The sequence below is a fragment of the Flagellimonas algicola genome (assembly GCF_005937185.1).
Lineage (GTDB): Bacteria > Bacteroidota > Bacteroidia > Flavobacteriales > Flavobacteriaceae > Flagellimonas > Flagellimonas algicola.
In genome coordinates, this window is the sequence record NZ_VCNI01000005.1 from 57,672 (window position 1) to 109,463 (window position 51,792).

A 51,792-nucleotide genomic window follows, 5' to 3' on the forward strand; every position below is an offset into this window, starting at 1 on the left:
CATGGATTGCTCCAGAACAAAAAAGTGTTTTTGATCACTTCCAAAGGAGGAGTCTATAAAAACACTCCGATGGAAAAATTGGATTTCCAAGAACCCTACCTCAAGGCCATCTTCGGGCATATGGGGATAACAGATGTTGAAACCTTCTCCCTAGAAGGAACTGCCCACCAAAATTTGGCGGATAAGAACAAGAAGACTCTTCAACTCGCAATTGATTCAACCCTTAAAATGACAACAAATGAATAACATAGTTGACACTAAAACCGATTATTTTAATGACGTTCTCGAAAACAGAGCCACTGTGATAGTACCCGACGAGGGGGAACAACTATTGCTCAAGGATATTGAGTTTACCTTAAAGGTAACCAGTGAAATGTCCAATGATCAATTGGGAGTTTACAAGATCACGCTGAACCCCATGGCAATCGGCGCCAAATTGCACTACCATAGATTCATGGATGAGACCTTTATTGTGGATAAAGGTGAATTGACCATTCAGGTAGGGGAACAGGTCTTTAAAGCAGGAAAAGGGGCCATCGTCTATGTCCCTAGGTTTACGCCCCATGGATTTCAAAATGATACTGAAGAAAAAGTGGAACTTACCTTACTCTTTAATCCATCGCAAAAACGGGAGGGATTTTTCCGGGGACTTCAGGAAACCTTATCAGAAGAACCCATAGACCCAAAAAAGTATCTGAAGCTTTATAATAAATATGATAGCTTTCCTGTGGACACTTCCAATATGATTCCTAAAAGAGATTGATTTGGTATTCGTACTTTTGCTCCCCATTTTAAGGCAATTATGCGAACAAAATCACTCAAACAGAACAAAATCAATGTAGTAACCCTTGGATGTAGCAAAAATGTCTACGATTCGGAGGTGCTCATGGGACAGTTGAGGGCCAACAACAAGGAAGTGGTCCATGAGGAAGAAGGAAATGTAGTGGTGATCAATACTTGCGGATTTATTGCCAATGCCAAGGAGGAGAGTGTCAATACAATTTTGGAGTACGTCCAGAAAAAAGAAGCTGGTGATGTGGATAAGGTTTTTGTGACCGGCTGCTTAAGTGAGCGGTACAAACCTGATTTGGAACAGGAGATTCCCAATGTGGATGAATATTTTGGAACCAGTGACCTTCCCAATCTGCTGAAAGCGCTCGGAGCGGACTATAAACATGAACTTATTGGGGAGCGATTGACCACTACGCCCAAGAACTATGCATATTTAAAAATAGCTGAGGGCTGTGATAGACCCTGTTCCTTTTGTGCCATTCCCTTGATGCGTGGAAAACACCGGAGCAAACCCATAGAAGAGCTGGTGAACGAGTCTGAAAAATTGGCTGCTAAAGGAGTAAAAGAGCTGATTCTGATTGCCCAGGACCTTACCTATTACGGCTTGGATTTGTATAAAAAGCGGAATCTTGCAGAATTGCTTGAAGCTCTTGTACAAGTGGAAGGAATAGAGTGGATTCGTCTCCACTATGCCTTTCCCACAGGCTTTCCAATGGATGTGCTGGAAGTAATGAAGCGAGAACCAAAGGTTTGCAATTATATTGATATTCCCCTTCAACATATCTCAGATGCCATTCTAAAGAGCATGCGAAGGGGAACCACCAAGGCAAAAACAACCAAATTACTGGAGGATTTTAGAGCTGCGGTGCCCGGAATGGCCATTCGGACTACCTTGATTGTTGGATATCCGGGCGAAACAGAAGAAGATTTCAACACGCTGAAAGAATGGGTCCGGGAAATGCGATTTGAACGATTGGGTTGCTTCACCTATAGCCACGAAGAAAATACCCATGCCTATACGTTAACCGATGACGTTCCAGAGGAAATAAAGCAGGAACGGGCTAATGAGATCATGGAGCTCCAATCCCAAATATCTTGGGAATTGAACCAGGAAAAAGTAGGTAAAACTTTTCGATGTATCATTGATCGTAAAGAAGGGAACCATTTTGTAGGCCGAACGGAGTTTGATTCCCCAGATGTGGACAATGAGGTCTTAATTGATGCAACCAAGCATTACGTCAAAATAGGGGAGTTTGTGAATATAGAGATCATGGAAGCTTCGGACTTTGATTTATATGGGATTCCAGTGAAACCTTGATTCGCTACAGCAATCTCGTGATAATTATCATTTTGTCATTTAATTTTTCCTTGTAGCTTTGATTTGTTTGTACTAAATCAAAATCAAGGACTATGGTCAATACTACTGCAGACCGAAAGGTCACGATGAGTATTACCCTGCTCAGAATTCTAATAGGATGGCATTTTCTGTATGAAGGGGTAACGAAACTTTACAACCCCGAATGGACTTCGTTTGGGTATTTGGCATCGGCCCAAGGGCCACTAAAGCCTGTTTTTACCATGCTTGCCCAAGAACCCATGCTTCAGTGGGTAGATGTGCTGAACATGGTTGCACTACTTACTGTTGGGATTACGCTATTACTAGGTATTTTTGAAAGAAAAGGAGCCTTGGTAGGTATAGGGCTGCTCAGCTTGTACTACCTGGCTCATCCATCCTTACCAGGGGTTCACCAGATCAATGTGGAAGGAAATTATTGGATTGTAAACAAAAACCTTATTGAATTGGTAGCTTGTATACTACTCTTCAATTTCCCAACAGGCCAATTTTTTGGTCTTGCATACTTTAGAAAAGGAAGATTAACCAAAACGCAACAATAATGGACTGGACAAGAAGAGATTTATTAAAGGGATTAGGGGGATTACCCATTTTAGGAGCTGTTTGGTGGGCTGGTGCTGCCGGTGTGGGCAGAAAAATGAGGGAACGGACCCAAATTTTGGAACAGTTGAATATTATGCCATCATTGCCTGCAACGGTACCAGGTATAGAGGGAGAACCCATTAGAGTTGGGATTATTGGTTTTGGAATCCGAGGGGAGCAACTTTGCCGATCACTGGGTTTTGCAACGCAAGAATGGAAAGAGGAGATGAGATTGGCAGCAGAGGAAGATCCAAACCATTCGGCTTTGGAGGATTTTGAAAAGCAGGATAAACTCAATATAAAATTGGTTGGGGTTTGCGATGTTTTTGACGTACGTGCGGAAAAGGCATTGAGATCATTCAACACAGACGACAACAAAATCAAAAGGTTTGATACCTATACGTCAATGATTCGAAGTGGAGAAGTGGATGCGGTAGTTATCGCTACGCCCGATCATTGGCACGCTCCAATGTCCATTGAAGCCCTCAACAATAACGTTAGTGTGTATGTGGAAAAACCCATGACACATACGGTTGAAGAGACCTATAGGCTTCGAGAGGCGGCAAGGGCATCCAAAGCAACTTTTGCAGTGGGACACCAGCATAGACAGACCTTGAGCTTTATAACGGCAAGGGACATTGTGGAAAAGGGAACCTTAGGCCATGTTTCCTTAATTCAGACCAACACCAATCGTAATGATGACAATGGTGCTTGGAACTATGATATTCATGAAAAGGCCAATCCACAGACAATAGACTGGGAACAATTCTTGGGATCTGCGCCCAAAGTCCCTTTTAATAAGAACCACTTTTTTAGATGGCGAAAATGGTGGGCCTATGGATCAGGACTTTCTGGGGATTTGCTTACACATGACTATGATCGATTGAATTGCGTATTGAATATGGGTATTCCTGAATCCGTAAGCGCATCTGGCGGGATTTATACCCACAACGATGGTCGTGATGTACCCGACGTTTTGCAAGTAAATATGGAATTCCCAAATTATTCCACAGGAAGTAGTCAAAATAAGGGCAAGGAAAATGGCATGACGTTTTGTTACAGCGCTTCTTTGGGAAATTCATTTGGCAGACCTACGGTTTTGATGGGGCATGATGCCACCATGGAATTGGGGAATAGACTTACGGTTTGGCCAGATGGAGCCTCCACTAGATATGGGGATATGTTAGAATTGGGAAAAATGCAGCCCAATGTACCCATTTATCAATATAATCCAGCAGCCAATGTTCCGGACGCAATCTCATCGGCCACTTCCCAATACTTTGCGGATAAAGGATTAATGTGGACCTATATCGATGGGGTTCGGGTGGATTCCACCTTCCTGCACATGCGCGAATGGTTGAGTGTGATCAGGAACGGAGGTAAGGTCAGTTGCGGAATTAAGGAAGGTTTTGAGGAAGCTATAGCCGCGCACATGGCGGGCTTGTCTTGGAAATTGGGTCGAAAAATTGAATGGGATGTGGATCAGGAAGAATTAAAACCAATTCCGGGAATCAATTTTGATGAAGTATTATTGGCCAATGGGCGGTGGGAAGCTCCAATTATGGAAACCCTAGAAGGCTAAACCTTTGTTGTTTACTACAAATTAGATAAAACCTTAGCTTAGGTATTTTGATGCCGAAAATTATGTATTCCTAAAAAAGAAATTGAATTTCAGGATTTTAGGTAAATCGGTAAGCATTTGAGGCACCGGTTTCCTAATAATTGATTTCATTGTGTATTGAACTCGCTATACACTGGCTTGGTATCATTATTTTTATAAATTTGTATGATGTATGACAAATTTAGAATGAATGTTTGAACCCATTGAAAAACGTGAATCGCTTAGCGGGCGTGTAGAGGCTGAATTGACCAAGGCCATTAGAGTAGGTCAATATCAGCCATTACAAAAAATACCCACTGAGCATGAGCTATGCTCCATATTTAACGTTAGCAGAACAGTGGTAAGGGAAGCCATAAAAGGACTTAATGCCAAGGGAATTGTTGATGTGAGAAAAGGAAGTGGGGTTTATGTTTCAGAAATGAGTATCCAGAATGCCTCTGAGACCTTGAACTTATTCTTTGGCCTTTCCTCCAATGAGGATGTACTGTTGCATACCATAGATTCGCGGGCCATGATAGAGCCTATGATTGCTTCCAAATCGGCAGTAATCCGAAAGAAAAAACATATTGATCAGCTAGAAGAAAACATGGAAAAAATGCGCCAATGTCCGTTGGAGAGCAAAAATGAAGAAGCTGAACTGGACAATCAATTTCATAGAATCATCCTGGATTGCATTGACAATCCGGTACTTCATCTGTTGGTAGATCCTATTTTCAACTTGATGCCAAAATTTAAGTTTGGCGTTTTTGGTAAGACGATTACGGGAAATTTACAGGAGGAAAAGAATACATTACTCCATTACCATCAACAGATCACCGATGCCATTAGTGGGAAACATCCGCTAAGAGCAGAAAGTTATATGAAGGAACACCTGAAGGTCACTCGTGAAAACTATATAAAAGCACTGAAACCATGAAGGGAGTCGTCATTTTTGACAAGATTATGTTACGACTTACGCCTTTAGCAAAGGGTGGTAAACTACCCATGGCTCCTGAATTTTCTGTGGGTTATGCTGGGGGCAGAATCCAATGTTGCAGTGTCCCTCGCTTTTTTGGGAAATCAGGTTGATTTTGTGAGCAAGACCCAGTAATCCTTTAGATTAGGAAGAGTGACCAAGGCACAACAATTGGAGGAAGATATAAAAGAAATATGGACGCAGTACAGATTGAGAAAGTAGAGCTCTTTAAGGTGCCACCGCGTTGGTTGTTTTTGAAAATAACAACAAAAGAGGGCATCTTCGGCTGGGGAGAACCTGTTGTGGAAGGCAGGGCGGATACCGTAGCGGCCTGTGTAAATGAGCTTTCACAATACCTAATAGGCCGTTCCGCCCACGCAATTGAGGATATTTGGCAGAGCTTGTATCGAGGCGGATTTTACAGGGGCGGGCCCATTCTGATGAGTGCCTTGGCTGGAATTGATCAGGCGTTATGGGATATCAAGGGAAAATCGTTGGGTGTTCCGGTTCACGAATTGTTGGGTGGTGCTGTCCGGCAAAAAATGAAAATGTATTGTTGGATTGGTGGCGACAGCCCTGAAGTGGTCATTGAGCAGGCTCAATCCAAATTGAAAGAAGGATATAAGGCGGTAAAATTGAATGCCACGGGCGCTTTCGAGTGGATCGATTCCAACAAAAAGATAAAAGATGTGGCCAAAAACATCCAATTGTTACGGGAGGAGTTTGGTGATGAGCTCGATATTGGCCTTGATTTTCATGGAAGGGTACACAAAGGCATGGTAAAGCCACTGATAGATGAGTTGGCGCCCTTTAGGCCCATGTTTATAGAAGAACCGGTGTTGACCGAAAACAACGATGCGCTAGACCACATATACGCTTATAGCCCTATTCCTATTGCTACTGGGGAACGGATGTATTCCAGATGGGATTTTAAAGAAGTACTTCATCGTGGAGTGGTTGATATTATCCAACCCGACCTCAGTCACGCAGGAGGGATTTCGGAGGTTAGGAGGATTGCCGCCATGGCGGAAGCCTATGATGTGGCACTGGCGCCCCATTGCCCCCTGGGCCCTATCTCTTTGGCTTCGGCATTGCAGATAGATTTTGCATGCATAAACGCTGTTATTCAAGAGAGCAGCTTGGGTATTCACTATAATCAAGGATACGATCTTTTGGACTATATGGAAAACCCAGAAGTTTTCGCCCTGGAAGATGGGTATATCCCATTGCTCAAAGAACCTGGCTTGGGAGTGTGTATTGATGAGGAAAAATTAAAGGAGGCTCAGAAAGTTGGTCATCAATGGAGCAACCCCATTTGGAGAAACCAGGATGGAAGTTTTACCGAATGGTAAAGTCTCCTAAAGGTACCGGAATATGGAAAATTTAAAATTAATTACCTCTAAAACCTAGACTATGCTGTATATCGTTGCATTGTTGCTTGCTTTGGCCTTTATCATATTAGGCATTGTAAGGTTTGGTATCCATCCTTTTTTTGTGCTTTTACTGGCGGCCATTGGATATGGTTTTTTGACCGGAATGGACGTTTCCATGATCATCGCTTCCATTAACGATGGATTTGGCGGTATCATGGGCAAAATTGGATTAATCATATTTTTTGGGGTGGTTATTGGAACCGTTTTGGAAAAATCGGGTGGAGCGCTTGTCATTGCCAATTCCATTTTAAAATGGATCGGGGAAAGATCTATTCATCTGGCCATGATGCTAACGGGCTACGTGTTGTCGATTCCTGTTTTTGCCGATAGTGCTTTTCTGATGATGAACTCCTTGAACAAGGCGTTATCCCATAAAGCAAAAGTCTCCTATGCAGGTACTACAGCGGCTTTGGCTTTGGGTTTAACAGCAACCCATGTAATGGTTCCCCCAACTCCGGGCCCCATTGCGGCAGCCGGCATTTTGGATGCCCCATTGGGCAGTGTGGTGTCCTGGGGAATTTTGGTTAGTTTGTTGTCATTGAGTACGTGTTATCTTTTTGCAAAAAAGGTGGCATCAAAAATTTCCATCCCATATCGTTTGGAAAGTATTGAAAACCCATCACATCTGCCTAAACTGTGGAAATCGATGCTCTCGATTGTAGTGCCGATTTTGCTTATTGTTTTAAAATCAATTTTTGATTATCCCGAATGGGGATTAAATGAAAGCGCTTTCTATCCCATTGTTTCTTTTTTGGGTACTCCCATGATTGCGCTGCTAATAGGTATTATCCTCACGCTGCTGTTACCTGAAAAACTGGATAAAAAAATCTATGCTGCTTCTGGTTGGTTAGGGGATTCGGTTAAAATTGCCGCCCCTATTCTACTGATTACCGGTGCAGGGGGAATATTTGGAAAAATGCTTCAGAATTCGGGGATGGCTGAGGTGATAACAGAGAGCCTGTCCGATGTTCAGATTGGGCTGTTTTTCCCATTTCTTTTAGCCGCTTGTTTAAAGACCACCCAAGGTTCATCAACGGTAGCCCTTATAACCACAGCATCAATTGTAGCACCTATTTTACCTGCTCTGGGACTGGATGCGCCCTTTATGAAAACCATGACCGTTCTGGCCATAGGGGCTGGATCTGCCGTGGTTTCCCATGCCAATGACAGTTTCTTTTGGGTATTTACGGAACTTACCGGGATGAACGTCCGACAAGGTAACCAGATTCAAACGGCAGGGACTTTGGTTTTGGGCGTTACCGCGATGATGATTATTTTTCTGATTTCCCAGATAATGTACTAGTACCAAGAGGCCTAAACGGGTCACAAATTCCCTTTCACATGATTGTAATAAGGTTCGGGATTAAGGTGTATTAAGAAGGTGATACCTCGATTTACAAGCTACATATTTACAAACTCGTAGCCAGATAGGGGGATGTTCCGCAAATCAAATTCTGTTTCATTCAAAAGAATTCCGTGTTCTAAATAAGCTTTTAGATTGGCCAGCCAAAAAGTCCAGCCATTGCTGCACCCATGATGTATGTTGAGCTTGCTGGTCTCATCAGTTGGGATTTGGTGTTGTTTCAGACTGACCAGTACAGCGGTTTCATGTTGCTCCAATGTGACAGAAACTTTACTGTCTGCAAAGGAGATTTCCATGGAATCACTCCCGTTCGCCTTCAGTACTGTTCCTTTTTCCTCTCCGTCCCAGTTATGCCACATCCAAGTGTAGCTGTCCCCAGCCTGAATATGTTCTTCTGGGTTGCGTTGTTCTCCGTTGGCGGATGTGTAAACGGCAGAACGCAAAAACCAAGAGCAGATTCCCGCTTCAGTGCCCCAGCACCAATACAGTTTTTCAATTGTGGACTTTATATAAATCTTTTTGGTGAAGCTGTCAAACGTAAGTTGGCTCATCGTTTCCGTGTTAATTCTTGTTGATATAGTTCCCTTCCCAATTGAGCTAAAAATGGGATTCCAATCTCGTCATATTCGTAGGCATTATCATTAAAGATACCATCTTTATTAACCAAAATGGTTGCAGTTACCAGAAAATCAATGTCGTTCTGCGCATCTTGAATGTAGGCGCAGTCAGTCAAGGTGCCATAAGCATAACCCACTTTGTTGTAGATTTTAATGTGGTCTGGAATAGGGTCTGTGGAATCTCCAAACATGAAGAACTTTACGTAACTATCATAGAATTTCTCCGAATCGTAGCCCACCACTCCAGGAAGCATATACATGGCATTAAGTAGAAGTTGCCGTTGATCGGGATTTAAGTTGAATTGCTCTTCTGGAACAAAACTTTCAGGAAATAGGATTCGTTTTAATAAAGCGTGTTGCGCTTTTATTGGATAATAGTTTTTCAAAGAAAAATCAAAGGCACCATTTTGGAGTCCTTCGTCATCGTAGTACCCGCTTCCTTTATGCACGCGATTGATGTTAAGCTCCTCGGGATACTTATTTATGATGGGTGGACTAAGCGACGTAGTAGAATCGTTGAGGTATATGACCAAAGGTTTTGTGGTAACCTCATCGGCATTTGAGGTGGAAAGACGATGTGCGATCCGGATGGGTTCCACCCCTCTTTTCTGCATTCGTTGATTGAGATGGTCCTGTCCCAAAAACTCAATCAACCGGTTGTTGGCCGCATTGTCCGAAACCGCAAAAATCTCAGAAACTGCCTTGGCAAAAGTGGTCTCCACGGAATCTCCTTCCACATAAAAACGGGTGTTTACAGAAAGGGAATCAATTTCGTTGATTTTTTCCAGAGCGGCCACCGCAGCTGGAAACTTGACCGTACTGGCAGGATAAAAATAATTGTCCACATCCACTTGAAAGTCGTAATCGGTAAAAATGATGCTGTCCTGCTCGCGGTCTATTTGGGTATATCTTATTTGCACTTCAAACTGCTCCAAACTGTCCATCACCCTGCTAATTTTGAGGTTGTCCGAAGCAAGAGCAGCATCTAGTGGATTGACCTTGGAACTACTCTCACAGGATACGAAAACCATGGTCAGCAATAGAACTGAGGCTGTTACTCTATTGAAGAATGAAATTCTAAAATCCATCCAAATACACTTCTCCCCTGTGGGGTTTGAGAATATCCTTTACTTCCGGCAGCTCGAATTCGGCCACCACCATAAAGGTTATGCTATGGGTGGGACTAATGTGTTTATGTCCGGTAATGTCAAACTTAAGCTCTTCGATTACAATAAATTCTTCCAAATGTTTGCGGTAGTGTTCTGCTGTTCGGGCTGCACCTGGTCCCCGAAAGTCCCAAATGAGCTTAATCTTTCTGTCCAATACTTTATCCATTGTCGAGAACTGATTTTCCTGTTTCTGCGAACGCTTTAAAGTCTTCTAGATACTTTAAAGACTGTTTTTTGAATACGCCTGGCATTAGGAATGCCATCAATTTCATGCCAAAACCCGAAAACTGAAACTCGCTTTCCGAAACCCAAAGGGTTTTTCCGTCAACATCCTTAAAATAGTTCCTTTGGGTGTTGTGCACCCCTTTGGTATCATAAGTCATGTGGAATTCATCCGGAAGTTTGCGCTTCAAAATAGTTTCAACCATTTCAAACTCCCGTTTTCCCATTTTGTATCGCAAGGACATCTGGGAACCCTCTGTGCCAGGTTTATCAGATAAATGTTCATAGCCCAAAAGCCCCTGTTGCCAATGTCTCATATTTTCGGGATTGTCCAATTTTTCAATAAACGCATCCCGGGGAAGATCAATCGTAATTTCACAAGTGTATTTCATCGGTATAGGTTCTGCTACTAATGTAATAAATTAAATAGTGGGGATAGGCTAATAAAAATCTGTTAACAGGGATGTAACGCACTTGTAAGGGTTTAAGTAATTGTTATTTTTGCGCAATGCAAGGTATTCAAAAGCATACTTTATTTTCAATTGTATTATCCAGCCTATTGGTTCTCACTTCCTGCGATTCCCTGTTCAGGAAAAAAGTGGAAAAGGAACCATTGGCCAGAGTAGGGGAGGAATTTTTGTACAGGGAAGATGTGGCTCCCTTGATTCGGGAAGACATGTCTCCCCAAGATAGCGCTCTGTTCGTGACCAACTATATTAATACTTGGGCTTCCAAACAGTTGTTGCTCTCCAAATCCAAGATTAACCTGCCTGAGGAAAAATTGGCAGAGTTTGATCGCCTGGTTTACGATTATAGATCCGATTTATATACTAGGGCGTATGTTGAGGCTTTGGTGTTCAAGGAGCAAGATACAGCTGTTTCCACTTCCCAGCTTAGACAATACTACGAAAGGGAAAAAGAGAATTTTAAACTCGGTGAAAAGCTGGTTCAACTCCGATTTGTTGGGCTACCAGCCCAATTTTTGGATAAGGACGATGTGGTTTCGAGAATGAAATCATGGAGTGAAGAGGACCGCATTTATCTGGATTCCATTGCGGTGCAGTTCAAGAAAATCCATTTTAATGATTCAATCTGGGTGCGTACCTCAAGGGTAATGGAAGAAATCCCGCCCCTGACTCCTTTGAACGAAGAAGACTACTTAAAAAAATCACAATTTTTTGAATTACAGGATTCCTTGGAGGTATATTTGGGACAGGTTACTGATGTCCTGGAAATTAACGATATAGCTCCATTTGAGTATATTTTACCCGATATTAGACAGCTAATTTTGAATCGTAGGAGAATGCAATACGTTAGAAAGCTGGAAACTGAGATAATTGACGAAGCTATTAAGAAGAACGAATTTGAGGTATATGAAAAAGATGAATAAAAAAGTATTTGGCCTAATGTTTTTTGCAATTGCCGGATTCCTTAACGCACAAGATACGGATGAGGCCTTGCAGGCTGCAACGGATTCAACGGAATCCGTTAACCGAGTAAAGTTGGATGGAATTGCTGCAGTAATCGGGGATTATGTGATTTTGGATTCTGATGTGGATAAAACTTTGATCGATTTAAAAAGTCAGGGAGCATCCACGGAAGATATTACCAAATGTAGCCTTTTGGGCAAGTTGATGGAAGATCGTTTGTACGCCCACCAAGCGGTTCAGGATAGTTTACTGGTTTCTGATGATCAGGTAAATGCGCAGAGCGATAGACAGATTCAGCAATTGGTAGCTCAAGTTGGGTCTATGGATAAAGTCCTCAAGTTCTACAAGAAACCAGATATTGAAAGTTTTAGGGAAGAACTCTTCGAAATCAATAAGCTACGTATGCTTTCCGAAAAAATGCAAAGTAGTATTGTGGAAGAGCTGGAGGTGACCCCTGAGGAAGTACGTCAGTTCTTTAGCAAGATTCCTGAAGATGAATTGCCTGTTTTTGGTGCTGAACTTGAAATTGCCCAGATTGTAAAGCAGCCCGTGGCACCGGAAGAAGAAAAGCAAAAGGTTATAGACCGTTTGAAACAGATCAAGCAGGATGTAGAGGATAACGATGCCAGTTTCAATGTAAAAGCCATTCTTTATTCGCAAGATCCAGGTTCCAAATCCAAGGGAGGTTTTTATAGTATGACCCGGGAAACTCCGTTCGTAAAGGAATTCAAGGATGTGGCCTTTAGTCTTCAGGAAGGAGAGATATCAGAACCTTTTGAATCGCCATTTGGATACCATATCATCTTTATTGAAAAAATTAGGGGACAAGAATTGGATCTTAGGCATATATTGATGATTCCGGAAATCCCGCAAAGCGCCATTGATAATGCGGTAAAGGAACTGGATAGTATTCGGCAGCACATCATGGATGGGAAATACACCTTTGCAGAGGCTGCTCTGAACTTTTCCGATGAAAAAGAGACCAAAAATGATGGCGGAGTGCTTCGAAACCCCATCAACTATGGTTCGCGTTTTGAATTGACCAACATGGATCCAGCGTTGTACAACCAAGTACGAAATCTAAAGGACGAGGAAATTTCCAGACCGCTAAAGGAAGATGATCCCAGGGGAGGCCCTCCCAAGTTCAAGATCATGAAGATTTCCAATCGCTATGACGAGCATAAAGCCGATTTCGCAAAGGATTATCTAAAAATTCAGGAGCTGGCCCTGCGTGAAAAGCAATTCAAAGCCATAAAAGAATGGATGGATGAGCACATTGAAGATACCTACATCCATGTTAACAATGAAAACAGGGAGTGCGATTTTGCAAACAACTGGGTAAAGGAATAAGTGCATGTCAGACGTTGCAGCGGTTGAAAGTCTTGTAAAAAAACATCAGGAATTAAAAGATGAGATTGCCAAGGTCATTGTGGGCCAGGAAAAGGTGATCGAGCAAATTCTACTTTCTATATATACCGGGGGACATTCGCTGTTGATCGGGGTTCCTGGTTTGGCCAAAACCTTGATGGTAAATACCATTGCGCAAACCTTGGGACTGGATTTTAAGCGAATCCAATTTACCCCGGATTTAATGCCCAGCGATATTTTGGGGAGTGAGGTATTGGACCAAAACAGAAATTTTAAGTTCATTAAAGGACCTGTATTTGCCAATATCATATTAGCGGATGAAATCAACCGTACCCCCCCAAAAACCCAAGCAGCGTTATTGGAGGCCATGCAAGAAAAGGCTGTGACCATTGCTGGGGAGCAACATAAACTTGCGATGCCCTATTTTGTATTGGCAACCCAAAACCCAATAGAACAGGAGGGAACCTATCCGTTGCCGGAAGCGCAGTTGGATAGATTCATGTTTGCCATTGAGCTCAAATATCCATCTATTGAAGAAGAAATCCAGGTAGTGAAAACCACAACCACGGATGAGCATCCAGAGCTAAATTCTCTCTTCAACGCTGAAGAAATAGTGGCAGTGCAACATTTGGTACGAAGAATTCCTGTGCCGGATAACGTCATTGACTACACAGTAAACTTGGTAAACAAGACCCGTCCTGGAATGCCAAACACCTCAGATTTTATCAATACTTATGTGGACTGGGGGGCAGGACCAAGGGCATCCCAAAATTTGGTTTTAGGGGCCAAGGCACATGCTGCGATTCATGGGAAATTCTCACCAGACATAGAAGATGTCCAAGCAGTGGCCATGGGAATCCTACGCCATAGAATCCTCAAAAACTACAAAGCGGAGGCCGAAGGCATTTCTGAGGAGAAAATCATCTTGGAATTGTTATAAATACAATATTCCCTCGACTTATTTGCTAAATTCTAATTCCTAAATCGTAGGTATTTTAGTAAATTAGCCGAATTACAAAAATCTTAAATCCAATTGCAGAATGGCGTTTGACATTGACATGATCAAGGGGGTGTATGCCTCCATGGGGGAGCGTATCGAAAAGGCCCGCGAATTAGTGGGAAAACCGTTGACCCTAGCTGAAAAAATATTGTATTCCCATTTGTGGGATGGAACACCCACAAAACAGTTTACAAGGGGCAAGGACTATGTGGATTTTGCTCCTGACCGAGTAGCTTGTCAGGATGCAACCGCCCAAATGGCTTTGTTGCAGTTCATGCATGCAGGTAAACCGAAGGTTGCGGTTCCAACAACCGTGCATTGTGATCACCTGATTCAAGCCAAAGTCGATGCCAAAACGGATTTGAAACGTGCCAACGAAACCAGTAACGAGGTTTTTAACTTTTTGGAGTCCGTATCCAACAAATATGGAATCGGATTCTGGAAACCGGGTGCAGGAATTATACACCAAGTGGTTTTGGAAAACTACGCATTTCCGGGAGGAATGATGATTGGTACCGATTCCCACACCGTTAATGCAGGTGGTTTGGGAATGGTGGCCATTGGAGTTGGTGGAGCTGATGCTGTGGATGTCATGGCAGGAATGGCTTGGGAATTGAAATTTCCAAAATTGATAGGGGTCAAATTGACTGGAAAACTATCCGGTTGGACAGCTCCCAAAGACGTAATTCTAAAAGTCGCAGGTATTCTTACTGCAAAAGGAGGAACAGGAGCCATCGTTGAATATTTTGGTGAAGGAGCCACCGCCATGTCCTGCACTGGAAAGGGAACCATCTGTAATATGGGAGCCGAAATTGGGGCTACCACTTCTACTTTTGGATATGATGAATCCATGGACCGCTATTTGCGTGCAACCGATAGGTCGGATGTAGCGGATGCAGCATTGGAAGTGAAAGAACATCTTACAGCGGACCCAGAAGTATATGCTAACCCAGAACAATATTTTGATCAGCTGATAGAAATTGATCTAAGTACATTGGAGCCTCATTTGAACGGTCCGTTTACTCCGGATTTGGCTACGCCAATTTCGCAAATGAGTGAGGCTGCCAAGGCCAATGACTGGCCTTTGAATGTGGAAGTAGGTCTTATTGGATCCTGTACCAACTCTTCCTATGAAGATATTTCAAGAGCGGCTTCACTGGCCAAGCAGGTGGCAGATAAAAACTTAAAGACCAAATCCAAGTTCACCATTACTCCGGGATCGGAACAAGTGCGCTACACTATTGACCGTGATGGATTTATTGATACCTTCAACAGTATTGGAGCAACCGTATTTGCCAATGCCTGTGGCCCATGTATTGGAATGTGGGACAGGTATGGGGACAAAGCGGCAGAGGGACCTAGAAACACCATTGTGCACTCCTTCAACAGAAATTTTGCCAAACGTGCCGATGGAAACCCAAATACCCTTGCATTTGTAGGGTCGCCAGAATTGGTTACTGCAATTGCCATTTCTGGTCGACTGGATTTTAATCCGGTAACAGATAAATTGATCAATGAGGATGGGGAAGAAGTGATGTTGGATGAGCCAAGAGGATACGAATTGCCACCTGAAGGCTTTGCCGTGGAAGATGCCGGATTCATTGCTCCCATGGAAGACGGAAGTGGAGTTCAGGTAGTGGTGTCGCCAACTTCTGAAAGATTACAGTTATTGGAGCCTTTTGTGCCAATTTCCACAGATAGCCTGCAAGGGGTGAAATTGCTGATAAAGCCCTTTGGTAAATGTACCACAGACCATATTTCCATGGCTGGACCCTGGCTGAGATACAGAGGACATTTGGACAATATTGCAAACAATACCTTGATTGGCGCAGTAAATGCCTTTAACAAGCAAACCAATTTTGTAAAGAACCAGCTTACAGGGGAATATGGAGCGGTTCCAGATACGCAAAGAGCTTACAAAAAAGAGGGGATTAGAACTATAGTCGTGGGAGACCATAATTATGGGGAAGGATCGTCCAGGGAACATGCTGCAATGCAACCCAGACATTTAGGAGTTGCTGCTGTTTTGGTGAAGTCTTTTGCGAGGATTCATGAAACCAATTTGAAGAAGCAAGGAATGTTGGCATTGACCTTTGCCAATGAAAGCGATTACGATTTGATTCAAGAGGACGATACCTTCAATTTTGTGGATATTGCCGAATTCGCTCCTGGTAAACCCTTGACCTTGGAAGTGGTTCATGCTGATGGTAGCAAAGACAATATCATCGTTAACCACACATATAATGCTTCCCAGATTGATTGGTTCATAGAAGGTTCTGCCTTGAACATGATCAAAAAGGAAAATGCCTAAAATAGTTTAACCATAAATATGAAAAACTCCTGATTTTATGTCAGGAGTTTTTTAGTTTTGAGACAAACCCATCGAAATGAAGAAAGGAAGTAAAAAGACAATCATCAACGTTATTTTGATTCTTTTTGTGCTTTCCTTTTTTTTTGGCCCCACAGGTCATTACGGCAAAGTGCTTCTGAATAGGATTTTTGCCTCGTCACCCCCCATTATTGAAGCTTCCCAAAGAGAAAAACTCGGGGATTACGACTGGAAACTGAAGGATTCTGAATGGAATTTCTTCAATTTTGAGCGATCCAAGGGAAAAGTGGTCTTCATCAATTTATGGGCCTCATGGCGATTGCCCAGTGAAGCAGAGCTTGCCAGTATCCAAGAAATGTACGATGCTTACAAGGGAAAGATGGATTTCTATATCATTACCAATGAGAATAGACCTCCGGTTGAGGAATTTATGGAAAAACATGAATACACCTTTCCAGTGACCTATTTGATCATTGGCGAAAAAATGCCCATAAATCCCGATGTGGTTCCCGCTTCATATGTGATAGATAAGTCCGGCAATGTTGTCATTTATAAAGAGAAGATTGCGGATTGGAGCAATGATAAAGTGTATACGCTCCTGGACACTTTGATAGCGGAATAGTGGAATTACCATGAAGTTGAGCAAAGAACAAATAAGCGATGGAATCTGGATTTTGGCCATTGTCTTGATACTATTTACCCCGGTTGGTTTTCATCTTGGCGTTATAACTGGCAAACTATTTTCAGGCAGTGCTGGTGTTATTGCAGAGGATAAACGGGAAACTTTAGAAAATTACCAATGGAAATTAGTGCATTTGGATGGTAGTCAGTTCAACTTTGAAGATACCCAGGGTAAAGTGGTATTGGTCAATTTTTGGGCTACTTGGTGCCCTCCTTGTGTTGCAGAACTCCCTAGCATGGACAGACTTCACAATGCATATAAGGACAAAGTGATATTCGCATTTGTTGCCAATGACGATAAAGAAAAGGTGCAATCTTTTTTGGTCAAGCGGGAGTTTGACCTTCCCGTATATTTTGAAGCTTCCCGTACGCCTGACTTATTGGTGTCGCGAAGCATTCCTGCAACATATATACTGGATAAATCGGGAGCTATTGTGGTTAGGGAAATAGGCGCTGCTCAATGGGATTCCGAAGAGACTAGGGAGTTGTTGGATCAGCTGTTGGCCGAGTGAGTTTATTTCTTGAAGTATTTGAAAGGTACTACCAACATCCCGAAACATTCCCCGTCTTGCTTTCCCAGGTGTTTGTGGTGAATCTTATGGGCTCTACGAACTCCGCGGGCATACCAATTGTTGGCACTTCTGAACCATTTAAAACGTTGATGGATGAAAATGTCATGTACCATGAAGTAAGCAATACCATAGGCCAAAATACCAAAACCCAATGGCCAACCGTACCAAAATTCGGTTTCGGCTCCCAAGTAGAAGCAAACCATACTTACTAGGGCATAGAAAATAAAAAAGGCATCGTTACGCTCAAACCAAGAGTCATGGTCCTTTTTGTGATGATCTTTGTGCAAACTCCATAGGAAGCCGTGCATCACATATTTGTGAGTGAACCAGGCCATAAATTCCATAATAGAAAAAGTTCCCAAAAATATCAATATCCAGAGGGCAATCTTCATTTAGAGCAGTTGGAGTTTATAATTTACGTACGACTGGGCCAAAAGCCCCAATTTTTGATAATCTGGAACTCGAATCCGTGTGTTCTTGATTTCCAAGGGAGGTGTACTCTGTAGCTTCTGAAGCAGTTTTTTATAGTACCTATAGGCGGTATAAACCCCAAATTTGGCCTCTTTTGGAAGCTTAATGATTCCCGAGTAGGCCATGGCAAAATCGGCTCTGATCTCATCCACAATCCGTTTTTTGGAGGCCTCATCCAACTCCATCAAGTTGGTGTTGGGAAAATAAGTGCGTTCCAAATCTTCAAAATCCGCTTTTAGATCACGGAGAAAGTTTACTTTTTGAAAGGCCGAACCCAAAGCCATGGCATATTCCTTGAGTTCCTCGTATTTTGCCTGATCTCCGTTCACAAAAACGCAAAGACACATAAGTCCAACTACATCTGCAGAGCCATAGATATACCCTTTGTATTCCTCAAAACTCTGATAGTCTTTTTTGGTGAGGTCCAAACGCATGCTGTTCATAAAGGCCTCCACCAAATGATGGGGGATATCATATTTGTGATAGGTATGTTGAAAAGAATTCAATATGGGGTTTAGGCTAATTTTTCGCTCCAAAGCCAATTCCATGTCACTTTCAAACTGATCGAACAAAACCTCTTTGTCATAATCGTGAAAAGTGTCTACAATTTCATCTGCAAAACGCACAAACCCATAAATATTGTAGATATCCTTTCGAATGGAAGGCGCCAACATTTTTGTGGCCAAAGCAAAGGAAGTGCTATAAGTCTTGGTAACAATCTTACTGCAATCCCTGGAGACATCATCAAAAATAGATTTCATCACTTTAAGTTTTTGGTTAACAGATTTGCCACTAATTTTCCAGAAATCAAGGACGGTGGTACTCCTGGGCCAGGAACCGTAAGCTGACCTGTGAAAAACAAGTTTTTTACCTTGCTGCTTTTAAGATTTGGTCTTAAAAAAGCCGTTTGTTTCAGGGTATTGGCCATTCCATAGGCATTGCCCTTATAGGAATTGTATTGCTCAATAAAATCTTTAACACAGAAGCTCTCTTTAAAGATAATGGAATTTCTTACTTCTTGATCTGTCAAAGATTCAAATCTATCTATAACAATATCAAAATATTGAGCCCTCAGTTCCGCAGTGTCCTCTAAATTGGGTGCAATGGGAACAAGGAAAAATCCTGTCTCATTGCCTTTGGGAGCCATGGTTCCATCTGTTATGGAAGGAAAGTTGGCATAGAACAAAGGGTCACTGGGCCATTGGGGTTCATCATAGATTTCCTGGGTGTGCCGTTCAAAATCCGTGTCAAAAAAGAGATTATGATGATGGACGTTTTTCAATTTTTTGTTGAATCCCACGTAAAACAAAAGGGCAGAGGGAGCGTAAGTACGAGTATCCCAATAGGTTTCGGAATATTGCCGATATTTTTTATCCAACAAGGTTTCGGAGTGATGGTAGTCAGCACCGCTTATCACATAATCGGAAGTCAGGTTAACACCATTGCTTCGGACACCGCAGATCTTTCCATCAAGCACCAAAATTTTATCCACTGGGTGGTTGGTTCGAATTTTGACCCCGAGCTCTTGGGCCAACTGCACCATGGCCTTAATGATTTCGTACATGCCACCCTTGGGATGCCATGTTCCCAGACCAAAATCTGCAAAATTCATAAAACTGTAGAAAGAGGGAGTCTTGCTAGGCTTGGCTCCCAAAAACAGCACGGGAAACTCCAATGTCGAAATCAATTTGGGGTTTTCAAACCGCTTCCGTACCTCTTGGCTTATGCTCTTAAAAAATTGGTCTAAGCGAAGTACCGTATCCTTGGTTACCAACTCAAAAGGGGAAATGCCAGGTTTTAAGACCACTTTGTTAATGGCAATATTGTAATTCTCCTGGGCTTTTTTGATAAAACTTCGTAGATGATTCCCACTGCCGCTTTCAATACGGTCAAATTCAAGACAAATCTGGTCCATACAATCACCAATGGTAACACTATCGTCCTTAAAGAAGATTTTATAGGCCGGACTTAGCTTTTCCAAATGGTAATAATCCGACGGTTTTTTGCCAAAATCTGCAAAGAAGTTTTCAAAAATATCTGGCATCCAGTACCAACTGGGACCAATATCGAAAGTAAAGCCCTCTTTGATCAATTGTCTGGCCCTGCCTCCAACCGTGTCGTTTTTCTCCAGGATTTCCACTTCCAAACCGGCTTTTGCCAAATAACAGGCCGCGGATAAGGAAGAGAAACCAGAACCAATGACAATGACCTTCATAGGATTGGTTTTTAGATGGATTCCATTAACTGGTCAATGGAATTGAAGGTCCTTATATGTTGGGGAAGTTCTTCATCGGTAATATACCTTATTTGATGTCCCAGTACCCAAAGTTTTGAATTTTCAGAAATACCCAAGGTTTCTGAAAACTCCTTAAAATAGGCCGATAGATCATCCTTGGTAGGTGAGACCGTGAAATAACTTACAAAATGGACATTATCATAGTACTTCAGCAAATCCACCAAATTTTCAATGGGCATGGTCTGGCCCAGATAAATAGACTTATAACCCCTTAAATTGATTTCATAATTGAGATAGAGCAATCCAATTTCATGGATTTCGTTCTCGGGAAGAAACAGGGCAAAAACCTTATCCTTTTTAGTGGGTTCCAGCATTTGCAGTTTTTCCGTATTGATATGGATTTTTTGTTTGATCAGATGGGAAATAAAATGCTCATGGGCCGGGCTAATGGTATCCGTTTGCCATAGGAGTCCCAATTCGTTCAATAAAGGAATCAACACTTCACTGAAAATATCCTTAAAGGAACGATCGGCTAAAAGACTATTATAGGTGTTGAGAAAAAGTACTTGGTCAAAATTGACCATAGCCAGCTTAAATGCATTGACCGCATGGTCCTTTTCGCTGGTATTGGAAACAATTTCCCTCACCATAACCGGAATCTTGGTTTCTTCCAGTTTGGCAATTTTTGAAATTTTATATCCATTATTGTACAACAGGGTAACATTCAATAGCTTTTGCAAGCTGGCCAAACTATACGTCCTAATGTTGGTACTTGTCCGTTCAGGAGTAAACAAATTGTATCTCTTTTCCCAGATTCGGATGGTGTGAGCCTTAATTCCAGACAAGTTCTCCATGTCTCGAATGCTGAAAGATTTTTTTACATTGTTCATCTTTTTCAAGTAAAGGTTAAACAAATTTACAATTTAAATGATGCCATCCTAATAAATGAGCGGAAAATTTAGGAGTAATTTAGGGATTGAAGTTGGGTTGGGAGCTTTGTGTAATAAGTGTTGAAAACAAAAAAACCGCATAAAATGCGGTTTTGTGCCCACGACTGGAGTCGAACCAGCACGTCCTTTCGAACACTACCCCCTCAAGGTAGCGTGTCTACCAATTCCACCACGTGGGCGTTCAGGAATTGCACTGAAAAATGTGAGCGCAAATATCGGTAAAAATTAGCTTGCCATGCAAGCTTGGGCTCTTTTTTGATTAGGTCAATAAATTTCCATTTTCGTCCCATTCCGCCAAGGTCCCACGCTTGCTTTGATCCACACATTTAGCCAGCCAGTCCTCATCATAGGAAACCCCGTGTTGTTGAAGCACATGCTCGGGAACTCCATCCCAAACATTGGGCGAATTTCCTTTATAACCCAGTTCATCTATACCAATCTTGGTAGTATAATATCCGGTGAGGGTCAGGTTTCGCATCAAGGAGAAGAATTGAATCTCCAACGGCCTTTCAGCCTCTGGAATAGTGATGTCTGGAAACGCAATGGTATCCAAAACACTCTTTTGTTGATCCTCCGAGGCCGCAATGAATTCCACATCGAATTCTGTATTGCATTTATGATCTAGCCACATCAAGCCCCCACGAAGGGTAGGTTGGTATTCCGGAATATCCTTGACCATAAACTCAATAAAATCCGGAACTTCAGCATCCAATGCTCCTTTGAGACCATCTTCTGCGGGCAGGATCAGATTGCAAAGGGCAGCAATAGTGGTCATTTCATGCTCTTTGAAAAATGTTTCGGATAAAAGTTCCTCAATGGCTTCCTGTTCCTTAGGTGTTCTCCCATAGGCATACTTATTAACCGCCAGAGTTTCTTCGGTGGTTGCCTCCGGTTTAGGATTGCATCCATGGACGGCCAATCCACTGGCCACACCTCCAAGGAGTATCGACTTTAGACTTTTTCTTCTATCCATGGTTAAATATTTTGCTGTTTAAGTTGCTCTACAATATAATCTGATGTTCTCCAAGAGAGGGCCAAAATGGTCCAAGTCGGGTTTTTATCTGCCTGCGATACAAATGGGCCTGCGTCAACAATAAAAACATTATCTACATCGTGAAGTTGTTGGTAACTGTTGACAACCGAAGTTTTCTTATTATCTCCCATTCGGGTGGTACCCACTTCATGAATGATTTCACCCGGCACCAAAATACCATAATTGGTATCCTTGCCCGGTTTTCCTCCCAGCGGTTCGCCTCCCATGTTATGCATGATTTCCTCAAAGGTATCGTGCATGTGTTTCACTTGTTTGATCTCATGGTCTGTCCATTTGTAATTGAACTTAAGGATAGGAACACCGAACTCGTCCACTTTGGTTGGGTCGATCTCGCAGTAATTATCTTTTTGGGCTACAGACTCACCTCTTCCCGCCATTCCGATTACGGATCCGTAATATTTTTTGATATCCTTCCGCAGTCCGTTCCCATATCCACCTACAGGTAGTCCAAAGAAGGAATTGAAGTCGTTCACATTGAATCCAAATCCGTAACTGGGCATGCCAAGACCACCCCACATTTCAATATGGTATCCTCTTGGGAAATCCAAATTTTCATTTTCCAACCACCAAGGGGTATATACATGCATTCCGCCAACACCATCTTCATTATAGGTCTCGCGGTTCATCAAGTCAGGAACAAATGCCATTCTGTTCGTTCCTGTTGAATCGTGCAAATATTTGCCCACGATATCACTGCTATTTCCCAAACCGTTGGGGTGTTGGGTACTTTTGGAATTGAGGAGAATTCTAGCGGAACTACAGGCCGAGGCAGCCAAAACCACTATTTTCCCTTTGAGTTTATATTCCTTACGGTCTTCTTTGTTGATATAGGAAACACCGGTAGCTTTACCTTCTTCGTTTGTAGTGACCTCCCTAACCATGCAATTCACAAATAAGTCTATTTGACCACCATTTTTTTGAGCCGGAAATATGAGGCATGTTCCGGAAGAGAAATCTGCGTATACCTGACAGGCTCGTGAGCACTGACCACAGTAAAAGCAAACGCCCCTATCATTATTTATTTTTTTGGTCAACATGGACATCCTGGACGGATAAACCGGAATGTTGGACTTTCTTGCTCCTTTGATGTAGAAAAGTTCGTGTAGCCTTGGTTTTGGAGGTGGAAGAAAAAAACCATCCGGGTCATTGGGCAAACCCTCATTGGTACCAAAAACCCCAATTAGCTTATCTACTTTATCATAGTATGGTTTAACATCATCGTAGCCAATGGGCCAATTGTCTCCAAGCCCATCAATGTTCTTTCTTTTAAAATCCTTAGGGCCAAAACGCAGGGAAATTCTTCCCCAATGGTTGGTTCTCCCTCCAAGCATTCGCGAACGGAACCATTTAAAGTCAGTACCTTCTTCTTTTGCATAAGGCTCTCCTTCAATTTCCCATCCGCCATAGGCAGAATCAAAATCCCCAAAGGGTCTTACGGTACTGGCCCCTCGTCTGGGTGATTCGTGTGGCCATTTCAATTGGGTCATTTGTTCTGGATCGGCTGGATCAAAATAGGGGCCTGCTTCAACTACGGCTACTTTTAATCCTGCTTCGGAAAGTATTTTTGTAGCCATTCCGCCGCCGGCACCCGAGCCTACAATAATCACGTCATAGACCGTGGAATTTTCAATTATTTGCATAGGTTGGAAGTATTTGTCCAACAAAGTATAAAAATATGATGAAGCAACTGCGTTTTTTTCGCTTTTTGACAGCTAAACTAAAATTAGTGACAAAAAACGACGGAAGTAGGGTGCTAAAAATCTTTTCTTTTTGCCTTGTGAACCATTCTCCAAACCGGAAGTATGGTCCAGATCATCAAGACACCCATGGAGACAAAAAATCCAAAATTAGTTCCGAAGAATTTCTTGAAAACTGCCCCGGTATAACCCAAAAGAGCTGAAATGTCCAGTTTTAGAAGAATCAACGTCCGGGAAAGATCAATAGGATTGAGCATGGTAGAAACCAAGGAGAAATTATCCAACGGATATTCTTCAAAAATGATGAGTGAAATCAGAAAAATTCCGTCATAGATAACAGCCAAAAACAGCCACAATAGCACAGCATAACCGAACCCTTTGATTTTATTTTCATTGGACAATGCTATATTGAAGGCCAAAGCCGTAAAGATAAAGGTGAGGAATGCCCCAGCCACCAAAAGGAGTGAGAAATCCCAAATAGCATTGCTCTTTAATAAGCCGTAGAGGGTAAAGGGAATTCCCAATCCCAGCACCAAACTCATTGCTAAAGAGCCCGAAACGCCCAGATATTGCCCTAAAAATATAGAGGTTCTTTTGATGGGTTGCGCCAACAACAGTTCTGTGAATTCCTTGGAGTTGTAGTAATACATGACACCAAATATGGTAGCAATCAAGGGCACTAGGACAATGATGATGTTCATCAAGGTTATGACGGCTTTGGACACATCATTGTTCAAAAAAAGCAACACAAAACCCAGTAGCAGATAAAAAATAAAGTACACATAACTCCAGCGGCTGCGCATAAGGTCGTAAAAACTATATTTTAGAATTTTAAGCATGTTGGGGCTGGGTTGCTATGGCCGCAATGGCGTGTTCAATGTCAGTTTGTTCTGTTTTGCTCTTGAGTTGTTCAAGACTGCCTTTAAAATATATTTTCCCTTCCAGTAGATAAATGATTTCGTCTGCCACTTCTTCCACAAATTGGAGGATATGGGAGGTTATCAGAATGGTTTTACCCTTGTTTTTTTCTTCCTGAATCAATTTTTTGAGATTGATCAGGGCCAAGGGATCTAATCCAGTGGTGGGTTCATCCAAGATGAGTAGCGGGGAATCAAACATAAAGGATAAAACAATATTCACTTTTTGTTTGGTTCCACCAGAAAGGGTTGTCAATTTTTTGTCCAGGAAGTCCTCTAGCTTGAACAGTTCAATGAGTTCATCTGCCCTGTTGGGCTTTTGCCTAAGGTCTACGATCATCTTGATCAGTTCCCTTACTTTGAGGTTGCCGGGAAAATTTGCAATCTGCGGAAGGTAGTTGATTTCTTTGCGATAGTTCCAATTGGTTTTGATGGCGGCACCCAATACTGAAATGCTCCCTTTATCCATGATTACCATGCCCAGAATACTCTTGATCAAGGTGGTTTTTCCCGAACCGTTGGGTCCTAGAATGGCAAAAATACCGCCTCCATCTATTTCTAGATCAAGATTATCCAGTACTTGGGTCTTACCAAATTTTTTATGAAGGTTAGCTACTTGGATCATTGCAGTTTTTTCATCAATGGACTATTGTCCCTTAAATTATCTGGAGTGAAAACAGGGGATACTTTTTCGGAAAAGTCGATGATATCCATAAAAAGACTTCGAAGCAATACAATGGTTTCAGGGGTTCTATTGACAATGTACGAAAAGAGTTTTACAGGTCTATAGGGCACATCGCCAACCCCGTTCTTATCCAAATCATAACCGGTATAATTACTCCAATAATTACCGCTGAAAGAATTGTCGTTCAGTTTGCTGTTATAGGAAACATCAAAGGAGTTGTACAAGAAATTATTTGATGAAAAAACATTGCTGTAGCAGGCCCCGCGTACTTTCAATGCCCATCCATTGTTCACAAAATCATTTTCCTTATAGTTAATACGATTAGAACCTTCTATGCTGATACCTACGGTGTTTTCTTCAAAAGTATTCCCGATAATCTCAGAATCGTTGATTTCCTTTAAAAGCATTCCGAATGATGCCGCACCCCAGTTTTTCTTGAAGGTGTTATTGTACATTTTTATCTTCTTGGAAAACATTACGGCAACTCCGGCACCGTTATTTTCAAAAGTATTGTCTTGGTATAAATCGTCATTAGAGAACATAAAATGAAGTCCGTAACGTACATTGTTGGTGCTGATATTGTTCTTGATGACGATCTGGTCCGAAAACTCCAAATAGATTCCGTCCCTTACATGTTGCACAATGTTGTTCTCTACTGATACATTTTGGCAATACCATAGCTGTATGCCGTTCCCTGAATTAAATTCCTCTACCGCATCTCCAATAATTTTGTTGTGAAACACCCTTCCATCTGTGGATTTTTCCAGATAAATACCAAAAAAGAGCTTTTCCAAGACTACATTTTGAATGAGGAAGTTTTTGCTTTTAACCACTCGTATGGCTGCATAATCTGATGTATAGCTGGTTCCAACATTGATGATGAATAATCCATCAATGGTAACGTTGTCAGAGGTAACGGTGAATATTTCACCTTGATCCTCGCCATCAACAACAGGGTAATCTTTGCCTATAATGGTCAATGGCTTGTCCACGATGATATCGAATTCTAAATAAGTGCCCTTTTTGATCAGAAGCGTGTCATAAGCTTGGGCTTGGTCAATTCCTTCTTTGATGGATTTAATAGGGCATGTGGAACAGATTTCCAAGGTTGACCCATGGGAAGCCGCTCCAAATGCCATAAAAAGTATTAAAAGAAGTTTATTCCAAACGTTCACAACCTGTTTATCTGATGATTAGGAATTTGGAATTTTTATGGGCTTTTACCCAGTGAATTTCATCCTTTGGAAAATTGAAATATTGCTGTTCCATAAGCCTGTAATTGTGCTTGTTGATTCGAAAGTCAATATCCCCTTCCAAAACCAATAAATGTACATCTTTGGGAGAACTGTGTTCTGGGAATATAGCATCTTTTTCCAGGGAAATCAACAATACTTCCAAGGATTCCGTTTTGGTTAATTGATGCACTTTTAGGCCATCGAATCTTTCCGTTCTGATATGGTTGTCTATTTTGTACATGGCTTCAGTTAGTTGTGGAGATGGACTAGCAATTCGTTCCAGGTATATAGTTCTCCCATTGATTTTTCGAGGATGGCAATGGCTTCATCCTTTGTTTCAAAGGCCGTTAGATATGCACCCATTGGGCTGGGAATGGATTTGCTGATTAAAAATGTGGATTGGGTGGCATCAATCAGTTCCTTGGGTTCGGTATAGTGGTTGCATAAATAAAGGGCGACCGTATTGGAGTCCACTTCCTTTAGATAATTGACCATGCATTCAACAGCATCAAATTTGAATGCCTTCCCTTTTTTGGTGACCAATTGTGCTGCATGCTGGGCATCAACAATGGTCATTCTGCAAAAGTGACACCCATCTGTACCATAGGTAATTTCCTGTGGCTTTGCATTACAACTCAGCAATGCCACCGTAGCCAATAGAAACAAAAACACTCTAGATACGCGATGGATTCTCATACTAACTGATTTTAAGTTTTTTATTTTCCTTTCTTACAAATAGATAGGCGAGCAGGGATAAACCCATGCCAATACCGAGGCTTACTGCACCCAATTGAGGGTAGGAGTGAGCTGTGAAATTAAGGATATCCTTAGATCCAAAAAGAGGAGGTTGAAATCCCATGACGGATCCATCTGGATTGGTAAATTTCATGATGGCCTTGGGATCTAGGTCATGTCCATAATCGTGTTCCCAGAGGTAAAAATCGTATAGCCCAGCACTACTCAGTACCACCATCAGTATAAACCAATACAAATACCATTTGTGATTGGCTTTCCATGCAATTAGGAGTCCTATAAACGTAGTGATTAAGATTCCGGCAGGGAATATCTTGAACTCCGGAATAGCTTCCGGAATATATTTCATACCCACATAATGGTTCATCAAATTGATGTTTTTGATGTCGTGAGGGTTGGCATCCGAAAAGTCGTTGATATGGATGAACATACCCAATGGCGTTGGATACTGCGGTGCTTCCAAGGTTATTTTCCATAAAGGGAATACAAACAGCAACAGGGGGAGCAAGGCTCCAACTAGCATCAAGATCTTAGCTTTCTTTTTCATGGATGGGATAATTAAGTTTGAAAAAGCGGGAGGGAAGCCCTCCCGCTGATTCATTCACAATTCAACTTTGCACTAAAACTAATCTTCACCCAGTGACCAGCTCAATTCAATATTGGAACTGGCAGGGGAAACTCTTACATAACCTTGCATTTCTTGGTGTAGGGCTGAACAGAAATCGGTACAGTAAAAAGGCCATACCCCTACTTGCTTGGGTTCCCAAACAAAGGTTTCCGTCTGCCCTGGCATAATCAACAGTTCTGAAGTATTGGCGCCAATCATACTTACTCCATGGGGTACATCATAATCCTGTTCCAAATTGGTAACATGGAAGTAGACCTTGTCCCCAACCTTGATTCCTTCAATATTGTCAGGATTAAAGTGACTTCGGATCATGGTCATATACACATGTACCTCGTTGCCGTTACGCTCCACTTTTACATTGGCATCGGAAGTAGTTGCATATTTATGCTTATTCTCTTCCAGATTGTATATTTTCTTGGATCTTTCTTTCACCAAATCGGCGGCTATACCAGCAGCATAGTGAGGTTCTCCAACCGTTGGGAAGTCAAGAAGAAGTTCCATTTTTTCACCAGAAATATCGTATAGCTGTGCTGACTGTGTTACTTCAGGTCCAGTTGGCAGATATCTATCCTTGGTAATCTTATTCATCGCAAGCACGTATTTACCAAATGGTTTTCTTGAATTTCCGCCTGGAATCATCAAGTGACCCACGGAATAGTAACAAGGTTGTCTGTCCACTACCTCCCATGTACCTACTTTCCATTTTACCACTTCGGATGAAATGAAGAACGTGGTATATCCATTTCCGTTTCCATCAAATTCGGTATGTAGTGGTCCTAGACCGGCCTGTTTCACACTTCCAGCGAGTACGTCTTCAAAACTTAGGATTGGAATGCCGTATGCTTCACCGTCAAATTTCTCATTTTCAATAGCCTGAATCATTTTGCTAAAGGAGTGTACGGTCAAATCTGAAGATAATTTTCCGTTCCCTACAATATACTCTCCCGTAGGATCAACATCACAACCGTGAGGCGATTTGGGTGTTGGGAGCAAATAAACCAAACCAGGTAATTCTGAGGCATCCAAAACCCTCACTTCTTTTTTCATGGTTGAAGTTGCTGTATGGGTCTCTTCATCATACACATTATGTGCATAGTTGGCTGGCATTGTCTGGAATTTTCCTTCTTTGATGTATTCCTCTGCCTTTTTCCAATTCACAGCTGCAATGAAATCCTTGTCGTTTTGGGAAGCGTTCACTTCCATTAATGAATGCGATTCTTCGGAGTTGTATGTAGAAAAGAACATCCATCCATGTGATGCTCCCCTTCCAGGGTGGGCCAAGTCATAATCAAATCCTGGCATCAGCACTTGGAATGAAAGATCCATTCCTCCGTCCTCGGGGTCTACACTAATAAAGGAAAGTGAGCCTTGGAAATTGCCCTTGTATTCGTTAATGGGCATATCCCTTTGCGGAATAGGAACAGAAAATCGGGTTCCTGCTACCACATACTCCGTGTTTTCAGTAACAAAAGCGGAACTGTGGTTACCGGCACTGTTCGGAATCTCAATGATTTCAGTGGTTTCAAAAACGCTAAGGTCAATTTTGGCAATCCTTGGAGTGTTGTTCCCATTGATAAATACAAATCTACCATCCAATTCCCCATTGGTTTGGGAAATGTCTGGGTGGTGGGAATCATCCCAGGGAATAAATCCATGGGAAGTATTTAGCATGGGCTTGGTTTCTTCATTGTACCCCCATGCTTTTTCTGCATCTTGTGAAAACACCGGAATGACTTTGAACAGCCTTCCAGAAGGAAGTCCGTAGACGGAAAGTTGTCCACTAAAACCTCCAGAGACAAAGGCATAGAACTCATCGTGTTCCCCGGGTGCCACATAAACCTTCTCCGCAGCACTGGATGACAGTGCCCCGTTGGAGCTATTGCCCCCTTGATTACAGCTAACCAGTAACATGGTTGTAGCTATTAGGGCAAGCATTAAAAAGCGAAATTTATTCATCGTAGTTGTTTTTATTTTAATTGTTGATTTTCTATTCTTCTGGTGGAAGCATTACCTTGTCCACTACATGCACAATGCCATTACCGGCAGGTACGCTTGCCAAAATTTTGGCCCCACCAACAAACACATCATCCCCTTGAACTTCTACCTGTACGCTCTGGTTATTGGCTTGTCCCAGTTTCTTGAATTTCTTGAGGAAATCCTTGCTGTATTTACCTGGAGTAACATGGTATTGCAGGATGTTGGCCAGGGCGGCTTTGTTTTCAGGTTTAAGCAAATTTTCAACCGTTCCTTCAGGTAAGGCTTCAAAAGCTGCGTTGGTGGGCGCAAAGACCATAAGGGGCCCTGCATTGACCAAGGCATTTTCCAACTCGGCTGCTTGCACGGCAGCTACTAATGTGGAGTGGTCCTTGGAGCCAATGGCAATGTCAAGGACGTTGGGTGTGGCTTCGTCATCCTTTAGGAATGCTTGGCCCTGTTTTTTGCTTTCTTGCTGTGACGCCACCTCATTGGTGGACGGGCTCTGGGTTTTGGTCTCGTTCTTGCAGCCGGTCAAAAGGGATCCGGCAAGGAACAGACCAATGAAAAGTTTAATGCTGGTTGCTAGTTTCATACAAATATTTATAAGGTTCTAAAGTATTCAAGCACGGCCCGGGCTTGTTCTTCTGTCAGCCCTTGATTGGCCATGGGAGATCCGTTAAATTCCATAAATAGATCTTTGGCTAGCGCGTCCTCCTTTACCATACCTTCAGGATTTAGGATCATATTCATGACCCACTCGGGAGAGCGCCTGTTTAAAATACCATCAGGGGCAGGCCCAATGAATTTTTTGCCAATTCTGTGGCAAGCAAGACACATTTGATCATAGACCGCTTTACCCTCATCAGCCATGGCTTGGTCAATGGCATCGTTAAGGGTTACCGAGGTAACTGGACCAACACCTTTGCTTTCCAAGTCTATTCTTTCCGAAGCCTTGGTGGTTTCTGTTTCCACCTTTTGCTCGGTTTTTTGGGTGGTTTTTTGCCTTTCAACCTGGAAGCCATCTTGTTTTTTTTCTTGTTTGCCTCCGCAAGCAATAAGTAGGGTCAAGAGTAATAGCGAACTGCCTTTTACAATAATTTTCATGTGATATCAATTGTTGGATTTGGGGCAAATGTATGGGCAGAATTCGGCGCAGAATATGATAAAAATCACATTTCGGATAAAAACATCTTTTTTACTTTGTATAATGAACTAAAGACAAGGGAGCATGCTTTCAAATTCGGCCAAATATGCGTTAAAAGCTGTGCTTTATTTGGCCTTGCACACTAATGAGGATAATAAACTGATGGTGAAGGACATTTATTCCAGAATCAATGTGCCTCAATCTTATCTGGCCAAACTCATGCAGAAACTATCCAAAAATGGTATTATTTCCTCCTCCAGGGGTCCAAAAGGCGGATTTTATGCAAGTAACCAAAACATTGACTTACCCTTGATCCGTGTGGTGGAGGTGATTGATGGGGAGCAACGACTACGTTCCTGCATGCTCAGTATACACGAATGTGATAGTGAAAACCCTTGCGCACTCCATGATCTTGTTGGAAATGCCAACAGTTTTTTTATCAAAAATCTGGAGGAAACAACTATTAAACAGCTAATAGGGGATGTAAAATCAGGTAAATCGGTGTTGCCACTTTAATTATTTAATCCATTGAAACTTGGTGAAATCTACTTCACCACACTAAACTTGTAAACACAGACAGAAGTATAGGTCTGTCCTGGTTCCAGAACCGTACTTGGGAAATTGGGTTGATTGGGTGAGTCGGGATAGTGCTGGGTTTCCAAACAGATGGCTCCCCGATAAACATAAGGTTTACCATTTTTTCCAACTACGGTACCATCCATAAAATTTCCGCTATAAAATTGCATTCCAGGTTCGTTGGTATAAACCTCCATGACTCTCCCGGATTCTGGTTCGGTTACCTTGGCAGCAAACGTAAGTCCTTCCTCGTTTTTAGGAGAGGGGTTCAGGACGTAGTTATGATCAAATCCACCCCCGTGCTTTAATTGTTCAACAGCTGCATCCACATCCTGTCCTATGGGTTTGGCTGTGGTGAAATCCAGGGGGGTACCGGCCACAGGGTCTATCGTCCCAAGAGGTATTAAGGTGGAATCCACCGGAGTATAGTGGTCGGCGTTGATTTCTATGATATGGTCCAAAATGGTTCCTTTCCCTTCACCTTTTAGATTAAAGAAAGAATGATGGGTAAGGTTTACAATGGTCTTTTGATCTGTATTTGCTTCATAAAAAATTTGAAGTTGGTTGTCAGCGGTCAAGACGTAACGTACGGTTACCTTAAGGTTTCCAGGATATCCTTCTTCACCATCTGGAGAGGTTCTTGAATATTGAATTTCATTTGTTGAAGCATGATCTACGGCCCAAACAACCTCGTCATAACCTTTGTCTCCTCCATGCAGATGATTGGGTCCATTGTTGGTAGCCAGGGTATACGTTTTCCCATCCAAGGTAAACTTGCCTTTGGCTATGCGGTTGCCATAGCGACCAATGGTCGACCCAAAATAATCGGTTCCCGGCTCATAATAGCCTTCCAAACTATTGCAACCCAATACAATATCTCCCAAATTGCCCTGCTTGTCCGGCACATACAACGCTACCAATCGCTGACCATAATTGGTGAAGTATGCCTCTATTCCAGACTCGTTTTTAAGGACGTGCAATTGAATGGTGTCACCTTCAATTACCTTTTCAAATTTTTTAGGGTCAATTTTGTTGGCCATACTGGTTTGCTCTTGGTTTTGGTTGCTATCGGATGTAGGTTTTGGTTCTGTTCTTTTACAAGCTGAAATAGCGAACAGAAAAACTAAAAAAAGAAAATTTAGATTTTTAACCGACATAGTTATTTGGATTTGCAAGCTTTAAATGTAATTAAATTTAGGAGAACACATTTGCAGCATATTGTTATGCGTTGTGAAAGATGCGCAGCATACGGAATATTTGATTTTGTTCATCTCAATTTCCTTGTCTGACAAGATACTTTATTCCAATTATCGGTATATTTCGAGTACCTTTTGCAATACTATAGATACCAATTTTATATAAACCAGATTGTATGTCAAACCAAATAAAATTCGTCCAGCATATGAACATCAAAAAAAGCCTTACACTGGTATGCCTTGTCATTTTAAGCATGGCTTCATGCAAAAAAACTCCCAAAGAAGCACCGGAAAAGCAAGAACCCATTTCAGAGGAGGTTATGGATATTTCCCAGGCATTTGCGATTGAAATTTTGGACGAAGAAGCATTGAAAATAATAGATTCCACCGCTTCCATTGAGGTATTGGCAAGCGGATTCACCTGGTCGGAAGGTCCTCTCTGGATAGACGAGGGAAAATATTTGCTCTTTTCCGATATTCCCAACAATAAAGTTTATAAATGGGATTCCCAAAAAAAGGACACCACTACCTATCTACACCCGTCCGGATTTTTAGGAAAAGTTTCGGATGACTTTAAGGAGCCTGGCTCCAATGGCCTTACTTTGGATGGCAATGGACAGTTGGTCTTAATGCAACATGGGGAAAGAAGGGTTGCCCGTATGACTGCTCCATTGAGTCAACCCAAGTCCGAGTTTGAACCTTTAGTGGATAATTATGAGGGCAAACGATTCAATAGCCCCAATGATGGTTATTTTGACAAGCAGGGCAATTTCTATTTTACCGACCCGCCCTATGGTCTTCCCAAGGGTATGGATGACCCCGAAAAGGAGTTGGATTTTCAAGGGGTGTACTGCTTAAAGACTTCTGGGGAGCTGGTGTTGTTGGATAAGCTTTCAAGGCCTAATGGAATATGCCTGTCCCCAGACCACGACATACTTTATGTTGCTGTTTCCGATTCCAAGCATGCAGTATGGTACCAATACGATGTAAAGGAACCCGGTGTGGTGGAAAACAAGAAATTGTTTCATGATGCCACCCATTTAATGGGCAAGGAAGGCCATCAAGGGGCACCGGATGGATTAAAAGTACACAGTCAAGGATATGTATTGGCTACAGGCCCTGGTGGACTATGGATATTTGACCCATCTGGAAAAACCTTGGCAAAAGTATATACTGGGCAACGAACTTCGAATTGCGTGCTAAGCACCGACGAAAAACAGCTTTTCCTTACAGCGGATGATTATTTGCTTAAAGTCAGCCTAAAGTAATAGCGTTCATTGCTGCATTAACTTAAAAATTATGGGAAGTGCGAGCCATTGCGGTATGAACCATTTCTCAACATTGCAGGAGGAAAAGCGCTGAAAAGCAGGGTGGACAACACCCATTCGCATACTAGATAAATTCTTTTCAATTAAAAGCATACACGTTACAGTCCAATTTTAGTCCGCAAGGGCAAAAAGAGTATAGGTTTATGTTTATTTTCTAGTGGAGAATGGTGCCTGACCGTACTACATTTAAATTTTTTACAAAATACATTGATTCCCGTGGTATTAAAGCACTTAAAATGGGCCCAGTGCGGCCGTCAATTAAGCTTGTTTGTGATGGCAACTGTTTTGCTGTCCGCTTGTCAAGCCCCACCAGATGAAAGTACAGTTGATCATTTGAAAATCTGGTACAAACAAGAGGCCAAGTCGTGGATGCGGGAGGCACTCCCCATTGGAAACGGTTATATGGGAGCCATGGTTTTTGGCGGGGTGGAAAGAGAACGTATCCAATTCAATGAAGAATCCCTCTGGGTAGGCGGTCCCGGTGAGTGGGAAGCGTATGACGGAGGAAACCGCAAGGATGCCCACAAATATTTACCACAAGTACGGAAACTTCTTTCCAAAGGTGAACTGGAGAAGGCCCATGCTTTGGCAAATAAAGAACTTACAGGTGTAATCAAAAGAAATAACAATCACGAATTCTGGGAAGGGTTTGGTGCTTTCCAAGCCTTTGGTGATATCTATATTGATATTGAAAAAACAGGAGAAATCTCGGAATATCACAGGGAACTAGATATTTCAGACGCGATTGCGCGGGTTTCCTATACCGATGGTGATGTACACCACAAAAGAACATACTTCGCCAATTATCCAAGTAAAGTATTGGTGTTCAAACTGGAAAATGATGCACTTCAAGGGCAAGATTACACCCTGGAATTGACCACTCCGCATAAAAAAGTGAACTATTCCTCAAGCGGGAGCGAGCTCATTTTAGATGGTTTACTGGAGAACAATGGAATGGCTTTTGGCGCCCGTCTACATTTGGAAACCAAGGGGGGCGACATTGGATTTGATGAAAATAAAATCAAAGTTACAGCCTCCAATGCCGTCACCTTAAAATTGGTGGCTGGTACGGATTATTTGAACCATTATCCCATGTACAAAGGCAAGGATTACGAGTCGGAAAATTTAGCTACAATGAACAAGGCCAAAGAGGTATCCTTTCAAGAATTGTTGAATGAACATCTTTCCGATTACCGCGAACTTTTCCAGAGGGTAGATTTGTCCTTGGAAGCAACCCAGATAGCATCATTACCTACGGATGAGCGCTTAAAAGCATATGAAGAAGGGCAGGAGGACCCTTCATTGGAAGCACTGTACTTTCAATATGGCAGGTATTTGCTGATCAGCAGCTCCAGACCGGGAACGATGCCCGCCAACTTGCAAGGAAAATGGAATGATAAGACCGCGCCTCCGTGGGCATCGGATTATCATATGAATATCAATGAACAAATGATTTATTGGCCAGCGGAACTTACTAATCTAAGTGAGTGCCATCAGCCCCTCATTAATTATATGGAGAGCTTGATACAACCGGGCCAAAAGAGTGCGGCTAGTTTTTTTGATGCGAATGGTTGGATTGTGAATACCATGAACAACCCGTTCGGATTTACGGCTCCAGGCTGGGATTTTCCATGGGGATTTTTTCCAGGAGGAGCGGGTTGGCTGAGTCAGCATGCATGGGAACATTATGAGTTCACCCAAAATAAGGAGTATCTTCAGGAACAGGGTTTTCCTATCATGAAGGAAGCTGCTCTTTTTTGGTTGGATTATCTTATGGATGATGGACAAGGATATTTGGTTTCCACTCCATCTTATTCTCCAGAGCATGGTGGAATTTCGGAAGGCGCATCCATGGATCTTCAAATTGTCTGGGATTTATTTACCAACTGTATTGAAGCCTGTGAGGTACTGGGTATAGAAGATGAGTTTAAACAACAGGTGATGGATTCAAAAAGTCGCTTGTTTCCACCTCAAATTGGAAGATGGGGACAATTACAGGAATGGAAAGAGGATGTGGACGACCCAGAGAATAAACACAGACATATATCCCATTTGTTTGCCCTACACCCGGGAAAACAGATTACCTTGGATGGTACACCGGAGTTGGCCCAAGCTGCTAAGAAATCTTTGAATGCAAGGGGTGATCAAGGTACGGGATGGTCTTTGGGCTGGAAAATCAATTTTTGGTCAAGATTGCGCGAAGGAAACAGAGCACACAAACTTATCCGCAGGTTGTTGAGAACCACCACGGATGAGGGTTTTGAAATGCTTAAGGGGGGTGGTACCTATAGCAATATGCTCTGTGCACATCCTCCATTTCAACTGGACGGAAACATGGGCGCCACCGCAGGGATTGCGGAAATGTTGGTTCAATCCCATGATGGTCAAATAACCTTGTTACCGGCCCTTCCAGACGCTTGGAAATCGGGTAGTGTTAAAGGATTAAAGGCTCGAGGTAATTTTGAAGTGGATATCACTTGGAAGGATGGAAAATTGGTGGAGGCCAACATAACATCCAAGAGCGGAAACTCTTGCTATGTAAAATATCGGGACAAAACTCTAAGATTGGGCTTGTTAAAAGGAGAGACTTTTACAGTGGGCTATGATATGAAACTGAATTTGGGGTTGAATGCAACCAACGATTAATGGATTGAAATGACATGAAGAGATGAAAATTTACCGAATTGGAACAACTGTATTTGTCGACAATGATGGGAACCATCGCAGGAGAGAAATAGCGGATTGGACAGCATTTATTAATCGTGATGGCCTCCATGAATTCTTAAAAAAGGAGATTGTGAATTGGGAAGAGACCGATGGCTCTTTTTTGGACCAAGATCACTTTGATCCCCCCATGGGAAATCAGGAAATTTGGGCGGCCGGTGTTACCTATGAACGAAGCAAGACTGCCCGAATGGATGAAGCCAAAGAATCTGGAGGCTCTGTTTTTTATGATATGGTATATGATGCAGAGCGACCAGAGTTATTTTTTAAGGCTACGGCCCAGAGATGTGTGGGTTATGGAGATGAGGTGTACATAAGGAAAGATTCCACCTGGAATGTTCCAGAACCAGAACTGACTTTACTCATAAACTCCAAGGGGTCCATTGAGGGCTATACCATAGGCAATGATATGAGTTCAAGAAGTATTGAGGGTGAAAATCCATTATATCTTCCTCAGGCCAAGGTTTATGAGAAATGTGCCGCCTTGGGTCCCTGTCTTTATGTTCCAAAGAAACCAATTTCAACTACTACAAGAATATATATTGCCATAGAAAGGGATGGAAAGACCATGTTCAAGGAAGATGTTGCCATTTCCAAGATGAAACGTGATTTTGGGGAGTTAGTGTCCTTTTTGTTTCGGGAATGTGATTTTCCCCAGGGCGTTTTTCTAATGACAGGAACTTGCTTGGTTCCGCCAGACGATTTTACCTTGGAAGTTGGAGACAAGATAATCATTACCATTGATGGCGTTGGAAAACTCGTGAATTATGTCGGGATCAAGGAATAAAAGTAAAGCTTACCAACCAACTGAAACACCATGAATATAAGGTTGATTTTCCTCATATCCAGCATTGCATTCTTCTCCTGTCAAAGTAGTGAGAACGAACAAAAAAGGCCAAACGTACTATTTATCATAGCTGACGACCTAACTGCAACTGCGGTTTCCTCTTATGGGAACAAAGTTTCCCAGACCCCAAATATTGACAGTCTGGCTGCTGTAGGAATTCGGTATACACGGGCATATTGTCAATATCCGGTTTGTGGTCCTTCAAGAGCTTCTTTTTTAACCGGATATTACCCCAATGCAACACAAACCTTTGGCTATGTAAGTGGTAGGGAAAACATTGGGAATGAAAGGGTCACATGGCCCCAATTGTTCAAGAATAAAGGGTATTACACAGCTCGGGTGAGCAAGATTTACCATATGGGCGTTCCCATAGACATTGAATTGGGATCTGATGGAAAGGACGACGAGGTGTCCTGGACCGAGCGATTTAATAGCCAGGGGCCTGAGTGGACAGCCCCAGGTGATGGAGAGTTGGTTCAAGGAAACCCTGATGGTACCAAACCCATTAAGGGAGGTAACGTAATGACGATTGTTAAAGCGGATGGTGATGATAGGGTTCATTCCGACGGGAAAACTGCGGCCAAAGCTTCTGAATTGATACGACAGCACAAGGACGAACCTTTTTTTCTAGCTGTTGGTTTTGTAAGGCCCCATGTTCCATTTGTTGCACCACAGGATGACTTTAAACCCTATCCGCATGAGGATATTGAGCTGCCCTACAACTTTGAGGGTGACTGGGACGACATTCCGCAAAAGGGTATTAACTATGTTACAAGCAAGAATGCCCAAATGACCCAGGTGCAAAAACAAAAGGCTATTGCGGCCTATTATGCTTCTGTTTCATACATGGACCGCCAAGTAGGGAAGGTGCTAAAAACCCTTAAAGAAGAAGGCTTGGAGGACAATACCATAGTTATTTTCACTTCAGATCACGGATTTCATCTGGGAGAACACGAATTTTGGATGAAGGTCAGCGTTAAGGAAGAATCAGCCAAAGTCCCGTTGATAATAAAAGTTCCCGGAAAAGAACCTGCTGTATGCAACTCTTTCGTGGAATTGTTGGATTTATATCCCACCATTTCTGAATTGGCGGCACTTCCATTTTCTGAACATATTCAGGGAAAGAGCCTGATTAAAACTTTGGATGACCCAGAACATAAGGTGCGTGATATGGCTTTTTCGGTGACCCAGAACGGAGAAACATTTTTATTGCGAACCGATAAGTGGGCCTACATTCAATATGGAGAGGATGCTTCACTGGGCATTGAGCTCTTTGATATGCAACAGGATCCAGGACAGTATACCAATTTGGCCACGCTTCCTGAATATCAAGAGAACGTGAGCTACTTCCAAGAAAAACTGAAGCAAAAGTTGTTGGAGGTAAGAACGAACGACTTGGGTATAGACTATTCAAAAAAGTAAGATCAAAATGAAAAAACTCCTATGTATATGCTTGATAATACTTGTTTGGTCATGCAAATCTGATAGCAGCAATAAAAACAAAAGCCAGAGCCCCAATATTATCTTGATTATGGCGGATGATTTGGGTTATGAAACCTTGGGCGCCTATGGAAGTAACAGTTACAAAACCCCCAATTTGGACCGACTTGCTGCTGAAGGAATGCGGTTTGAACATTGTTATTCCACCCCCTTGTGTACCCCGTCTAGAGTACAGTTGATGACAGGGAAATACAATTTCAGAAACTATATAGGATTCGGCTTGCTAGATCCCGAGGAGAAAACCTTTGGACATTATATGCAGGAAGCAGGCTATAAAACCTTGGTTACCGGAAAATGGCAATTGTTGGGCAATGAGCATCAACAAACCTTGGCAGGGAACAAAGTGGGATCCCTCCCGGAAAATGCAGGTTTTGATGATTTCTGTCTATGGCAAGTGGACCAACGAGGGTCTCGATATAAAGATCCCTTGTTAACTATTAAAGGAGAAGGCGCAAAGGAATTTGAGGGTGGATTTGGACCCGATGTGTTCGTGGACTATATCAATGCTTTTATGCACAAGAATAAGGACAATCCGTTTTTTGTGTATTATCCCATGGTACTTACCCATGATCCCTTTGTTCCAACACCGAGCAATCAAGAATTTGGAGCGTTTGATCCCCAGTCAAAGACAAATGACCCGAAACATTTTGGCGAAATGGTGGGTTATATGGACAAATTGGTGGGGAGAATAGTCAATGAAACCGAATCTCTGGGCATCAGGGAAAACACATTGATTTTATTTGTTGGGGACAATGGAACAGATAGGGATGTGACATCGATAGTCAATAATGAACCTTTAAAGGGTGAAAAGGGATATACAACGGATGCAGGAACACATGTCCCTTATATCGCCAATTGGAAAGGGCATATTCAAAAGGGAACTGTAAATCCAAATCTAATTGACTTTACAGATTTTCTGCCCAGCATTATGGAGGCGGCCACCCAGACCAAATTGGATAAAACCGAATCGGATGGCCTCAGTTTTTATCCACAATTGACGGGAGCAGCTTATACTCCGCGTGACTGGATATTTTGCCATTATGATCCCAACTGGGGAAAATTTGAACCCAAAAGATATGTGCAGAACAAAACCTGGAAATTCTATGAAAGTGGGGAACTCTACCATCTAAAGAATGATCCACGTGAGCTAAATCCACTAAACTTGGAAGAGCAGTCGTCAGAGGTCAAGCAACTGGTGCATCAATTCCAGAATATCTTGGAGGAATATCGATAAAAGAAATAAAATGAATAGCAAATCCTTTGCATCAATCAACCTAAACCACTTTTAAAACACAAAGTTTGAAACACTTACCAAAACTTTTTATTCTTCTACTAATTGTTGGCATTGCATTGTTTGGATGTAGGGACAAAAGGGATAACCACATTAAGGAAGCTCACTTCTCTGAAAAACCCAATATTATTTTGATAATGACCGATGACCAAGGCTGGGGTGATACGGGTTATAACGGTCATCCATTCTTAAAAACACCCAACTTGGACAAGATGGCGGCCAATGGAGTCGTGTTTAATCGGTTTTATGCTGCTTCGGCGGTGTGTTCCCCAACACGTGGCAGTGCATTAACAGGACGTCATCCGCTACGCTACGGCATCTGTACGGCCAATTGTGGGCATATAGAATCAGAAGAAATCACCCTTGCCGAGCTGGTTAAAGAAGAAGGCTATACCACAGGGCATTTTGGTAAATGGCATTTGGGGACGCTCACTCGGGATACGATTGATGCCAACCGTGGAGGAAGACCACAGCACGATGCCCACTATGCCCCACCTACGGAACATGGTTTTGACACTTATTTTGTTACGGAATCAAAGGTGCCTACTTGGGATCCCATGATCACACCACCAAAGACGGCCGGTGATGTTTCGGCGTCACTGGAAACCGGAAAATCCTTTAACACGCGGTACTGGACAGCACCGGGAATAGTAGAAACTGAAAACCTGGAAGGTGATGATTCCCGGGTGATTATGGATAGGGTAGTTCCTTTTATTGAAAGTGCTGTAGATAAGAAACAACCCTTTTTGAGTGTTATTTGGTTTCATACCCCACATCTTCCTGTCTTGACTGGGGAAGTCTACAGGAAGCAGTACGCTGATTTATCCGAAGACCAACAGCATTATTACGGAACACTGACCGCTATGGATGAACAGGTAGGAAGATTGAGAAACAAGCTCAAGGAGCTTGGTGTGGCCAAGAATACTATCTTGTTCTTTACAAGCGACAATGGCCCCGAAGGTAGGGAAGTAGGGGGTAGGACACAGGGACTCACCAACGGACTCAAAGGCAGGAAAAGAAGCCTCCATGAAGGAGGTATTAGGGTACCTGGCATTGTTGAATGGCCAGGAAGTATTCCCACTGGTAAAAAACTGGAATCCCCTTGCTTTACATCGGATTACTTTCCAACCATTGCCAATGTGCTGAACATAGATTTAAAAAATTTCAATCGTCCTTATGATGGAGTGGATTTAATGCCCTTGATTCAAGGAACGGTGAATACCAGAGAAAAGAACCTGGCCTTCAGGTTCAACAAGCAAGCAGCCCTAATCGGTGAAGACTTCAAAATATACAGCAATGACGACGGAAATACCTTCGAGTTGTATAACATTTCTGAAGACCCATCAGAAATTGAAAATTTAGCTGAATCCCAACCTGATCAACTACAACAGATGGTGGACGAATGGCATCTTTGGAAGGCATCCCAAGAGGCCAGCGCCCACAATGCAGATTACTGAATTGGAAAAGCGGGCTGCCAGTCCGGTGATGACTGATGGTTGGGAAAAAGTGACCCGAAAAGTTGGGATTTTGCGTAGGTACTGCAAATAAAGTACACCTTTTGGTGAATAATTTGGTGGAATTGGCCCATCTGTAGCGATAAATTTGGTGGAGTCACCATGACTAAGTTGAACATGGGAAAATTTTGTCGACTTTGTATTTCTCCAAATCTTTGGTGCGCCAATAAACAGTTTATGGGTTTTCCTAAAAAAATTTCATTCGTTATCCTAAGTGTTTTGCTTCTTTTGGCATCATGTCAATCCAAACCAGAAGCGCAAAAGCCACCTAATATTGTTTTCTTTTTTGTGGATGATATGGGTTGGCAAGACACTTCTGTTCCATTTCATACAGAGTTGACCCAACTTAACAAAATGTACCATACTCCAAATATGGAACAATTGGCCAATGAGGGGATGAAATTTACCCAAGCCTATGCTTCCGCCGTATGTTCCCCATCACGTGTTAGCCTAATGACCGGTATGAATGCTGCTCGACACCGTGTGACCAATTGGACTTTGTTTCCCGACAAATCCACAGATTCCGAACATGACAAAGTTGTGGCGCCGGAGTGGAACGTCAACGGACTAAGTGCCCATGCTGGAATTAATAAAACAGTTCATGCACAAACCCTTCCAAAATTATTGAAAACTAAGGGCTATAAAACCATTCATGTGGGCAAGGCACATTTTGGGGCCAAGGAAACTCCAGGAGAAAATCCACTGAATCTAGGGTTCGACGTCAATATTGCGGGTCATGCAGCAGGTGGTCCAGGTAGTTACTTAGGGAAGTACAACTTTAGTGCCGCATGGAGAAACGGTATGCGTGTTTGGGATGTTCCTGGCTTGGAAAAGTATCATGGGGAGGACATATTTTTAACAGAGGCCTTGACGATAGAGGCCAATAAGGCCATTGACAAGGCGGTAGAGGAGAAAAAACCATTTTATCTCTATATGTCCCACTATGCCATACATGCTCCTTGGGAAAAGGACGATCGTTATTACCAAAAATATATCGATGCAGGCCTTAACGAATTTGATGCCACCTATGCAGCCATGATTGAGGGAATGGACAAATCTTTGGGGGATATTAGGGCAAACCTGGAACGATTGGGCGTTGCGGATAACACGATCATTGTTTTTATGTCGGACAATGGATCTCCAAAACAAACTGCCCAGAATCTTCCGCTGAGAGGCCATAAACTAACTCCATACGAAGGAGGAGTCAGAGTACCCATGCTGGTGAAATGGCCAGGAATAACCAAAGCAGCGTCTGTAAATGACCAATATCTTATTATTGAAGATATCTTCCCCACCTTTTTGGAAATTGCGGGACTGAAAGAGGAGGCCCAAAAAAGTGTTGATGGGATGAGTATAGTGCCATTGCTTTCTGGAAATGGTACTTATCCCACAGAACGTCCAATGTATTGGCATTTTCCCAACACCTATGATCAGCCGCCCTATAGTGCAGTGCGAAAGGGTGCCTGGAAACTGATTTATCATCATATTGATAGAAAAATTGAACTTTTTAATCTTGAAAAAGATATTGGTGAGACCGAAAACCTAGCCATGACAAACGAAGCAAAAAAGGAAGAAATGGTTCATTTGCTTTCCAACTATCTAGCTGAGGTTGAGGCTCAGATGCCATGGGATAAATCCACAGAAAAACGTATAGAATACCCTATCGAAATAACCAAAAAACCTTAAAATGATTTTCAAAAAACTTGTTAGTGTACTGGTGATTGCATTTGTATTGGGAGCTTGCCAAGAGCAACCCAAAGAAGACAGTGGTACCCCAAATATCCTCTTTCTTTTTGCAGATGATTATACCTATGAGGCGCTACATGCCTTGGGAAACGATGTGATTGAAACGCCCAACCTGGATCGGTTGGTCAATCATGGAACCACTTTTACGCATGCCTACAACATGGGTGGTTGGAACGGTGCCATCTGTGTGGCTTCAAGATCTATGATTATTTCAGGTGCTTCAATTTGGAATGCACATAATATCACCTCAAAATGGAGAGAACAAGACTCTACGGCACTCAACAATACCTGGGGAAGACTGATGGCTTCCAAAGGCTATAACACCTATATGACAGGAAAATGGCATGTGAACGCACCTGCCGATTACGTATTTGATACAGCCCGTCACATTCGCCCTGGGATGCCGGATGATTTGAGAAGTCGAGCCGATTGGAAGGAAATTCACAAGGCCTATAGAGAAGGAAAGGATGTAAAACCCCTGATGCCACCAGCCTATTTTAGACCCGTGGATGAAAACGATACCCTATGGTCACCATCAGACCCCAAGTTCAAAGGGTTTTGGGAAGGAGGTAAACATTGGAGTGAGGTAATCAAGGATGATGCACTTGATTTTCTAGAAGATACGAGCCAAAAAGATAATCCATTCTTTATGTACTTGGCGTTCAATGCGCCTCATGATCCGCGGCAATCTCCACAATCATTTTTGGACCGATACGATATTGAGGACATTCCAGTACCGGAAAACTGGCTTCCTGAATACCCATATGGAGATGCCATGAACAGCAATTTCTTCATGCGGGATGAAGCTTTGGGCCCATTCCCCAGAACACCTTTTGCCATTAAAACCCATTTAAAGGAATATTATGCCATTATAACTCATTTGGATGAGCAGGTGGGCAAGATTTTGGACGCCCTGGAAGCTTCTGGAAAGTTGGACAATACCTATATCTTTTTTACGGGAGATCATGGACTGTCTGTGGGACATCACGGATTGTTGGGCAAACAAAGCATGTTTGATCACAGCATTAGAGTGCCTCTAATGGTAGTGGGGCCAGAAATTCCCAAAGGTCAGAAAATCAGCACGGATGTTTATCTACAGGACATCATGGCCACCAGTCTTGAATTGGCCCAAATTGAGAAACCAGAATATGTAGAATTCAATAGTTTGTTGCCTTTGGCCAAAGGGGAGACCCAAACCGGGAATTTGACTGATGGGGTGTATGGTGCATTTGAAAAATCATCGCAGCGGATGATTAGAAAGGGCGGATACAAGCTCATTGTGTATCCCAAAATAGATAAGCTTCTCCTGTTTAATTTGGAAGAAGATCCTCTCGAGATGCATGATTTGGCTGGGATGCCAGAAAACAAAGCTCTTGTTGAAAGTTTATTTACTGATTTGATAGCCTTGCAAAAGAAAATGAACGACCCGCTGGATTTAAACGAACTATATCAGAGTTTGTAAGGTTTAGTTAACCTTGTCCAAGGGTGCTTAAAGCTCGAATATTTTTTCCATCAACATCCACTTTTCACCTGGTTTGGCCATGGGTAGGGCTTGCTGATAGTTCCACATCAAATCTTCCCATTCCTGAACCTTGAAATTGCTTTCGTCCATTTTGGATTTTTGTTCGAAAGAAAAGGAATCGTTAGTCTCAATGATCATAAAAAGCCTATTGCCCACTAGGTAAATTTGCATGGAATCAATGCCAGCATCCCTAATACTGGCCTCTATTTCGGGCCAAACCTTTTTATGGTATGCTTTATATTCCGCAATTAATTTTGGGTCATCCTTTAAATCCAAGGCCAACGCAAACCTTTGTGTACTCATGATGTTTTATTTAAGCAGTTTCCAAGCGTTGCCTTTTCATGGAACGATAACTATAGATCGCAACCAAAATCAAACAGGCCAAGGGTAAAACGAACGAAAAGTTGACCTCCGGAATAAATCCGAACAATTTGACATCGCTGAGACCGGTTCCTCCCATATCAATGATCCGTCCTTGCAATGGCGGCATCAAGGCACCCCCCACAATTCCCAAAATCAATCCAGCTGAACCAATCTTGGCCTCGTCGCCCATCCCTTTAAGCGCAATGCCGTAGATGGTAGGGAACATTAAGGACATGGCAAAGGAAACCCCTACCAAGCAGTACAAGCCTACCATTCCACTAAGGACGATGGCTCCGGTGCAAAGCACACTTCCAAGGATGGCAAAGATAAGCATGAGCTTGGCTGATGAGATATATCTGAATAAGAACGTACATATCCATCTGGCCGTTAGGAACAAAATGGTTGAGGCAGCGGCGTAGACCACGGCATTCAGTTGTTCATCTGCTCCTCTTGAAGCATTAAGGTTGGTCACATATTGATAAATAAAGGTCCACACCATGATCTGCGCGGCCACATAGAAGAATTGGGCAAGCACGCCTTCATAATAGGATTTATTGGAAAAGAGTCTTGAAAAAGTCTCTTTTAAGTTCAATTTTTCAACAGTTTTGCTGCCTTTATCGATTTTTACGAACAAGAATACCAATAGTATGGCCAAGACCACAAATCCCAAAACAATGTAAGGCGCACTAATTACGGATAGATCATGCTCTACCATTTGCTGTTGTTGTTCCGCGGACAGCGCAGACGATGCCAACGAGGAGGCATCTGCCCCAATTTTTGTTTCTAGCCGATCAACCACATAAAGTCGGGCCACCAATTGTCCAGATAGGGCTCCCATGGGATTAAAAGCCTGGGATAGGTTCAGACGTTGCGTGGCGGTCCTGGGATCTCCCAGCTCCAAAATCATAGGGTTGGCAGTGGTTTCCAAAAAAGCCAATCCGAAGGTGAGGATATAAAAAGATACCAAGAAAAAGTTATAACTGGCCAAAAGCGCCGATGGGTAGAACATCAGGGCTCCTGCCGAGAACAGGATAAGCCCTAAAACAATCCCGGATTTGTAGCTGTACTTTCTGATGAAAAGGGCTGCAGGTATGGCCATGGTACCATATCCACCATAAAATGCAAGCTGCACATACGAGGCTTTTACATTGGAAATATTAAGTACGTTCTTAAAAACTTCCACCATGGGGTTGGTAAGATCATTTGGAAAACCCCAAAGGAAAAATAGACTGGTAACAAGAATAAATGGTAAAAGAAACGCTTTGGCAACTACCGGGATTCTTTGTTTTTGTTCCATAATTATAGGTTGTTGGTTTTTTAGTTTGTTGGTTTGTTATTGATTCAGTAAAGCGCGGTCCAAATGGGTGTATCCGCCATCCACATAAATGAGTTGACCAGTGGTGTGGCTTGATTTATTTGATAACAAAAATGCTACCATGCTGGCAATTTCCTCTGAAGTGGTCATTCTGTTTTCCAAAGGAATACGACTTGTGATTTCTTTCAGTTTTTTCTGAGGCTCCGGAAAAGTCCTGATCCATCTATCGTATAAGGGGGTATAGCATTCAGCCACAATAATGGCATTCACCCTAATTTGATAGGGTAAAAGTTCCACCGCCCATTCTCGGGTAAGGGCATTTCTTCCACCGTTGGCGGCTGCATATCCAGATGTCCCCCCTTGACCGGTTTCAGCGGTTTTGGAACCTATATTGACAATGGCTCCCTTGCTTTCTTTGAGTTGGGGAAGCGCACAATGCGCCATCATGTAATAATGGGTTAAATTCCGATTGATGGATTCCAAAAAACCTTCATAGTTGCCATTCTCAAGACCGATACCATCATTTACCCCTGCATTGTTGACCAGGCCATCAATTCTTCCAAATTTATTTACAACGGCCTCTACCGCAGCCTTGCATTGCTTAGGATCTGTGAGTTCTGCAAAAGCGTGAAAGGCTTTTCCCCCAACTTCCTCTATTTTCTTCACCGCATCAAGTACATTTTCCTTATTTCTTCCCACAATTACAGGGATAGCCCCTTCCTTGGCAAGCTCATGGCTAATACCGTTCCCTATACCCTTTGAACCACCTGTGACAATGATTACCTTATCCTTTAAACCTAAATCCATTATTTCAACTTATTGGTACTACCTAACAAATTACTTAGACAGTCATTTCGTATTTCTAAAAGTGAAACGTTCATTTGCATTGGAGACTATCCGTTGAGTTTGATAAAACCTCCATCAATTGGGAAATCCGTTCCTGTGATAAATGAGGCTTCGTCCGAGCATAAATATAACGCCAAATTAGCCACTTCTTCAGGAGATCCCATCCGTCCTATAGGTTGGGTTTTGGAGAGCTTTTCAAACATTTCATCTACATTGTCCGGATAGTTTTTCTTTAAAAATTCATCCACAAAGGGAGTGTGTATTCTTGCCGGGGAAATGCTATTACATCGTATGCCATATTCCAAATAATCTTTGGCCACGGAATAGGTCATGGTGAGTACCGCTCCCTTTGTCATGGAATAGGCAAACCGGTCAGCGACTGCCACATTACTGGCAATAGAGGCCATGTTGATGACTACCCCGCCCTTTTTCTTCATATGTTTTATACAGGAATGGATGCAGTTGTAAACGCCTTTGATGTTTACCTTGTACAAATTGTCCAAATCGTTTTCCGTGGTTTCTTCAATGTTGCCAACATGGGCAATCCCCGCATTGTTGATTAGAATGTCAATAGTGTTGGATTGGGCAATGCTATGGACCAATTTGGCAACTTCACTTTGGTTGGAAACATCACATTGGTGGGCTTCGGCCTTTCCACCTTGACTGCGAATTTCATCAACAGTTTTTATGGCGCTTTCCAAGCTCAATTCCAAAATGTTCACAAAGGCTCCGTATTCTGCCAGTGTCTTGGAAATAGCTTTACCTATACCGCTGCCACCACCTGTAATGAGAACTATTTTACCATTTAAAGAAAACTTCATCGATACAATTTAAGTTTATCTCTTCTGAATGAGAAAAGAAACAAAATCAAAAAGTGGAAAATTAAATTTTACTATGGGAAGTGGCAACTATCAAAATTGCCTATGCTGATACTTTTTTTGCAAAAGCATTGCCATCGGCGCCTTAAACGTCAAATAAGTCTTTCAAACAAAATCCGAAGAATGGAGGTTGGAACAGCGCCCATGACTCATAAGATTAATACAGAATTCCTGTTAAATGAAATTACTTTTCAAAGATTTTCACGATAGAAATGCATAACTAAAACAAGAAGTATGTGGAAATTAGAGTGTAGAAATATCAATATATTTAACTCTTTTTAATAATATATTATAAAGTTAAAAGAATAGAATACCTTTGTGAATTACTTTAATTCGTTACACGGAGGTGCTTGAAATAAAACAACGTTAATTAGTATTGATTCCTGTTATTTACCAGGACAATTGGATTAGGTGGTTGGGTAAATTACAGATTATTGGTTTACTATAATGAAACCTAAGAGTCAAATTACAATTGTTTAGGTTAACAAAATGGTAAATCTTAGTAATTGTAGGTAAATAAATATTGGACCAATTGTAACAATGGTAAGAATTGTTCATAAAATCCACCAAAAAGCCAAAAAATGAAAATAAAATCTAGCATTATGAAAACATCAATTCTCAGTATGGGTTCTCTTCTCATACTGTCACTTTGCTGTGAAAGAAGTGAAGGACAGAATAAGGCAGCAAGCAATGAAACCAACACCATCGTTCAAGAGCTACAAAAACTAAGTCTTGATAAGTATTTTAATATCCAACCCTCAGAAAAAAAAATTAACGAGATAAATCCAGATTGGGATAACTATTATTATAACACGGATGACTGTAGGTGCATTTTTGGTACTGAATATTACACTGCAGTAAAACATAAAAGTGAAGCGTCTAAAAATGTAATTTTTTATATGCAAGGTGGAGGCGCTTGCTGGCCTGGCGTCGATGAGTGCAAAACGGAAATATCTAGCGAGGATGTTGGTTATGTAGATGGACTTGGGTACGTTATCGATGGTTCGCTAAATGACTGGAATACGGTTTTTGCACCATACTGTGACGGCAGCGTCCATTCTGGTGATAATGCAGCAGATTATGATAATGATGGTGAAGAAGACCATTGGTTTTGGGGTTTTCGGTCAACTTCAGCAGCAGTGGCTCTGACTAAAAAGCTTTACCCTGATGTGGATAAAATGCTGATTACTGGTTGTAGTGCTGGAGGTTACGGGACAATATTTGCGACAATGTTACTTAGGTTGCAATATCCCGACACCCAATTTTATGTCCTCAATGAAAGTGGTCCTGGTTTGCAAGATCCTGCGGATCAAACGACCAAGAAACTAGTTCAAGAAACATGGAAATATGATGCGTTCATGCCAGATAATTGTGCAGAATGCAAGGACCAGATGATGTATTTGTATGACTGGATGCTCCGGTACGATTCGAATTTAAAAATTGGTCTCTACTCCAGTTATAAAGATGAGGTTATCGGAGAAGATTATCTTCGGATGACACCTGATTCATATAGCTCACTTTTACTTTCTACATCCGGAAAAATTCAGGCAAAAAACCCGAATCGTTTTAAACGTTTTTTCATCAATGGTAGTTCGCATTGCGTAGAGAGTTGGAAATACAAAGTTAAAGGTGTGAACCTTACGCAGTGGGTAGAGCAGTTGGTAAATGACGATAGTTCGTGGAGCGATTTATTGGAATAATAGAAATATCTAGCTAACTTGGTACGGGCAGACTTAAAACCAATGAAGTTTGGAATTTTTGCTTCCTTTAATTTTACTTTTTGGGTTATATCACTTGCGTTGATTGGGAATTAAATATTCTTATGGTGGGAAGTATAGGTCTTCAAATGCACCTTTTTATTTGCTATTTGCGGTCACAATCTAGTGTGTCGGTTAAAATCAGTTTAGTCTAGTCTAATTATGAATATTTAAAACCAAAATGTGGTGGAAGTGTCCTCCCTGGAATGGGTTCCCAAGGATTCAATTTGAAATCAAAAGAAATAAGAAAAAAAGTCTGTAAATCGACGATTTACAGACTTTTTTGAATAATTACTGGCTCTTAAAAGTGACCTGACTGGGTTCGGAACCTAAACCTTAAAACCCTGTAGATATCACCATCCTGCAATGGCCCACTTTGCTATGTTGACGATTTGTGAACCAAATTTTAATATTATTTGTCAAAGAGACTTTCTATTTGTAAAGGTAATAGTAATGTTTGATGGGAAGAGCCTCTTATTAATCTTATTGGAACAATTATGGTGCCCAATGATGGATATAAATCCAACGTCAATGGTATGTGATTGTCATTTATATTTTGCTATCACCAAGGCTTTTGGCGACAATGGCGATATACATGAACTTTATGAGGCCCTTGTAGAAGATATAGTCCGCAGCTGTCCAGAGGCAACAAAGTTTTAGTGGAAATCGTCTATTGCTCCAACTTGATATGGATGTGGACAAACTAAAACTGGGTATGGCCTTTGTGGCGATCACTTGGGGAATTCCTCAGCTATATTATGGCGATGAGATAATGAGGTGTTGAAGACGGGCCTTAGGGAAGACTGTACTGGCTTTAGATCCAAGGAGGGGCTATATGCTCATCGGCTCTGTCCTGCTATTTCCCAGAAACAGTGCCCAGGAAGGATGTTGGGGAGGGGCTTCCCGATCTGCTTTGATTTTGCCCCTGGGTTTAACGGGGCCTGCCTTATTCTTGGGAATCGATCTGTTTTCCGGGATCTTCCACTTTACCGCAGGTTGGCCCGCCCCGAACCTTAAAAAAGGCGGGGGAACGACATCATGTTGGAGCCGTTGCGAGTCGGCCTTTTGGCACGAAAATATCCCAATATGGAACTATTTTGGCATCAATGGACCGTTCGGCCTCACATCGAACAATACAAGGCACGTATGCGGCA

At 42.2% G+C, this 51,792-nt stretch carries 48 protein-coding genes and 1 tRNA gene (1 of these 49 cut by a window edge); 24 read left to right on the plus strand and 25 right to left on the minus strand.

Annotated elements, in window-relative coordinates; genetic code table 11:
* The 8 genes from FGG15_RS18820 to FGG15_RS18855 all read left to right on the plus strand — a co-directional run.
* Window positions 1-246: the final stretch of an FMN-dependent NADH-azoreductase gene (locus FGG15_RS18820; RefSeq protein ID WP_161992010.1), read on the plus strand. It extends 378 nt beyond the left edge of the window; only the last 246 of its 624 coding nucleotides appear in the window; its start codon lies beyond the left edge, outside the window; it ends in the stop codon at window positions 244-246.
* Window positions 239-763 (plus strand): cupin domain-containing protein, encoded by a 525-nt coding sequence (locus tag FGG15_RS18825; protein ID WP_138839255.1) that lies wholly within the window; start codon window positions 239-241, stop codon window positions 761-763. Before FGG15_RS18820 ends, FGG15_RS18825 begins: the two co-directional genes overlap by 8 nt.
* Window positions 764-802: 39 nt before the next feature.
* Complete coding sequence (rimO, locus tag FGG15_RS18830) at window positions 803-2,110, plus strand: 30S ribosomal protein S12 methylthiotransferase RimO (RefSeq protein ID WP_138839257.1); 1,308 nt, start codon at window positions 803-805, stop codon at window positions 2,108-2,110.
* A 92-nt stretch (window positions 2,111-2,202) separates the two neighbouring features.
* Window positions 2,203-2,688, plus strand: a complete 486-nt coding sequence (locus FGG15_RS18835; protein ID WP_138839259.1) for a DoxX family membrane protein — start codon at window positions 2,203-2,205, stop codon at window positions 2,686-2,688.
* The gene (locus FGG15_RS18840) at window positions 2,688-4,310 is read left to right on the plus strand and encodes a Gfo/Idh/MocA family protein (protein ID WP_138839261.1); all 1,623 of its coding nucleotides are present in this window, start codon (window positions 2,688-2,690) and stop codon (window positions 4,308-4,310) included. Before FGG15_RS18835 ends, FGG15_RS18840 begins: the two co-directional genes overlap by 1 nt.
* Before the next feature lie 229 nt (window positions 4,311-4,539).
* Window positions 4,540-5,265: a FadR/GntR family transcriptional regulator gene (locus tag FGG15_RS18845; protein ID WP_138839264.1), complete on the plus strand. Its 726-nt coding sequence runs from the start codon at window positions 4,540-4,542 to the stop codon at window positions 5,263-5,265.
* A gap of 233 nt (window positions 5,266-5,498) precedes the next feature.
* Window positions 5,499-6,656 carry a galactonate dehydratase gene (gene dgoD / locus FGG15_RS18850; RefSeq protein ID WP_138839266.1) on the plus strand — a complete coding sequence of 386 codons (1,158 nt, stop codon included), beginning with the start codon at window positions 5,499-5,501 and terminating at the stop codon, window positions 6,654-6,656.
* A gap of 61 nt (window positions 6,657-6,717) precedes the next feature.
* Window positions 6,718-8,040 carry a GntP family permease gene (locus tag FGG15_RS18855; protein WP_138839268.1) on the plus strand — a complete coding sequence of 441 codons (1,323 nt, stop codon included), beginning with the start codon at window positions 6,718-6,720 and terminating at the stop codon, window positions 8,038-8,040.
* A gap of 98 nt (window positions 8,041-8,138) precedes the next feature.
* On the opposite strand, the gene FGG15_RS18860 is transcribed toward FGG15_RS18855, so the two are convergent.
* Genes FGG15_RS18860 through FGG15_RS18875 form a run of 4 tightly spaced genes read right to left on the minus strand, consistent with a single transcriptional unit; the run spans window position 8,139 to window position 10,500 of the window.
* Complete coding sequence (locus tag FGG15_RS18860) at window positions 8,139-8,651, minus strand: SRPBCC family protein (RefSeq protein WP_138839270.1); 513 nt, start codon at window positions 8,649-8,651, stop codon at window positions 8,139-8,141.
* Entirely contained in the window at window positions 8,648-9,805 is a 1,158-nt protein-coding gene (locus FGG15_RS18865; RefSeq protein WP_202619599.1) for a serine hydrolase, read from the minus strand. Before FGG15_RS18865 ends, FGG15_RS18860 begins: the two co-directional genes overlap by 4 nt.
* The gene (locus tag FGG15_RS18870) at window positions 9,795-10,052 is read right to left on the minus strand and encodes a hypothetical protein (RefSeq protein ID WP_138839271.1); all 258 of its coding nucleotides are present in this window, start codon (window positions 10,050-10,052) and stop codon (window positions 9,795-9,797) included. Before FGG15_RS18870 ends, FGG15_RS18865 begins: the two co-directional genes overlap by 11 nt.
* Window positions 10,045-10,500, minus strand: coding sequence for an SRPBCC family protein (locus tag FGG15_RS18875; protein ID WP_138839273.1), 456 nt, complete (start codon window positions 10,498-10,500; stop codon window positions 10,045-10,047). The genes FGG15_RS18870 and FGG15_RS18875 overlap by 8 nt, the downstream gene beginning before the upstream one ends.
* A gap of 206 nt (window positions 10,501-10,706) precedes the next feature.
* On the opposite strand from FGG15_RS18875, the gene FGG15_RS18880 reads away from it, so the two are divergent.
* The 6 genes from FGG15_RS18880 (at window position 10,707) to FGG15_RS18905 (ending at window position 17,428) form a co-directional block, all read left to right on the plus strand.
* Window positions 10,707-11,498 (plus strand): peptidyl-prolyl cis-trans isomerase, encoded by a 792-nt coding sequence (locus FGG15_RS18880; RefSeq protein WP_237561880.1) that lies wholly within the window; start codon window positions 10,707-10,709, stop codon window positions 11,496-11,498.
* On the plus strand, window positions 11,482-12,888 hold the full coding sequence (locus FGG15_RS18885; protein WP_417936063.1) for a peptidylprolyl isomerase: 1,407 nt from the start codon (window positions 11,482-11,484) through the stop codon (window positions 12,886-12,888). Before FGG15_RS18880 ends, FGG15_RS18885 begins: the two co-directional genes overlap by 17 nt.
* Before the next feature lie 4 nt (window positions 12,889-12,892).
* Window positions 12,893-13,846, plus strand: a complete 954-nt coding sequence (locus FGG15_RS18890; protein WP_138839277.1) for an AAA family ATPase — start codon at window positions 12,893-12,895, stop codon at window positions 13,844-13,846.
* A gap of 100 nt (window positions 13,847-13,946) precedes the next feature.
* On the plus strand, window positions 13,947-16,217 hold the full coding sequence (locus FGG15_RS18895; RefSeq protein WP_138839279.1) for an aconitate hydratase: 2,271 nt from the start codon (window positions 13,947-13,949) through the stop codon (window positions 16,215-16,217).
* 76 nt (window positions 16,218-16,293) lie between these two features.
* Window positions 16,294-16,857, plus strand: a complete 564-nt coding sequence (locus tag FGG15_RS18900) for a TlpA family protein disulfide reductase (RefSeq protein ID WP_138839281.1) — start codon at window positions 16,294-16,296, stop codon at window positions 16,855-16,857.
* 10 nt (window positions 16,858-16,867) lie between these two features.
* Window positions 16,868-17,428, plus strand: a complete 561-nt coding sequence (locus FGG15_RS18905) for a TlpA family protein disulfide reductase (protein ID WP_138839283.1) — start codon at window positions 16,868-16,870, stop codon at window positions 17,426-17,428.
* A gap of 2 nt (window positions 17,429-17,430) precedes the next feature.
* On the opposite strand, the gene FGG15_RS18910 is transcribed toward FGG15_RS18905, so the two are convergent.
* The 16 genes from FGG15_RS18910 to FGG15_RS18985 all read right to left on the minus strand — a co-directional run bounded on the left by FGG15_RS18910 (window position 17,431) and on the right by FGG15_RS18985 (window position 31,195).
* Window positions 17,431-17,880 carry a sterol desaturase family protein gene (locus tag FGG15_RS18910; protein ID WP_138839285.1) on the minus strand — a complete coding sequence of 150 codons (450 nt, stop codon included), beginning with the start codon at window positions 17,878-17,880 and terminating at the stop codon, window positions 17,431-17,433.
* Entirely contained in the window at window positions 17,881-18,720 is an 840-nt protein-coding gene (locus FGG15_RS18915) for a phytoene/squalene synthase family protein (protein WP_138839287.1), read from the minus strand.
* Window positions 18,720-20,174: a phytoene desaturase family protein gene (locus tag FGG15_RS18920; protein WP_138839289.1), complete on the minus strand. Its 1,455-nt coding sequence runs from the start codon at window positions 20,172-20,174 to the stop codon at window positions 18,720-18,722. Before FGG15_RS18920 ends, FGG15_RS18915 begins: the two co-directional genes overlap by 1 nt.
* A gap of 11 nt (window positions 20,175-20,185) precedes the next feature.
* Entirely contained in the window at window positions 20,186-21,085 is a 900-nt protein-coding gene (locus FGG15_RS18925) for a MerR family transcriptional regulator (protein ID WP_138839291.1), read from the minus strand.
* A gap of 155 nt (window positions 21,086-21,240) precedes the next feature.
* A tRNA-Leu gene (locus FGG15_RS18930) sits at window positions 21,241-21,324 on the minus strand.
* 80 nt (window positions 21,325-21,404) lie between these two features.
* The gene (locus tag FGG15_RS18935) at window positions 21,405-22,118 is read right to left on the minus strand and encodes a gluconate 2-dehydrogenase subunit 3 family protein (protein ID WP_138839294.1); all 714 of its coding nucleotides are present in this window, start codon (window positions 22,116-22,118) and stop codon (window positions 21,405-21,407) included.
* Between the two features lie 2 nt (window positions 22,119-22,120).
* Window positions 22,121-23,839 (minus strand): GMC family oxidoreductase, encoded by a 1,719-nt coding sequence (locus tag FGG15_RS18940; RefSeq protein WP_138839296.1) that lies wholly within the window; start codon window positions 23,837-23,839, stop codon window positions 22,121-22,123.
* Window positions 23,840-23,952: 113 nt separating this feature from the next.
* Complete coding sequence (locus FGG15_RS18945) at window positions 23,953-24,735, minus strand: ABC transporter permease (RefSeq protein ID WP_138839298.1); 783 nt, start codon at window positions 24,733-24,735, stop codon at window positions 23,953-23,955.
* The gene (locus tag FGG15_RS18950) at window positions 24,728-25,438 is read right to left on the minus strand and encodes an ABC transporter ATP-binding protein (RefSeq protein WP_138839300.1); all 711 of its coding nucleotides are present in this window, start codon (window positions 25,436-25,438) and stop codon (window positions 24,728-24,730) included. The genes FGG15_RS18945 and FGG15_RS18950 overlap by 8 nt, the downstream gene beginning before the upstream one ends.
* Complete coding sequence (locus tag FGG15_RS18955; RefSeq protein ID WP_138839302.1) at window positions 25,435-26,637, minus strand: nitrous oxide reductase family maturation protein NosD; 1,203 nt, start codon at window positions 26,635-26,637, stop codon at window positions 25,435-25,437. Before FGG15_RS18955 ends, FGG15_RS18950 begins: the two co-directional genes overlap by 4 nt.
* 43 nt (window positions 26,638-26,680) lie before the next feature.
* On the minus strand, window positions 26,681-26,974 hold the full coding sequence (locus tag FGG15_RS18960; RefSeq protein WP_138839304.1) for a cupin domain-containing protein: 294 nt from the start codon (window positions 26,972-26,974) through the stop codon (window positions 26,681-26,683).
* A gap of 8 nt (window positions 26,975-26,982) precedes the next feature.
* On the minus strand, window positions 26,983-27,429 hold the full coding sequence (locus tag FGG15_RS18965) for a nitrous oxide reductase accessory protein NosL (protein ID WP_138839306.1): 447 nt from the start codon (window positions 27,427-27,429) through the stop codon (window positions 26,983-26,985).
* A 1-nt stretch (window position 27,430) separates the two neighbouring features.
* Window positions 27,431-28,033: a hypothetical protein gene (locus FGG15_RS18970; RefSeq protein WP_237561881.1), complete on the minus strand. Its 603-nt coding sequence runs from the start codon at window positions 28,031-28,033 to the stop codon at window positions 27,431-27,433.
* 78 nt (window positions 28,034-28,111) lie between these two features.
* Complete coding sequence (gene nosZ / locus FGG15_RS18975) at window positions 28,112-30,070, minus strand: Sec-dependent nitrous-oxide reductase (protein ID WP_138839308.1); 1,959 nt, start codon at window positions 30,068-30,070, stop codon at window positions 28,112-28,114.
* A gap of 31 nt (window positions 30,071-30,101) precedes the next feature.
* Window positions 30,102-30,683, minus strand: coding sequence for a fasciclin domain-containing protein (locus tag FGG15_RS18980; RefSeq protein WP_138839310.1), 582 nt, complete (start codon window positions 30,681-30,683; stop codon window positions 30,102-30,104).
* Between the two features lie 8 nt (window positions 30,684-30,691).
* On the minus strand, window positions 30,692-31,195 hold the full coding sequence (locus FGG15_RS18985; RefSeq protein WP_138839312.1) for a c-type cytochrome: 504 nt from the start codon (window positions 31,193-31,195) through the stop codon (window positions 30,692-30,694).
* A gap of 124 nt (window positions 31,196-31,319) precedes the next feature.
* Between FGG15_RS18985 and FGG15_RS18990 the strand changes: the two genes are divergently transcribed.
* Window positions 31,320-31,751, plus strand: coding sequence for an RrF2 family transcriptional regulator (locus FGG15_RS18990; RefSeq protein WP_138839314.1), 432 nt, complete (start codon window positions 31,320-31,322; stop codon window positions 31,749-31,751).
* Between the two features lie 29 nt (window positions 31,752-31,780).
* Here FGG15_RS18990 and FGG15_RS18995 read toward each other — a convergent pair whose 3' ends face one another.
* Window positions 31,781-32,851: an aldose epimerase family protein gene (locus tag FGG15_RS18995; protein WP_237561882.1), complete on the minus strand. Its 1,071-nt coding sequence runs from the start codon at window positions 32,849-32,851 to the stop codon at window positions 31,781-31,783.
* Between the two features lie 332 nt (window positions 32,852-33,183).
* Here FGG15_RS18995 and FGG15_RS19000 point away from each other — a divergent pair, with 332 nt between their 5' ends.
* The 8 genes from FGG15_RS19000 (at window position 33,184) to FGG15_RS19035 (ending at window position 45,419) form a co-directional block, all read left to right on the plus strand.
* Window positions 33,184-34,275: an SMP-30/gluconolactonase/LRE family protein gene (locus FGG15_RS19000; protein WP_237561883.1), complete on the plus strand. Its 1,092-nt coding sequence runs from the start codon at window positions 33,184-33,186 to the stop codon at window positions 34,273-34,275.
* A 333-nt stretch (window positions 34,276-34,608) separates the two neighbouring features.
* Window positions 34,609-36,981: a glycoside hydrolase family 95 protein gene (locus tag FGG15_RS19005; protein ID WP_138839320.1), complete on the plus strand. Its 2,373-nt coding sequence runs from the start codon at window positions 34,609-34,611 to the stop codon at window positions 36,979-36,981.
* A 22-nt stretch (window positions 36,982-37,003) separates the two neighbouring features.
* Window positions 37,004-37,846 (plus strand): fumarylacetoacetate hydrolase family protein, encoded by an 843-nt coding sequence (locus FGG15_RS19010; RefSeq protein WP_138839322.1) that lies wholly within the window; start codon window positions 37,004-37,006, stop codon window positions 37,844-37,846.
* Between the two features lie 30 nt (window positions 37,847-37,876).
* A complete protein-coding gene (locus FGG15_RS19015) occupies window positions 37,877-39,328 on the plus strand; it encodes a sulfatase (protein WP_138839324.1) in 1,452 nt (483 codons plus the stop codon).
* A 7-nt stretch (window positions 39,329-39,335) separates the two neighbouring features.
* Window positions 39,336-40,640: a sulfatase family protein gene (locus tag FGG15_RS19020; RefSeq protein ID WP_138839326.1), complete on the plus strand. Its 1,305-nt coding sequence runs from the start codon at window positions 39,336-39,338 to the stop codon at window positions 40,638-40,640.
* A 65-nt stretch (window positions 40,641-40,705) separates the two neighbouring features.
* On the plus strand, window positions 40,706-42,154 hold the full coding sequence (locus tag FGG15_RS19025) for a sulfatase family protein (RefSeq protein WP_202619601.1): 1,449 nt from the start codon (window positions 40,706-40,708) through the stop codon (window positions 42,152-42,154).
* Window positions 42,155-42,388: 234 nt separating this feature from the next.
* Window positions 42,389-43,897, plus strand: a complete 1,509-nt coding sequence (locus tag FGG15_RS19030) for a sulfatase (RefSeq protein WP_138839328.1) — start codon at window positions 42,389-42,391, stop codon at window positions 43,895-43,897.
* A 1-nt stretch (window position 43,898) separates the two neighbouring features.
* On the plus strand, window positions 43,899-45,419 hold the full coding sequence (locus tag FGG15_RS19035) for a sulfatase family protein (protein ID WP_138839330.1): 1,521 nt from the start codon (window positions 43,899-43,901) through the stop codon (window positions 45,417-45,419).
* A 27-nt stretch (window positions 45,420-45,446) separates the two neighbouring features.
* Here the strand turns inward: FGG15_RS19035 and FGG15_RS19040 are convergent, their stop codons facing one another.
* The 4 genes from FGG15_RS19040 to FGG15_RS19055 form a co-directional block, all read right to left on the minus strand.
* On the minus strand, window positions 45,447-45,782 hold the full coding sequence (locus tag FGG15_RS19040) for an L-rhamnose mutarotase (protein ID WP_138839332.1): 336 nt from the start codon (window positions 45,780-45,782) through the stop codon (window positions 45,447-45,449).
* Window positions 45,783-45,792: 10 nt separating this feature from the next.
* On the minus strand, window positions 45,793-47,139 hold the full coding sequence (fucP, locus tag FGG15_RS19045; protein ID WP_138839334.1) for an L-fucose:H+ symporter permease: 1,347 nt from the start codon (window positions 47,137-47,139) through the stop codon (window positions 45,793-45,795).
* A gap of 36 nt (window positions 47,140-47,175) precedes the next feature.
* Window positions 47,176-47,964, minus strand: coding sequence for an L-fucose dehydrogenase (locus FGG15_RS19050; protein WP_138839336.1), 789 nt, complete (start codon window positions 47,962-47,964; stop codon window positions 47,176-47,178).
* Between the two features lie 86 nt (window positions 47,965-48,050).
* Entirely contained in the window at window positions 48,051-48,824 is a 774-nt protein-coding gene (locus tag FGG15_RS19055) for an SDR family NAD(P)-dependent oxidoreductase (protein ID WP_138839338.1), read from the minus strand.
* Window positions 48,825-49,483: 659 nt separating this feature from the next.
* On the opposite strand from FGG15_RS19055, the gene FGG15_RS19060 reads away from it, so the two are divergent.
* Entirely contained in the window at window positions 49,484-50,581 is a 1,098-nt protein-coding gene (locus FGG15_RS19060) for a pectin acetylesterase-family hydrolase (protein WP_161992011.1), read from the plus strand.
* The last annotated feature ends 1,211 nt before the right edge of the window (window positions 50,582-51,792 follow it).

What these genes read in the sequence shown, in the direction of transcription:
- FGG15_RS18825 (WP_138839255.1), top strand. Translation starts at nt 239, where the DNA reads ATGAATAACATAGTTGACACTAAAACCGATTATTTTAATGACGTTCTC.
- rimO (WP_138839257.1), top strand. Translation starts at nt 803, where the DNA reads ATGCGAACAAAATCACTCAAACAGAACAAAATCAATGTAGTAACCCTT.
- FGG15_RS18835 (WP_138839259.1), top strand. Translation starts at nt 2,203, where the DNA reads ATGGTCAATACTACTGCAGACCGAAAGGTCACGATGAGTATTACCCTG.
- FGG15_RS18840 (WP_138839261.1), top strand. Translation starts at nt 2,688, where the DNA reads ATGGACTGGACAAGAAGAGATTTATTAAAGGGATTAGGGGGATTACCC.
- FGG15_RS18845 (WP_138839264.1), top strand. Translation starts at nt 4,540, where the DNA reads ATGTTTGAACCCATTGAAAAACGTGAATCGCTTAGCGGGCGTGTAGAG.
- dgoD (WP_138839266.1), top strand. Translation starts at nt 5,499, where the DNA reads ATGGACGCAGTACAGATTGAGAAAGTAGAGCTCTTTAAGGTGCCACCG.
- FGG15_RS18855 (WP_138839268.1), top strand. Translation starts at nt 6,718, where the DNA reads ATGCTGTATATCGTTGCATTGTTGCTTGCTTTGGCCTTTATCATATTA.
- FGG15_RS18860 (WP_138839270.1), bottom strand. Translation starts at nt 8,651, where the DNA reads ATGAGCCAACTTACGTTTGACAGCTTCACCAAAAAGATTTATATAAAG.
- FGG15_RS18865 (WP_202619599.1), bottom strand. Translation starts at nt 9,805, where the DNA reads ATGGATTTTAGAATTTCATTCTTCAATAGAGTAACAGCCTCAGTTCTA.
- FGG15_RS18870 (WP_138839271.1), bottom strand. Translation starts at nt 10,052, where the DNA reads ATGGATAAAGTATTGGACAGAAAGATTAAGCTCATTTGGGACTTTCGG.
- FGG15_RS18875 (WP_138839273.1), bottom strand. Translation starts at nt 10,500, where the DNA reads ATGAAATACACTTGTGAAATTACGATTGATCTTCCCCGGGATGCGTTT.
- FGG15_RS18885 (WP_417936063.1), top strand. Translation starts at nt 11,482, where the DNA reads ATGAAAAAGATGAATAAAAAAGTATTTGGCCTAATGTTTTTTGCAATT.
- FGG15_RS18890 (WP_138839277.1), top strand. Translation starts at nt 12,893, where the DNA reads ATGTCAGACGTTGCAGCGGTTGAAAGTCTTGTAAAAAAACATCAGGAA.
- FGG15_RS18895 (WP_138839279.1), top strand. Translation starts at nt 13,947, where the DNA reads ATGGCGTTTGACATTGACATGATCAAGGGGGTGTATGCCTCCATGGGG.
- FGG15_RS18900 (WP_138839281.1), top strand. Translation starts at nt 16,294, where the DNA reads ATGAAGAAAGGAAGTAAAAAGACAATCATCAACGTTATTTTGATTCTT.
- FGG15_RS18905 (WP_138839283.1), top strand. Translation starts at nt 16,868, where the DNA reads ATGAAGTTGAGCAAAGAACAAATAAGCGATGGAATCTGGATTTTGGCC.
- FGG15_RS18910 (WP_138839285.1), bottom strand. Translation starts at nt 17,880, where the DNA reads ATGAAGATTGCCCTCTGGATATTGATATTTTTGGGAACTTTTTCTATT.
- FGG15_RS18915 (WP_138839287.1), bottom strand. Translation starts at nt 18,720, where the DNA reads ATGAAATCTATTTTTGATGATGTCTCCAGGGATTGCAGTAAGATTGTT.
- FGG15_RS18920 (WP_138839289.1), bottom strand. Translation starts at nt 20,174, where the DNA reads ATGAAGGTCATTGTCATTGGTTCTGGTTTCTCTTCCTTATCCGCGGCC.
- FGG15_RS18925 (WP_138839291.1), bottom strand. Translation starts at nt 21,085, where the DNA reads ATGAACAATGTAAAAAAATCTTTCAGCATTCGAGACATGGAGAACTTG.
- FGG15_RS18935 (WP_138839294.1), bottom strand. Translation starts at nt 22,118, where the DNA reads ATGGATAGAAGAAAAAGTCTAAAGTCGATACTCCTTGGAGGTGTGGCC.
- FGG15_RS18940 (WP_138839296.1), bottom strand. Translation starts at nt 23,839, where the DNA reads ATGCAAATAATTGAAAATTCCACGGTCTATGACGTGATTATTGTAGGC.
- FGG15_RS18945 (WP_138839298.1), bottom strand. Translation starts at nt 24,735, where the DNA reads ATGCTTAAAATTCTAAAATATAGTTTTTACGACCTTATGCGCAGCCGC.
- FGG15_RS18950 (WP_138839300.1), bottom strand. Translation starts at nt 25,438, where the DNA reads ATGATCCAAGTAGCTAACCTTCATAAAAAATTTGGTAAGACCCAAGTA.
- FGG15_RS18955 (WP_138839302.1), bottom strand. Translation starts at nt 26,637, where the DNA reads ATGGCATTTGGAGCGGCTTCCCATGGGTCAACCTTGGAAATCTGTTCC.
- FGG15_RS18960 (WP_138839304.1), bottom strand. Translation starts at nt 26,974, where the DNA reads ATGTACAAAATAGACAACCATATCAGAACGGAAAGATTCGATGGCCTA.
- FGG15_RS18965 (WP_138839306.1), bottom strand. Translation starts at nt 27,429, where the DNA reads ATGAGAATCCATCGCGTATCTAGAGTGTTTTTGTTTCTATTGGCTACG.
- FGG15_RS18970 (WP_237561881.1), bottom strand. Translation starts at nt 28,033, where the DNA reads ATGAAAAAGAAAGCTAAGATCTTGATGCTAGTTGGAGCCTTGCTCCCC.
- nosZ (WP_138839308.1), bottom strand. Translation starts at nt 30,070, where the DNA reads ATGAATAAATTTCGCTTTTTAATGCTTGCCCTAATAGCTACAACCATG.
- FGG15_RS18980 (WP_138839310.1), bottom strand. Translation starts at nt 30,683, where the DNA reads ATGAAACTAGCAACCAGCATTAAACTTTTCATTGGTCTGTTCCTTGCC.
- FGG15_RS18985 (WP_138839312.1), bottom strand. Translation starts at nt 31,195, where the DNA reads ATGAAAATTATTGTAAAAGGCAGTTCGCTATTACTCTTGACCCTACTT.
- FGG15_RS18990 (WP_138839314.1), top strand. Translation starts at nt 31,320, where the DNA reads ATGCTTTCAAATTCGGCCAAATATGCGTTAAAAGCTGTGCTTTATTTG.
- FGG15_RS18995 (WP_237561882.1), bottom strand. Translation starts at nt 32,851, where the DNA reads ATGGCCAACAAAATTGACCCTAAAAAATTTGAAAAGGTAATTGAAGGT.
- FGG15_RS19000 (WP_237561883.1), top strand. Translation starts at nt 33,184, where the DNA reads ATGTCAAACCAAATAAAATTCGTCCAGCATATGAACATCAAAAAAAGC.
- FGG15_RS19005 (WP_138839320.1), top strand. Translation starts at nt 34,609, where the DNA reads ATGGCAACTGTTTTGCTGTCCGCTTGTCAAGCCCCACCAGATGAAAGT.
- FGG15_RS19010 (WP_138839322.1), top strand. Translation starts at nt 37,004, where the DNA reads ATGAAAATTTACCGAATTGGAACAACTGTATTTGTCGACAATGATGGG.
- FGG15_RS19015 (WP_138839324.1), top strand. Translation starts at nt 37,877, where the DNA reads ATGAATATAAGGTTGATTTTCCTCATATCCAGCATTGCATTCTTCTCC.
- FGG15_RS19020 (WP_138839326.1), top strand. Translation starts at nt 39,336, where the DNA reads ATGAAAAAACTCCTATGTATATGCTTGATAATACTTGTTTGGTCATGC.
- FGG15_RS19030 (WP_138839328.1), top strand. Translation starts at nt 42,389, where the DNA reads ATGGGTTTTCCTAAAAAAATTTCATTCGTTATCCTAAGTGTTTTGCTT.
- FGG15_RS19035 (WP_138839330.1), top strand. Translation starts at nt 43,899, where the DNA reads ATGATTTTCAAAAAACTTGTTAGTGTACTGGTGATTGCATTTGTATTG.
- FGG15_RS19040 (WP_138839332.1), bottom strand. Translation starts at nt 45,782, where the DNA reads ATGAGTACACAAAGGTTTGCGTTGGCCTTGGATTTAAAGGATGACCCA.
- fucP (WP_138839334.1), bottom strand. Translation starts at nt 47,139, where the DNA reads ATGGAACAAAAACAAAGAATCCCGGTAGTTGCCAAAGCGTTTCTTTTA.
- FGG15_RS19050 (WP_138839336.1), bottom strand. Translation starts at nt 47,964, where the DNA reads ATGGATTTAGGTTTAAAGGATAAGGTAATCATTGTCACAGGTGGTTCA.
- FGG15_RS19055 (WP_138839338.1), bottom strand. Translation starts at nt 48,824, where the DNA reads ATGAAGTTTTCTTTAAATGGTAAAATAGTTCTCATTACAGGTGGTGGC.
- FGG15_RS19060 (WP_161992011.1), top strand. Translation starts at nt 49,484, where the DNA reads ATGAAAACATCAATTCTCAGTATGGGTTCTCTTCTCATACTGTCACTT.